This window comes from Chryseobacterium binzhouense, from assembly GCF_007474545.1.
In the GTDB taxonomy this organism is placed as follows: domain Bacteria; phylum Bacteroidota; class Bacteroidia; order Flavobacteriales; family Weeksellaceae; genus Chryseobacterium; species Chryseobacterium binzhouense.
On the sequence record NZ_VKOG01000001.1, the window covers coordinates 461,372 to 519,042 of the forward strand.

A 57,671-nucleotide genomic window follows, 5' to 3' on the forward strand; every position below is an offset into this window, starting at 1 on the left:
CTAAAACTAAAGTTATTGAATCTTTCATTGAAAACAACCCTAAAATCAGTCAGCTGAAAGATGAAGTAAATTTTGTGGTAAAGGAAAAAACTGACGATATTTCGCATTTGATGACAGAAACTCTTGCTAATTTGTACATTGAGCAAAAGCTTTACACAAAGGCAATTAATGCATTTCAGATTTTAATTGGGAAACATCCTGACAAGAAAGATTATTTTGAAGCCAAAATTCAGGAAATAAAAGATAACAGAGGAAAAAATTAATAAATTTAAGATGGATAATGTGAAACAAATTACCTTTGGTGGCGGGTGTTTTTGGTGTGTTGAAAGCTGTTTTAATATGCTTAACGGTGTAATTTCTGCCGTTTCAGGATATTCAGGAGGTCATAAAGATCATCCGACATATGAGGAGGTTTGTACAGGAGAAACAGGTCACGCAGAGGTCGTTCAGATTACTTATGATGCGGATGTGATCTCTTACGAACAACTGATGGATGTTTTCTTTTTTCTGCATGATCCAACACAGCTCAACAGACAGGGAAATGATATAGGAACCCAGTATCGTTCAGTAATTTTTTATAAAGATGAAGAGGAAAAAACAAAAGCGGAAGAAGCTGTTGAAGCATCAAAAAAATCGGGAAGATGGGAAGGAACTTATGTGACCGAACTTTCAAAACTGGAAAAATTTTGGGCTGCTGAACAGTATCATCAGGGATATTATAACGAGAATCCGTTACAGCCTTATTGCAGCGCTGTTGTAGGACCTAAAATTCAGAAGTTTAAAAAGTATTTCGGGGAGCTCGGAATACTCAAAAATGAAGCTTAATAAGTTCGTACTATAAACATATAATGAAGCCCGAAAATAACTTTCGGGCTTCTTTAATCAAATCGATATGCAAAGGTTGAATATCCGTAGTGTGTTGCGAGATACTTGGCTGGAGATAATATTTGCGAGATTAAACCCGAAATTTTAAACCCAAACCCTGAACTCTATGAAAGCAGCTTTTTTGCCATCTCGGAAATACTTTTCCCGTCAGATTTTCCGGCTAAATTTTTAGATGCTATTCCCATAACTTTACCTAAATCTTTTATAGATTCGGCACCAGTTTCTGCAATAATAGCCTTCATTTCGGCTTCCAGCTCTTCTGAAGAAAGCTGTTTAGGCAAAAACTGTTCTATAATTTTCATCTGAGCTTCTTCTACTTCTGCCAAGTCATTTCTTCCCTGTGCAGAAAACTGGTCGTAAGAATCCTTACGCTGCTTCACCATTCTCTGAAGAATGGCAATTTCCTGCTCCGGAGAAACTTCTTTTCCCAAAGCTTCAGTTTTCAGTAATAATATTTGTGCTTTCACAGCGCGAAGAGAATCTAAAGCTACTTTATCTTTAGCTCTCATTGCTGTTTTTATCGCTTCAGTGATTGTATTTTCTAAACTCATATTATTTAATTTAACAATGTATCAATGTAACAGTTTATCAATAGATTCTTCGACAGGCTCAGCATGACAATTCGAGATTGTTACATTGGTACATTTCTACATTGTTATATTATTTTAATCTACATCTTTATTCAAAAATCTGTTTTCTCTGATCTGCATGTTTCCGTTGTTATCAGAAAGATAGGTGTTGATATTTTGGTCTGATGCATTGCTTCCGTCAATCGAAATATTTTTTCTCTTGAAAGCAGGAACAGATTCAAACTCATTAGCCATATCAAAATTCTGGTAACGGGAATTGAACTCTTTCAGCTTATTTCTTCTTTCCATTACACGCTCCTGATCTGCGGGTTTGCTGACAAAAGTAAATTCGCTTTCTGTCTGTCTTGGCATTTCAGTTTTTGGCTCTGTAATATTTTTTCGCTCTTCTTTTACTTCAAATATATTCTGAGCTTTTGGAGCGGTTTCTTCTGCCGTTTTTGTGAAAGTTTCTACTTCGTTTTTTGGCTGTCCGAAATCTGCTTTTGGTTCGTTTACCGGTTCATTTACCGTAAAACTAAATTCTACAGGCTTTTCATCAGCATACTTTCTTGTAAATGTATCGTTGTCTGACTCTTCTTTTTTGTTTTCAAAATCAAATGAAAAAGACTGAATTTCCAGATCATTATCGCCCTCATCGTCAAAAGAGAAAAGATTGTATGCATCATCCTGAGATTCTTCACTGTTTTTCCAGCTCTGAACAGGGTTGTCAATCGTATCTTGCTCTCTATCAGAGAATTTTATTTCGGTTTTAACATCTTCATCCTCAATAATCATTTTTTTTTCAGTAGAGGAAACTTTAAACTGAGGCGTATCCTGATCTTCATCATCTAATCTGAAAAGATTTTTACCTCCAAAATCATATCCATGCTCTGGTGTAGTTTCTCTTTCTTCCTTTGTTTTGAAAGGTGAAGCTTTCGGAGTATCTAAAGCATCATTCAAACCAATTCTGATTTTCTCTGTAGGACCGGCAAATTTTTTGTTATCGTTAGAAAAACCGGTTGCAATAACCAAAACACTTACTGCATCGCCCAATTCTTCATCTGCACCAACTCCAAAGATAATATCTGCAGTATTTCCTGCCTCTTTCTGGATATAATCCATGATAATTCCGATTTCATCCATCGTAGCTTCTTCTGCACCACTTCGGATAAGCAAAAGTACATTTCTCGCTCCGGTAATTTTATTGTCATTCAATAACGGAGAATCCAATGCTTTTTTCACTGCTTCTTCTGCTTTGTTTTCGCCTGAAGCCATACCTGTTGACATCAATGCTGTTCCGGAATTTTGAAGAACAGATTTGGCATCACGGAAGTCAATATTTACATCAAAGTAACCCGTAATTACTTCTGCCATTCCTTTAGCTGCGTTGGTTAGTACCTCATCAGCTTTAGAAAATCCTTGTTTGAAGCCTAAATTTCCAAACTGCTGTCTCAATTTATCATTATTGATAACAATTAAAGAATCAACATTATTTCTCAGCTTTTCAAGACCATTTTCTGCCTGTTCCAGTCTTCTTTTTCCTTCAAAGCTGAAAGGTACGGTAACAATTCCTACAGTAAGAATTCCCATATCTTTGGCTACTTTAGCAATAACGGGAGCAGCTCCGGTTCCTGTACCACCACCCATTCCGGCAGTAATAAAAACCATTTTCGTATTTTGTCCCATGGCTGCTTTAATGTCTTCAATACTTTCGATAGCAGCTTTTTCTCCTACTTCTGGGTCTGCACCGGCACCAAGACCTTCGGTAATGGTAACACCCAACTGTACTTTGTTGGATACCGGATTGTTGTCTAAAGTCTGAGCATCGGTATTACAGATCACGAAATCTACTCCGTGAATTCCTTTTTCGTACATGTGCTTTAATGCGTTGTTACCGCCGCCGCCAACACCGATTACTTTTATAATTGATGAATTTCCTTTTGGCAAATCAAATGAAAATCCTTGTGAACCTATATTTTCCATGTTTAATTTTTTTATAATTGATAATCGACTCTGATAATTGATGAGAAAATCATTCATCGCTTACCATTCATCATTTATTTTTATTCTACTTCTTCAAAGAATTTTTTTACTTTTTCCATCAAAGATTGCCCGAAAGTCGGCTTTGACTGTTTTGCAGGCTGTGCCTTTACCTCTTCCTGTACCTGTTGAGGCATCATCGCCGGCTGGGAATCTTCAGTTTCAGTTTCAGATGTGTGCTTTTCTTCAGTTTTCGTTTCTGCTTTATTTTCAATAGTTTCTTCTGCAACGACAGTTTTTTTGTCACGGATTTTCAAGCTTTCCATTAATAATCCGATGGAAGTAGCAAATTCCGGTCCCTTAAGATACTGATTTTTATCGTTTGCAATATACTCATTGGCAAAACCGATTCTGCTGTCGAATCCTGTCGTATAATTTGCCAATTGACGAAGATGTTTCAGGTTTGAACCACCTCCAGTCAAAACGATTCCTGCAATCAGTTTTTTCTTCTGTTCAAATGCGCCGTACGCCTTTAGTTCTGTATTTACCATTTCCAGAATTTCTTCTACTCTTGCATTGATAATCTGCGCTAAAGTTTTAAGCGAAATTTCTTTATCCGGTCTTCCGTGAAGTCCGGGAATGGTTACAAATGTACTGTCTTTTTCCAATTCAGGAACTGCAGAACCAAACTTAACCTTTAATTGCTCGGCATGCTTTTCTATAATTGAACATCCTTCTTTAATGTCTTCTGTGATAATACCACCCCCGTAAGGAATTACACAGGTATGACGGATGATATTATCTTTAAAAATAGCAATATCTGTAGTTCCGCCACCGATGTCTACAATGGCAACTCCTGCTTCTTTCTCTTCTTTGGTAAGAACAGCTTCGGAAGATGCTAAAGGCTCAAGAGTAAGTGCTTCCATCTCCAAACCGGCTTCTCTTACGCATCTCGCAATGTTTCTGATGCTTCCCATTTGTCCTACTACCACATGAAAATTGGCTTCCAGACGTTTTCCGTGCATTCCGACAGGCTCCTGAATTTCTCCTTCAGAATCAACTTTATATTCCTGCGGAAGAACGTGGATAATTTCTTCACCCGGAAGCATGACCAGTTTTTTTACCTGATCCTTCAATGCTTCAATATCATCATCCGTAATAAATTTATCAGGATGTTCACGCATAATGTAATCGGAATGCTGTAAAGAGCGAATGTGCTTACCTGCAATTCCTACTGTTACCTTTTTGATAGGAACTCCTGCGCTGGATTGTGCTTCCGAAACAGCTGCTTTGATTGAATTGATCGTCTGCGAAATATTATTCACAATACCTTTGTGAACCCCAAGACTTTTGGCTTTCCCAACACCGAGAACTTCTATTTTCCCGTGTGCATTCCTCCTTCCGACAATGGCGACAATTTTGGTTGTCCCAATGTCCAGACCTACTGAATACTCTTGATTTTCCATTGTTTATATCGATTTGATTTTTTATCTATTTTTACTTTGCCTTCGTTTTCTGCTTTGCTGCTGTTGTTTTTTTCTCTGTTTTCCTGACTTCTGACTTTGCTGTCTGAGTTTTTACGGAGGCTGTTTTTTTAGTTTCAGAGACCTTTGCCACTGGCTGTTTTTCTTTTTTTAAGGAAGTGTTTTCTGAAATTTTTGCCAGATCTTTTCCTCTTGCTTTCAGTAAACTGTCATTTTCCTTAAAATAAGGATTCAAAGTAGTAACAATCTGATTCTGATACTTCACCGAAATCATACTGTATTTTTGTGAATCCTGGTAAACAAGATATTTTTCTACAAAGGTTTTGAATCCTTTTACTTTGAAATCTATATTGTCTAAATCTCCAATTTCCACTTTATAGTTCCCCTCACTTGTAAGGAGATTGTAGTCATTGTTTCTGTCTTTTGAAATTCCTATAAAATATCTTTTACTGAAATCATCTTTGTCTATTTTTTCGACGAGTTCGGCAAGCTTTTGATATTCATCTTTTTTTACATCTCCGGTAACCAGCATACATGGATGAGAATATGTTTTGGAAATCGGAAACTCTACTCCTTTTTCATCCACATAAAAATCTTTTCCGTCTTTATTTAATCTGAAAACCGGTACCCTCTGTTTGATATCTAAATTTAATTTTCCATTCAGATTTAAATAAACATTTGCGCTGTCAACAGCCGGAAGCGCGTTGATTTTCTTTTCCAGTTCAGGAATATTTAAATCTCCTACCTTTCTGGAAGGATTTTCTTTATTGACGATCTCCCGAATGTCTTTTTCATCAATAAAATAAACCGGTGTTTTCTCGTTCATCTTCACAGAAATCTTATTGTCTGTAATCTTTTGTCCGCTGAATTTCTTCAAAGAGAAACTCAACAGGAAACCAAGAATGATTACTGTGATGACAATTTTTAAAATTCTGTATTTGTTTTTCATTTTTGTTCTATTTGAACACGAAGTTCACAAAGTTTTTCTTTTTTTAGTTTCACAAAGTCGCTTCGCTTATATAAGCTTACATTTTATTTTATATATCCGTTTATTACTCTTTGAATTCCGGTTTTAAAGAGTTTAGAATTAAAATTTAATAATAAACCCAATCTGTAGTTTCCTAATTTTAAATAATTTAATAATTGAGCATTGTGAAATTTATCTAATGCTTCCTGAGCTTTAATCTCTACAACTACTTTACTTTCAACTAGTAAATCAATTTTAAAAGCATTCTCAACTTTTAATTTTTCGTACTGAATTGAAAGAAATTTCTGTCTTTCAACAACTAATCCTCTGTTTTTTAATTCATATTCCATACACTGCTCATAAACTGTTTCATATAAACCTGATCCCAAGGTTCTATGAATTTTTAATCCTGCGTCTACAATAATAGCCGAAACTTCATTTTCATTCATTGTGTGTTTTATCTTTTGGAACACTAAGTTCACCAAGCTTTTTTTATAATACTATTCATCTGTTTCACAAAGCCGCTTCGCTTGTATGAGGAATTGCAATTTATAATTTCATTTTTTTACTTTTATAAGCGAAGCGGCTTCGTGAAACCTCATTCGCATTAAAAAATTCTCTGTTACACTTTGTGTTCAATTAATACTTTGCAACCATTCACAAATCGGATCATACAGCGTATCTATATTCCCTGCACCAACCGTGAGCAAAATGTCAAAATCCTTTTCTTTTATTTTATCAAAAGCTTTATCTAATGTTGAAACTTCTTTTTTACCTAAATTCACTTTTTCCAATAGCCAATCTGAAGTAATTCCTTCAAAATTTTCCTGAAGTTCTCTGGCAGGATAAATATCAAGCAGAATCAGTTCGTCAGACTTGCTTAAGCTTTCTGCAAAACCATCCGCAAAATCTTTGGTTCTGCTGAATAAATGCGGCTGAAAAACCACCAGAAGCTTTTTGTCTGGGTTAAATGTTCTCACCGAATCTATTACTGCGTTAAGTTCTGTCGGGTGGTGGGCATAATCATCAATGTAGATTTTACCACTCTCAAAAATATGTTTGGTATACCTTCTTTTTATTCCTTTAAAAGAGGAAATTGCTTTTTTCAGGGTTTCAAAATCGACTCCTAAATGATGCAGAATAGCAATAGCTACTGTTGCATTTTCTACATTATGCGTTCCGGGAATCAGCCAGACGAATTCTTCTTTCTGATCATTATGGTAAAAGTCAAACATCATCCTGCCATCAACAATACGGAGATTGTCTGAATAATAATCAGCTTCTTCGTTTACAGCGTACGTGAGGTGAGGTCTTCCGATTTCGATTCCTTTTCTTACAAAAAGCTGTTTGTCTTCCGGAACTAAAGCCGCAAACTCTCTGAATCCTTCTTCAATGGTATTTTTATCTCCATAAATGTCCAGATGATCAGCATCTGTAGAAGTAATCACTGCCCAATCCGGAGAAAGATTAAGAAAACTTCTGTCATATTCGTCTGCTTCTACAACTGAGTATTTATTGCCGTTATACAGAAAGTTGGATTTAAAATTCTCAGAAATCCCGCCTAGAAAACAAGAAAACGGTAAATCTGCTTCTTTACACAAATGAGAAACCAATGTTGATGTCGTGGTCTTCCCATGTGTGCCCGCAATGGCAATGCAGTTTGTATTTTCTGTAATTAGACCTAAAACTTTTGCACGTTTTAAAACTTCAAATCCATTTTCATTAAAATAGTCTAAAATTCCCAGCTTTTTAATGGCAGGAGTATAAATGACCAATGTATCAGCTTTCTTAATTGAAGTGATTTTCTCATCAGCAATATCTTCAAAAACAATATCAATTCCTTCGCTGATCAGAGCTTGCGTGAGTTTGGTATTGGTTTTATCATATCCCAACACATTCTTGCCTGAAGCATGAAAGTAGCGCGCCAAAGCACTCATTCCGATACCTCCGATTCCCACGAAGTAAAAATTTTGATATGTATTTAAATTCTTCATTCTTTTTGTATTGCTGTATTCATGTAAATGTATAAATGGCACATTAATACATTTTACAATTATACATTTTACAGTTTATTTAAAATCGCATCTACAATCTCTTTTGCTGCATTAGGCTTGGCAAAATATTTCAGATTGTCTGACATTTCTTTTCTTAAATTTTCATCTTCACATACTTCTGAAAGTGTATTCCAGAATTTTTCTTTCATTTCAGAATCTTTCACCATTCTCGCGGCATTCTTTTCAACCAGATTCATTGCATTCTTGGTCTGGTGATCTTCCGCTGCAAACGGAAACGGAACCAAAATTACAGGCTTTTGTGCCACTGCTAATTCTGAAATCGCTATAGCCCCTGCTCTTGAAACGATTATATCCGCAGCAGAATAAGCTGTTTCCATCTCTTTGATGAATTCTTTAATTTGAATCTGGTTGTTGGTTGTTGGTTTTTGGTTGTCGGAATTTCCATCAACTGATAACTGAAAACTATCAACAATTTCTTTATAATCCAATTTTCCGGTTTGCCAGATTAGCTGATATCCTTTTTCTTTCAGATTTTCAAGATTGTCTTTCCAGCCATTGTTTAAGGTTCTTGAACCTAAAGATCCTCCAACAGAAAGAATCGTCAATTTATTTTTATCTAAACCTAATTTCTCTTTTGCCTGAGAAGATTCCTGCATTCCTGAAATAATGTTTTCACGAATAGGATTTCCAAGGAAAAATACTTTGGAATTTTGAAAAAATTTGTCCATATCCGGATAAGCGGTGAAAATAGCTTTAGCTTTTTTCCCATTGGCTGTATTGGTTTTTCCGGGAAGAGAATTCTGCTCCTGAATAAAAGTCGGAATTCCCATTTTTGCAGCCATAAACAAAGCCGGTCCGCTTGCAAACCCCCCTGTTCCTATTGCAAAATCCGGTTTAAATTCTTTTATAATTTTTTTAGCTTTAAGCAAACTCGAAATAAGTTTGAACGGCAAGCCTATATTCTTAAGCAAATTTCCTCTGTCGAATCCTGCAATATTTAATCCTTCAATCTTGTAGCCGGACTGCGGAACTTTTTCCATCTCCATTTTTCCGTTGGCTCCGATGAACAAAAACTCTGCATCAGGAAATCTTCTTTTGATTTCGTCTGCAATAGCAATGGCAGGAAAGATGTGTCCTCCTGTTCCGCCGCCGCTTAGTAAAACTTTTAATTTCTTGTTCATACTTATTTATTATTGATAAACGATGAGTGATAAGCGATATGAAAATCAGTTATAAATTATCATTCATCATTTATATTTATGCAATGTCATTTATCTCTGCAATGCTTTGTTTTTTTCCTAATCCTTCTTCATCGTAAATCTGTATTCTGGAACTTATATTTAAAATAATTCCTAGCTGGATGTAGGTTACCAGCATAGAAGTTCCTCCATAACTAATCAGCGGCAATGGCTGCCCGGTAACCGGAATGAGATTTACGGCAACGGCAATATTTACTGCCAACTGAATAAAAATCATTACTCCGAGGCTCAAAACCAGCAACGAGCCGAAAAATGCGGGCATTTTACTGGCAATCATCACAATCCGGACAATCATAATCAAATACATGCTGATTAAAAATCCGGCTCCTATTAAACCATATTCTTCCACAATTACCGCGAAAATAAAATCGGATGCAGATTGAGGAAGCATTTGCTTTAATGCAGACTTTCCTGGTCCCATTCCGGTTATTCCTCCGTGAACGATGGCTGCTTTCGCCTGCATCACCTGGTAATTTTTTGCTTTTAAACTTTCATCATCAACATCGGCTGTTTTTGCTTTGCTTGATGTAAAGGTTTCGATACGGCTCATCCATGTATGAACACGGTTTCCGCCAATTAAATTTGTATTTAAAGCAATCAGTAAAAACAAAACAATCGCAATAAATGATGCAGAAATAAATCCTGCGATATATTTCCAGTGAAGTTGCCCGATAACCAGTACAATCACAGAAACCATTAAGATCATCAAAGCTGTAGAACCGTTATCTTTTGCAACCAATACGAAAACCAGTAAAATAGGTCCGAAAATGTACATCACATTCTCAATCGGAAGCCTTTCTCTCGTTATTTTCTTGGTTAAATATCTGCACAGATAGATAATCAACATTAAAAAAGCAAAAGATGAAGGCTGAAATGAAATCGGTGTTCCGGGGATTTTCAACCATCTTGAGGCACTTGCGCCGTCGATCGTCTGCCCGGTAAATATGGTGACAATCAGCAAAATAATCATTAATCCCAGCATGATGCTGCTGAGTTTTCCCATGTATTCATATTTTACTGTTCCCACTAATCTCATGATTCCCAGTCCCAGAACTACAAAAAACATATGTTTCATTACGTGACCGGTAGTGGTTCCGTTATTTACAATATATTCCAGATTTGAACTTGCAGAGTATACCGGGAAAATAGAGAAAATGGAGATCACAAGAATGACCATCCAAAGCACTTTATCGCCCTTTAGAAATTCAAATCTGCTTTCTGTAATCTGTTCGTTCATATTGTATGCGGCTAACTGCCTTTAGCTTTTAGTACTTGTTCTTTAAACTGTTTTCCTCGGTCTTCGTAGCTTTTAAATAAATCAAAACTTGCACAGCATGGCGAAAGTAAGACTGTATCTCCTTTTTTGGCAATAGATTTTGACATTTCTACTGCGCTTTCCATACTTGAAGTGTTGTAAATAAAGTCTTTTTTATCTTTGAAAAAATCAATAATCTTCTGGTTATCAATTCCTAGACAAACAATTGCTTTTACTTTTCTTTTAACTAAATCTTCTATTTCGGTATAGTCATTTCCCTTATCAACTCCGCCTACAATCCATACCGTTGGATTTTTCATGCTTTCTAAAGCGTAGTATGCAGCATTTACATTGGTTGCTTTGCTGTCGTTGATGTATTTCACGCCGTCTATTTCAGTAACAAATTCCAATCTGTGTTCAACTGCCTGAAAAGTCATCAATGAATTTCTTATGCTTTCGTTGTTGATTTCCAATATTTTACCTGCAATTGATGCCGCCAAACTGTTAGCAACATTATGATTTCCCAATAGAGACAGCTCATCAATCTTCATTGATAATTCATCCTTTAGCTTAATCACAATTTTATCTTCTTGAATAAAACCTCCTTCCGCTAATTTTTCATGTGTTGAAAAAGGAATCATTTTAGCCTTTACTTCAAACTTTTCGAGAATATTTTTACTCATTTCGTCATCTTTGTTGTAGATGAAAAAATTGTCATTTTCCTGATTTTCAGTAATTCTGAATTTGGCTAATGCATACTCTTCGTAGTTGTAATTGTACTGATCCAAATGATCTTTAGACAAATTAAGCAACATAGAGATATATGGTCTGAAGTTCTGAATATCATCTAATTGAAAAGAGCTTACTTCCAAAACATAATATTCATAGTTTTCATCAGCAACCTGCTTTGCAAAACTATAGCCAATGTTTCCGCCAAGACCTACATTTAATCCGTCATTTTTCAGGATATAATAGATCAGGGATGTTGTTGTTGTTTTTCCGTTGCTTCCTGTGATGGCAATGATCTTAGCATCCGTAAATTCAGAGGCAAATTCAATTTCGGAAGAAAGTCTGATTCCTTTCTCATGAATTTTATGGATGATGTCTGCTTTTTTCGGAATTCCCGGGCTTTTTACAATCCAGTCTGCATTCAGAATTCTTTCTTCGTCATGATTTTCCTCTTCAAATTCAATTTCATTTTCCAACAAAAATTGTCTGTAGTGATCTTTAATGGCAGATCTGTCTGAAAGAAAAACTTCCAAACCTTTCTTTTTAGCCAGATAAGCAGCACCACAACCACTTTCTCCTCCTCCTAAAACAACTATTTTCATAAATAATCTTTTTGTAAAAATGTAAAATGTAAAACGTAAGATGTAATTCTAGCTGTTTTACTTTTCACAAGATTCTATCTCATCTTCAATGTAATGAGACACACAATTGCCAACATAACTCCTATGATAATCATTCTGTTAACGATTTTACTTTCGTGAAAACCGTCTTTCTGATAATGATGGTGTAAAGGTGACATTTTAAACAATCTGTTGTTCTGGGCGTATTCCAGCCCGAATTTTCTTTTTCTGTATTTAAAAACCGCTACCTGAAGCATTACTGAAATATTTTCTATCAGAAAAATTCCACAAAGCACAGGAATCATCAGTTCTTTTCTTAATATAATAGCTAAAACGGCGATTACCCCTCCCAACATAAGACTTCCGGTATCCCCCATAAAAACCTGAGCCGGATACGTATTATACCAAAAAAAGCCAATCACTGCACCCACCATTGCTACTGCAAAAATGGTAGTTTCACCCATATTCGGGAGAAACATGATATTCAGATAATCTGCAAAAATGATATTTCCAGAAACATAAGCAAAGAAAGCCAATGCCAAAAGGATAATTGTGCTGGTTCCTGCAGCCAATCCATCAATTCCGTCGGTAATATTAGCTCCATTGGAAACTGCTGTAACAATAAAAATCACAATCGGAATAAATACCACCCAAGCCCACTCGTGAGCATCTTCATCATTCATCCAAAATAGAAATCCGCTGTAATCGAATTCATTATTTTTAGCGAAAGGAACTGTAGAAACTGTAATATTCTCAGTTGGCATAAAATTTTGCTCAACATTGTTTCTGTTGACCACTTTAGCATCTGCATATTTCCTCTTTACTGTAATGTCTGAGTGAAAATACATGGTTACTCCCACAATCAGTCCCAATCCAACCTGACCTACAATCTTAAATTTGCCACTTAATCCGTCTTTGTTTTTTTTGATTTTCTTTAAATAATCATCTAAAAAACCAATAGCTCCCATCCACAAAACTGTTACAAGTAAAAGGATGATATAAATATTGGTAATTCTTGTAAACAGCAAAACCGGAATAATGGTCGCCAAAATAATGATGAGTCCTCCCATTGTAGGAGTTCCTTCTTTTTGTTTTTGCCCGTCTAAACCTAAATCACGAACCAATTCGCCCATCTGTTTTGCTCTGAGATAATTGATGATTCTCTTTCCGTATACTAAAGCAATAGTAAGGGAGAGCAAAACTGCCATTCCTGCACGGAAAGAGATATATCTCAGCATTCCGAGACCGGGAACGTGGATTCCGTGATTGGTTAAATATTCATATAGGTAGTATAGCATTTCTTTTATTTCAGTTCTTAAAGATTATACATTTTTGTAAAAATGTTATTTCTGTGTCTGCATAACGAATCAATATTTTTCTCGGGATTTTCAATTTTTAGTCTAATCCCTCCAAAAGGCTCATTATATAACTTTAAAATTTTTTTTATATTTTTTATCTTTACTCTCAAGATATTTTTCACAAAGGCAAATTGCTACATCAACTTTTGCATTTGATTCTGATACCTCTAAATAACCAAGCTTTGGCTTGTTAAGTTCATAAGTTTGTTCACAATCTAAAATCTTAATTTTCTTTTTAGAATTATTTAAAAGAAAACTATTAACAATCCCAATCCAAAAACTGCGGAAATTATTAATATGATTTTAGAGGTTTTCATTTATTTAAATTAAATATCTTTTATTTTGACATTAATTTCCAAAGCTCATTAATTACTTCTTTGTCGTCAAAATGATGTTTTACACCATTGATTTCCTGATAATTTTCGTGACCTTTTCCGGCAACGAGGATAATATCTTTTGGCTCGGCAAATTTTATTGCCATTTTTATCGCTTCTTTTCTGTCGGGAATTGAAGTGTATTTGCTGAAGTTTTGAGGCTCAACACCAGTTTCAATATCTTTTATAATTGCATTGGGGTCTTCCGATCGGGGATTATCTGAAGTGATGATCGCCAATGTTGATTTTTTCGTGGCAATATTTCCCATTTCAGGTCTTTTTGCATGATCTCTGTCGCCGCCGCAGCCAAAAACAGTGATCAGTCTTTCGTTTTTTGTTCTGATATCATTGATACTGTCTAAAACATTTTCCAATGCATCCGGAGTATGAGCATAATCTACAATAAAGAAAATTCCGCCGTCTGATTTGAAGGTTTCAAACCTGCCATTTACTCTTTTTAGTGTGCTGATTGCCTGAAGAATTTCATCATGTTCAAAACCCAATTCAGAAGCAATCCCAAAAACCAACAAAAGATTATATATATTGAATTTCCCGGTTAATGTAGTCCAGAATTCCCTTCCATTAAAATTCAGGAGCATTCCGTTGAAGTCGACTTCTAAAAGTTTTCCGTGATAATCTGCCAATTTTTTCAAAGCATAAGATCTTTTCTGTGCTTTTGTGTTCTGAAGCATCACATTTCCGTTTTTGTCATCAATGTTGGTGATAGCAACAGCTTCATCATTTAATTCATCAAAAAATCTTTTTTTAGTTTTAAGATATTCATCAAAAGTTTTATGATAATCTAAATGATCGTGTGTAAGATTCGTAAATCCTGCAATTTTGAAATGTAAACCTTCAATTCTGTTTTGGGCAATTCCGTGAGAACTTACTTCCATAAAGGCGAATTCACAACCTTCTTCAACCGCCTGCGCCAAAATTTTATTGATGGTAATTACATCCGGAGTAGTGTGTGTTGCTGGAATTATTTTCTCTCCGATTCTGATTTCAACTGTGGAAAGCAAAGCAGAATCGTAACCTAAATTTTTAAAGACATCAAAAAGTAAAGTAGAAACAGACGTTTTTCCGTTGGTTCCGGTCACGCCAATTAATTTTAAATTTTCAGAAGGATTTCCGTAAAAATTAGAAGCCAGCCTTCCTAATATTTTAGAAGAATCTTTAACTTTTACATAAGTTACATTTTCGTCTAAATTTTCAGGAAACTCTTCACAAACAACCGTTTTTGCTCCTTTCTCAATAGAAGATGCGATAAATGAATGTCCATCCGCAAGCGTTCCTCTCATTGCTATGTACAAAGAGTCTTTCGCCACCTTTCTGCTGTCGAAAACCAAATCGGAAACCTCACGGTTGTGATTACCATGAATTTCTATTACCGGAATTCTGCTTAATAAATCATTTAACTGCATTTTCTTATGCTTTATTTAGTTTTGGAGAGATAAATAAATTCTCTGGTTTTTACTTATACTTGTTCCTTCCAGCGGAAACTGCTCTTTTATTCTGCCAACACCTTTAAAATCTATTCTATAGCCTAAATTTTCAAGCTGCGGAATTACATTTTTTCCAATTAATCCCACCACATTTGGCATCTTTTTATTCTGCACAGTCACTTTTACGTTAGGTTCTACCAGTTTATTCAGGTTAACTTTCTTATCGACAAGCATTTCTTTTTCAATATTTTGCGGTGTTTTTAGGAAGGTTTTACCTGCTATTTCTTTAAAAACCGGTGCTGATACGGTTCCTCCGTAAAATCCTTTGGAAACATTAGGCTCGCTGATCATTACATAGCAAGTGTATTTAGGATTATCAGCCGGATAAAAACCAGCAAATGAGGCTCTGTATTTCATAGGACCGGGAAGCCAGTATTCAAACCTTGCGGTTCCCGTTTTTCCAGCCATTCTCAGATTGGGTGTGAAAATACTTTTTGCGGTTCCCTTTTCTACAGCTTTTGTAAGAGCACTGGTCATCATTTTTATGGCTTTTTCGGATGCCATTTTGTTAACCATTACCTCTGGTTTTGCATCATACAATACTTTCCCGTCCTTCATTATTTTGTCAATAAACAAAGGCTTAAGCATTTTACCTCCATTCGCTACTCCGTTGTAAAAAGTAGTAAGCTGCAAAAGGTTGAAATTGCTTGCATATCCAAAAGATGTAGAGGCAAAAGTTCCCTTGCTCCATTTTTTATGCTCCGGAGTGTATACAAATGGTTTTGTAATGCCAGGAAGCTCAATATTCATTTTGTCGAGCATTTTCCATCTTTTTAAATGATCAAGAAAGATACTTGGTTTATCACCATAGAATTTTGTAATTAATTTAGCTGTTCCTACGTTGCTGGATTTTGCTAAAACATCACTAATGTCATACGTTCCATGTCCGTGTCCATCACTGATTCTTTGTCCGGCATATACCCAAACTCCGTTTCCGATATCTACTGTTGTATTCTCGTCAATAAATCCGTCATCCATTGCTGCTAAAAGCGAAACCGTTTTAAAAGTCGATCCCGGTTCAATGCCATCTTTTAGTGCATAATTATAGGAGTCTGTGTAACTTCCGTCTTCGGTTTTGGTTAAATTAACCAATGCTCTGACCTTGCCTGTTGATACTTCCATTACGATAACGGTTCCGTGCTTTGCTTCGAAATTGATCAGCTGTTTTTCTAATGCAGAATGAGCTATATCCTGAATCCTGAGATCTAGAGTTGTATAAACATCCTGTCCGTCTGTGGGTTCGTTTACTTTCCAGTAATCAATTGGTTTCCATTGAGAAGAATTGACCCTCTGTTCCAATCTGCTTCCGTCGGTACCAGTAAGATATTTTGAGAAAGCACCTTCAAGACCTGAGCTGTATTTCCCATGATCCATCCCGATAGTTCCGGCTCCGATTTCTGTGGTTGCAAGTTCACGCTTATAATTCCGGTCAACAATAAAGCCTCCTTTATTTTTTCCTTTTTTGAAAATCGGAAAATTTCTGATCCTGTCATATTGGTCAAAATCAAGACCTTTTACCAAAGTATAATATTGGTTTTTTTTCTTTCTCTGCTCGTCAAATCTTTTTCTGAACTCAGCTCGTGACTTTCCGAACATTTTGCTTAAAGAATCTGTAAGAGCGCCGATATTATTGCTGTAAACGGTATCTTTTATGGTTTTAAAATCAAGATAAATATCATATCGCATTACGGTTGTTGCCAGGATAGAACCATCTGATGCGTATAAATTTCCTCTTGCTGCCTTCAAAGTTGCTGTCCGGTAATTATTGTTGATATAATCATCTTTAATTTCCTGAACATTAGTGTTTTGAAGAATAATGATTCTTCCCAAAAACATTACAAAAACGCATAAAGCAACCACTGCAAAGAGGTAGCCCCATCGCAGCGTTTTTTTTCGCTTGTTATCGTAATCATTTTGTTTTTGCATCAGTACTGTCTAATTTTATTAACAATTTGTGCGGATGGCTTTCCAACGGCATTAATGAATCTGCTGCTACTTCTTTTCCCAGCTGAGATTCCATTTTTACTTTAATTAATTTACTCTGTGCAAATGCATTTCTGGATTTGTATTCTTCTGTCTGTTCCTTCAGTGCATTTACAATTTTTATTTTTTTATTTACCAGATGATTGCTGTAAATCATTGCCATCATTAATACAAAAAGCAGCAGGAAGTACTTGTAGTACATCTTTAGCTCATCCCGATTGAGGAAATTTCCCTTTACAATATCTATAAAGGTGAGTTTCTTTTGGGGTTTGTATGTTGTTCTTTTTGCCACAGCTTTTTTAATATCAATTTGCTTTTGCAGTGAATTTGCTTTGTTGTCAATTATCAATTTTAAAAATCACCGCTGACAATTCACTCGTTCACGTTTATACTTTTATTCCTGTTCTCATTTTTGCACTTCTGGCTCTTGAGTTTTCTTCAATTTCTTTATTATCAGGAATGATTGCTTTGCTTTTTACCAGTTCAAATGCTTTTTTATAATTTCCGAAAATATCTCTTTCCGGCTCACCTTCAAACATACCGTTCTTCAAAAATCTTTTTACAAGACGGTCTTCAAGAGAGTGATAAGAAATTACGACAAGCCTTCCTCCCGGCTTTAAAATATTATATGACTGAACCAGCATTTCTTTTAAGACCTCCAGTTCCTGGTTTACCTCAATTCTAATTGCCTGAAACAACTGTGCGTAAAATTTATTTACTTTATGCGGTGGGAGGTAACTGAAGAGTTTTTTCAGATCTTCGGTGGTTTCTATGGTTTTGGATTTCCTGTGATGAACGATGTCCCGCGCCAGTTTTCTGGCTTCTCTGAGTTCGCCGTAATAATAAAAAATGTCTGCCAAAGCCTCTTCATCATATTCATTGATGACTTTTTTCGCATCAAGACTCTGCATTACATTCATCCTCATATCAAGCGGAGCATCGCTTCTGGTAGAAAAACCTCTTTCTGCTTCGTCAAACTGGTGTGATGAGACACCGAGATCAGCCAAAATTCCGTCTACCTTAGAAACTCCGTACATCAGGAGAGAATTTTCTAAAAACCTGAAGTTTTGGTTAATAAGTGTGAATCTTTCGTCGTTAAAAGAATTTTCAAGCGCATCAAGGTCTTGGTCAAAGGCGTATAATTTTCCTTTTTCGGAAAGTCGGCTTACAATTTCACGGGAATGTCCACCACCACCAAACGTGCAGTCCACATAAATTCCGTCAGGATTCGTCACCAAATCATCCACACTTTGCTTCAATAAAACGGGGTTGTGATACATTCTGTATTTGTGTTTACATTAATTATTCTTCATCAAAAGCTCCCATTACATCTTCTGCCAGATTGGCAAAATCTTCTTCGTTGGTTGCGATTACTTTTTCATAAGCTTCTTTATCCCAGATCTCAAAAAGTTCTCCGGCACTTGTGACAACCACATCTTTCGTAAGCTGGGCAAAAGTGGTAAGGTCTTTAGAGATCTGCAGTCTTCCGGCAGTATCAAGCTCTACGGTCTTTACGCCTGCGGTAAACATGCGGATAAAATCTGCATTTTTTTTGATGAATCTATTCAGTTTGTTAATCTTTTCCATCAGTTTGTCCCAGGCTTTCATAGGATAAACTTCAAGACATGGTTGGAACACGGAGCGTTTTACCACAAAGGTTTTATCCTCAAAGTTCTCCATCTGCTTGATAAGCGATGAAGGTACTTTCAGGCGACCCTTGTCGTCTATTTTACACTCATATGTTCCAATGAAATTTCTCATTTGGGACAAAATTAGAAATATTTTTCCGAAATTTCCCACTTTTTCCCACTTTTTGACTTAATGTTAATAAGTTTTGATATTTGTTGATTATCAGCGAGATAAATATTTTTGCTTATTAATCTTTGAAAGCTTTATTCACCGCATAGGAAAAAGAATTTCAAATTTCTTTTCAGAAGTGGGTGAATATATTATTTTTAGTTTAAATTAGAGACATCAAAACAATTTTGGTGTTTAATTTGTATTTTTGCAAGGCTTATACAGGCACTTTATGAGATTTAGTACAAAAAAAGAAAAGAAATATAACTTTATAGAAGCGGGAGAAGGTCATCCGCTTGTGCTTTTGCACGGGCTTATGGGTGGTTTGAGTAATTTTGATAAAATGGTGAATTTTTTTTCAGAGAAAGGATTTAAGGTGTATGTGCCTCAATTGCCGATTTATGATTTGCCGGTACTCAATACCAATCTTACGACCATTGCAAAATACGTTATCAAGTTTATTGAAACCAATATCGGGAAACCCGTAACCATTGTAGGAAACTCTATGGGTGGTCATGTAGGTCTTATTTTAACACTTGCAAGACCAGATCTGGTGCAGAATCTCGTTCTTACCGGAAGTTCAGGATTGTATGAAAGAGCTTTTGGTGACAGTTTTCCGAGAAAAAATGACCGCTCTTATATCAGGAAAAAAGCTGAGGAGGTTTTTTATGATCCTGCAGTTGCTACGGAAGATCTGGTAGATGAGGTCTTCAGTGTTGTAAATGATCGGATGAAAGGAATCAAAACCGTCATGCTGGCAAGAAGCGCGATTAAACACAATATGCTGAATGATCTGCCCAAAATATCCAGACCTACATGTCTGATTTGGGGAAAGCAGGATAATGTAACACCTCCGGAAGTAGCAGAAGATATGCATAAATTTATTCCGAACTCAGATTTATTCTGGATTGATAAGTGCGGACATGCTGCGATGATGGAAAAACCGGACGAATTCAACGAAATTCTTTACAACTGGGTAAAAGATAAAGTATAAAACAATAGCCATTAAGAGAGTTCTTAATGGTTTATTTTTCTAAATAAAAATCAGATCAATGGTTATTAAAACAGCAACTTTTGTAAAAAGCAGCGGCAAATGGCAGGAATGTCCTGAGCCGAATATGCCTGAATATGCTTTTATCGGGAGATCAAATGTAGGAAAGTCTTCGCTTATCAATGCGATGATGAATCATAAAGATTTAGCAAAAACTTCGGGTACGCCGGGAAAAACCCAGCTTATCAATCATTTTTTAGTAAACGAAAACTGGTATCTTACCGATTTGCCGGGATATGGATATGCAAAGGTTTCAAAAGTTATCAGAAAAGATTTTGAAAAGCTCATTACCAATTATATTTTAAACAGGAGGAACCTGGTCAACCTTTTTGTGTTGGTAGATTCGCGTCACAGTCCGCAGAAAATAGATCTGGAATTTATCCAGTGGTGCGGAGAAAGCGGTGTTCCGTTTTCAATAGTATTTACAAAAGCGGATAAACTTAAACCTAATGTTGCACTCCAGAATGTTGAAAATTATAAAGCTGAACTTCTTAAAACATGGGAAGATCTGCCGGAATTGTATCTGACATCAGCGGAAAAAAAAGAAGGCTGTGAGCAAATTTTACATTTCATTCAGAAAACCAATGAATTTTTAGCCAACAATAGTGTAAGTTTTGATGAGTAATATAATCTGGAAAGTAAAGAGCTTTGAAGAAATAACGACTTCTGAACTTTATGAAGTGATCAAAGCGAGAGTAGATGTATTTGTAGTTGAACAAAACTGTCCTTATCCTGATCTGGATAATTATGACAGAAAAGCCCTGCATTTGTGGGCGGAAGAAGATCATACCGTTCTAGCTTACTGCAGGATTTTTGATAAAGAAATTAAATATCCTGAATGTTCCATCGGGAGAGTTTTGACCTCGGAAAAAGGGCGCGGAAAAAATTTAGGAAAACAGTTGATACAATATGCTGTTGAAATTATTGAAAACCGCTTCAGAACTTCAGAAATAAGAATCTCTGCACAAGATTATCTGTTAAGGTTTTATTCCTATTTCGGATTTGAAGATACGGGTAAAAAGTATCTTGAAGATAATATTCCGCATTCGGAAATGTTCAGAAAGTAAGATGTTGCTAACCTTACGAATGGCAAATAAATAAACCGGACTTTTTAAATCCGGTTTTGTTTTTTGGTATTATTGAGTTCATTCTTTTTTGAAATTGACTAATCCTTTACGAATTGGGATCAATAAATCGGTCAATCCGTTCAGTTTTATTTCATAAATCGTAGCAAGCTGCATCCCCAATTTTCCTTTTGGCATTCCCTGTCTCTGAAACCATTCCAGATAACTAATCGGAAGATCTGCCAATACGGTATTCTGATATTTTCCGAAAGGCATTTTTACGGTACATATTTCCTGTAAAATCTCAGGATTGATTCCATTCTCCATTTTTTATACCATTAAATCTATTTTTTCTTCCAGTTCATCATCTTTGTCGGGAAGCTGAAGCTCTGGCGTTTCATCATCTGAAAATTCATTTCTGTATACCTGAATCAACAGTAGGGTAAATGAAACCAGAATAGGACCAAAAACCAATCCCATAAATCCAAATAGTTTCATCCCCATGATGATCCCGAAAACGGTGTTAAGCGGATGAATATCTTCCAGCTTTTTAAGAAGAGTAAAGCGAAGAACATTATCAGTAAGACCTACTACAACCATACAGTATGCCCCCAAACCTAATCCTGCACCTGTGTTTCCTTCCGCAATCATAAAAATACATATCGGAACATATATAATCGCAGCTCCTACAATAGGAATCATCGAAGCTACTGCGGTTAAAGCAAAAAGCAAGATCGGACTTGGCGCTCCAAAAATGAAGTAACCAACCAATGCAACAATTCCCTGTCCTAAAGCTACAACTGGAATTCCAATAGCATTTGCCATAATGAGTTTTCTCATTTTTTCTCCAATCATAGATACGTTCGATCTTTTCAAAGGAGCGGCAGATGTAAGAATGCGCTCAAAAAGTCTTGGCTTTTCAAACATAAAGTAAAGAATAAAATACATTGAAGCGATTACGGTCAGCGTATTAAAGGTACTGCTCAGTGCAGTTGTAGAATATTTTCCGGCAAAATCTTTCAGCTTCGTCATGTTTTCTTTACTCAGAATGTCGAAATTGGTTTTAGAATAAACAAAATCATGAATCTTATCTATAAAAATATTGAACTTTTCCATGTAAGCCTGCGCATTTCCCAGCTTTTCGATCAGCAGGTCAGCAATGAAATAAATTGGAAGGATGATGATGATCAAACTTGCGAACATCAATGCAAGAGAAGATGCCCAAGGTTTCCATTTTCTCTCTTCCTGAAGATAGAAATTGTATTTTCTGCATACTACATAGATCGTAATTGCTCCTAAAACAGACGGAATAAACAAGGCAAGATTAAAGCAGATAAGAACTGCCAAAATCAGAATAATTGCAAGAAGGGAGACCTGTTTTATTTTAATACTGCTGATTTGATTTTCTTTGTGTAACATTTAGTGGTTTGTTATTTGTCTTGGTTTTCCTAAAAATGCACAGTAAGTAGAATACATTACGATGTTGATGAATGGTAAACTAAAAATTATACCAACACAGCAAAAAAGTAATCCTGAAAGACTGATTATCCCTCCCAATAGTGCCGTAAGTAAAAAAACAGCATAATTTTCTTTAGCAATATTAAATGTCTTGTTGAGAGCATCCATTGCGGTGGCATTTTCAAACAATAAAATAGGATATCCCATTAAAAATAAAGGATATACAAAAAGGAAAGGCAGTCCGCACAACATTAATGATACAAAATAAATGATGGTAGTGATAAGCCCGTAAAGCAATATATTACCGAGATTTTGCCGATAACCAATAAAAAGATCAGAAAACTGAATTGGAATTTTGGTGTTAAATTTATTGGTGATATAGATTAAACCAACACTGAGTGGTGCAAGCAGGATGCCCCAAAGTCCTGAAAAAGAATAATAAACCCGTGATTCAGGTCTTTCCCAAATTGACGAATTGGAAGAGAGTTCGCTGAAATTTCCATAATCGAAATCCTGCCATATTGTAAATCCCGTTAATGTTTGGATGATGCTGTCACCAATGATATAAATAATCATGTATAAGATGACATACAGAAATACACCCTTATACATTTCAAAAGCGTGAGAGATAATAGAGCCTGTTTCTCTTGCAGGAACAGAACCCTGCTCATCAAATTCGTTAAATTCTGACATAGTTTAATATTTTTATGATTACTCAAATTTAATTTTTTTGAGTCATTAAACCATGAAAGATTCAGTATTTTATGATTTTTCTGAAAAAATAATCTTGTAAAGAGAATAAATCATGGCGTTCCAAAAAGGAAAAGTGAAAAGTGCACCCACGAAAAATACTCCAAAACCGATGTATTTGAAGATGAAAGCAATCAGAATACAAACAAAAATTTCAATAAAGTAATTTTTCATTGCTTTGAAGCTTAACGAAAGTCCCTCAAAAATGGTTTTGTTCTGGAAAAACATCAAAGGTGCAATAAATAAGGTAACAGCAATCCAGAATACCGGAAAAATGACTGTTCCTAAAAGTTGTGAGTAAGGTAAGATCCAAAACAGAAAATAAGAACCGTATCTGAAAAAATTGGAACCATTATATCCTACAAACAGATCAGAAAGACCGATTTCTTCATTCAGATCCATCTTTCTGTAGATTTGGAAAAAGCCCAGATTTAAAGGATAAAGAAAAATGATGGTTCCTAAGAAAGAGTACATAAACATTCTTGAACTTTCGGTCTGCGAAAGAGCCTGAGCTTTCTCCAGATAAGCTTCTGTACTTGTTTTATACGCTTCGATCAATGCCTGATTCTGTTCCCATATTCCGAATTTTGTGGCAAAGAAAAATAGGGAGGTAAAAAAGATGGAAAAATAGATAATGGAAAACATCAGTTGATAGATCAACGTTTTATTCCAGTAGAAAAACGCCTGCTTAACTATAAAATCTATTCCCGGTTTTTGTGGATAATTCTCCTGCATTGAAATTTTTTATGCAAAAGTAAACATCAATAACTATTTTTGCGGAATGTTTTCTGTAAATACTCAAAAATTTTTGGAAATGGACGAACTTTCACAGCAGAAAGTTCCTTTTTTCTTCATGATTGATTTTTTGGCAGACCATATTGAAGTGTTTAAAGAGAATGAGTTGAAAGAAAAAGGCTTGTTAGTTGATTTTCAATTGTTTTCTAATGCTTCTGAAAAGCCTGAATTAAATAAAATTCCCGAATTGCATTCTTATCCCGAAACGCTCGAAAGTTTCAGAAAGGGCTTTGAACATGTTCAGAAAAATATTCGTTTAGGCAATTCCTATCTTACCAATTATACCAGAAAAACCAAAATTGAAACAAATCTAAGCCTTGAAGAGATTTTTTATCATTCTAAGGCTAAATATAAAGTATTATATCCGGATTTTTTCGTATTTTTTTCTCCCGAAACATTTGTAAAGATCATTAACGGAGAAATTTTCACTTATCCGATGAAAGGCACTATTGATGCTTCTGTAGAAAATGCCGCCGAAGTGCTTAAAAATGATAAGAAAGAAAAAGCAGAACATTATACAGTTGTGGATCTTTTAAGAAATGATCTCAGCAGAGTGGCAGATGATGTAAAGGTGGATAAATTTCAGTACATTGATTTTTTAAAAACCCACCAGAAAGATTTGTACGCAATGAGTTCTGAAATTTCGGGAATAATAAAGCCTGAATATGTTGGGAAAATCGGAAGTGTAATGCGGAAACTTCTTCCTGCCGGTTCTATTCTGGGTGCGCCAAAACCCAAAACTCTGGAAATTATTCTGGAGGCAGAAAACTACAACAGAGGGTTGTACACAGGCATTTGTGGCTGGTTTGATGGTGAGAATCTCGACAGCTGCGTGATGATAAGATTTATTGAAAAAGAAAATGATACGCTATACTTCAAAAGCGGCGGTGGAATTACCCACATGAGCAAACTGGAAGACGAGTATCAGGAAATGAAAAATAAGATTTATGTTCCAATTCATTGAAAGTATTAAAGTAGAAGATCAGGAAATTTTCCTTTTGGAGCTTCATCAAAAGCGTATAAATCAGACCTTTGCCAATTTTGGTAAGGAAGGTTCTATTGATCTGGAAAAAATTTTTAAGAATCTGAATCATGATGAAGATGGTTTGTATAAACTAAAAATTACCTACGATTTAGACAAACGTTTCCGTACAATGATGATTCCTTATGCTATTCCGGAAATTCATGATTTTCAGTTGGTTGAAAACAATAGCTACGATTATTCGTTCAAGTTTGAAGACCGGAAAGAACTGGAAAGAATGAAGATGAAAGCTAAAGCTGAAGAAATCATTATTGTAAAAAATAATCATATTACCGACACTTCATTTTCTAATCTGCTTTTTCTAAAAGGTAAAGAATGGTTTACACCGACAACCTACCTTCTGAACGGTGTACAGAGACAGAATCTTCTGAAAAAAAAGAAAATCAAAGAAATGGAAATCACCCTTCAGAATATTAAGGAGTTTTCTCATTTTCAGTTGATTAATGCGCTGAATGACTTTGATGATATGTTTATCTACCCGATTCACAAAATCAGCAATCTTCCCGGAAACAACGATTATCTGGATTTTTAATTGAATTGTTTCAGCACAGATTATGTTTCATAGCAAAAAGCACAAGTCCGACTCTGTTTTTGATTTCTAATTTGATGAAAACAGAATCTCTGTAGCCGTCAACAGTTTTTGGGCTTACAAACATTTTGTCAGCAATTTCTTTATAGGTCAGTTCACTGCATGCCCATTTAATAAATTCGAGTTCTCTACCTTTTAATTCTGAAAGTAAAGATTCGGTTTTAAGATCTTCGGTTTTCACCTTTAGTAATTTTTGTGCGACGAAATCGGTATAAAAGCTGCCCTTTTCGTATACCGTATCAATTGCCTGAAATAAAATGGAAGGCTGCATATCTTTCAGCAAATATCCTTTGGCTCCGGCTTTCAGCATTTTGATCAGAATTTTTTCATCATCTTCCATGGTAAGTGCAATGACTTTAATTTCCGGGTGATTTTTAGAGAGCCATTCCGTGGTTTCGATTCCATTTTTAAAGGGCATATTAATATCCATGAGAACAACTGCGGGAAGTTCTTCTGATTTCTGCAGTGCTTCAATAAAGTCTTCACCGTTCGGCTGATTCATCACCACACGATAATTGGGGTTTTCCACGATCATATTTTCCAGCGCTTTAGACATCAAGGTATGATCGTCAACAATGGCAATGGGAATTGTTTTCATAGGTATTTTTTTAGGGTAATCAGTTTTTATGATAGATTATGGTTGTCTGTGTTCCTTTTTCCAATTGAGAACTGATGGAAAAGTCTGCCTGAATGATTTTTGCGCGAAGCTGCATATTTTTTAGTCCCGAACCGTCATTTTCTGTGGCAGTATCAAACCCTTTTCCGTTATCTGAAATCGTAATGGAAAGAATGGATGGCGTTTCATCAATCGTAATTTCTACTTTCTTAGCTCTTGAATGTTTCAGAATATTGTTGATGCTTTCCTGAATAATTCTGAAAAGAATAAGACCATTTTTCGGAGAAATATCAATGTCATGCTTTTGTGAAATGATTTCAATATCCAAAAGTCTCAGCTTTCTGATTTTCAGAATCTCACGCTCCAGAGATTCCATCAGTCCGAAATGGATAACCTGCTCTGTGATGAGTGTTTTTGATAAATTTCTGATGTCCTGAATGCACTCACCCAGCAATTCGCTCAATTCTGTAAGCTCTTCCTTCTCTACAGTATTTATTTTGCTGATGAGCTGATTCTGCCTTAATCTTACTACTGAAAGTTTTTGACCAAGATCGTCATGAAGTTCCTGACCGATGTAATTGAGCGTCTGTTCTTTTATTTCAATCTGAGAAGTCGTTAATTCTTTTTCAAAACGCATATCTTTCTCTTTCTGCTGAATCAGTAATATTGTTTTTTTCTGAAGAAAAATTACATAAACGAAAATCATCGTCAGAACAACGATCAGTAAGGTAATGGTAAAAATGATAACCAGATTATTCAGTTCCATACGCTGATTTCAATTTATGTTTTTTCGGGTTTGTTCAGAATAAGACCAAAAATAATAATGGCGTTATTGATAAGATTCAATAAAAATAAAATAAAAAAATAAATGTTGAGAGAAACGGTATTCCGGAAAAAAATAATAGGAATGATTCCGATATAGAAAATCAGACAGGCAACAGAAATCCAGAAAGGCAGATAATTTTTTATTCTGAATATTTTATCAGAATTGAACGTTTGGTATAAAAATAAAATAACCGAAAAAGTGAGCAAAAGGATGTTAACGTAAAATATACTAAAAGAAAAATGCCCAAAAAAATTAGGATTAAAAAACATCATTACCCCAATATTTACCCAGAAAACCATCAGAAATAAAAGTTGCGTTTTTTTAAGAAAAGGGATGTAAAACAGACGGTAATAATATAGTAAATAAAGAAAAAAAGCACCGAAAATGCCTAAAATATAAAAGGTATCGGTTGGCTTCTTTGTTGTTTTAAAATAGAAATAGCAAAAAAGATCAATGGCAGAGAGTAAAATAAATCCTGAAAAAAAATACATATTTACTTTCTGGATTTTTTTATAATTCCAGAAAATTATCATCAAAACGATCACCAGCATGATCATTGACACTTTTTTGCTTATTTCTACATCCCAATTCATTTTGCTGATTTTTAGTTCATGGAATTGGTTAAAGAGTTAGGCGGCGGTGCAAGATTGGTCATATTCAGTGGCTGAATAGACTGTACATCTTCGTTTTCGTCCATCGTTTGTGCTCTTTTAAGTGTTGTATTGTCTTCTTTTTCTGCTTTTGCAGTTGGCATTAAAAAAATGGTCTGGTAGCCGGCGTATTCAGGTTTTGCCATTTTACCGGCAGGATGATTTTCCGGATATTTGCCTAAATAAATTCTAATTCCGGGGTTTTTCAGATTTTGTTTTTTAGCATTTTCTTTTACGTACTTGATGTAGCCTTCCATATCTTCCAGGGAAAACCAATACCAGCGGGAATCGGGATTTCCGTTTCTTGATTGGGCGAGAATCTGATTGTTGGTTCTGGAGTATTCGTCAAACAAAACCCTGCTTTCCTCATAGGTAATGAGTTTCTTTTTGTAGCTGTCGCTTACGGGTTCTTCGGGCGGAGGCGGAGTGCATCTTACAGTAAAGACTGCAATAAAAGCAAATACAATCAGGCTCAAAATTGCACCTGAATTTCTGAACAAAAATTTAGTTTTCATGTTTTACTATTTTTTTATAAGGTTGTGTAACAAAGTTAGTTATATGCTTCCTTACAAAAAAGGGGTAAAACACCGTTTTTTAAACCAAAAAAAAATATTGAAGAAAGTTTATCCTTTCAAAGCAGCAATCTCGTCACGCAATTTGGCAGCTTTTATAAAATCTAAATTTTTAGCAGCCGCTTCCATTTCTTTTTGTTTCTGAGCGATAATTTTCTCTACATCTGCTGATGAATAATTGGCTTTAGTTTCTGCAACTTTTTGTACAATTTCTTTCTGAGTGTACCTTTCATCAGGGAAATCCTTGCTTCTTCCTACCAGATTTTCGGATATTTTTTTATTTAATGCAGTCGGAACTTTGCCATGTTTCTCGTTATATGCTATTTGTTTAGCTCGGCGGTATTCGGTTTCATCCAGTGTATTCTGCATAGATTTTGTGATTTTATCTGCATACATAATCGCTCTTCCGTTCACGTTTCTCGCTGCACGTCCTACAGTCTGAATCATAGACCTTCGGCTTCTGAGCATTCCTTCTTTATCAGCGTCCAAAATGGCAACCAATGAAACTTCGGGTAAATCTAAACCTTCTCTGAGTAAATTTACTCCAATCAATACATCAAATAGTCCCAAACGCAGATCCTGCATAATCTGAATACGCTCCAGAGTTTCTACATCAGAATGAATATATCTTGTTCTGATTCCAAATTTTGTAAAATATTTGGTGAGTTCTTCCGCCATTTTCTTAGTTAAAGTGGTCACAAGAACCCGTTCGTCAATTTCTGCGCGCTTCCGGATTTCTTCCATTAAATCATCAATCTGATTGATAGTCGGGCGGATTTCAATAATCGGATCTAAAAGTCCGGTTGGGCGGATAATTTGTTCAATATATTCACCGCCTGTTTTTTCAAGCTCATAATCTGCAGGAGTTGCCGAAACGTAAATGACCTGATTCTGAATTGCTTCAAATTCTTCAAACTTTAAAGGTCTGTTGTCCATCGCAGCAGGAAGTCGGAAACCGTATTCTACCAAAGCTTCCTTACGGCTTCTGTCGCCGCCATACATGGCATGCACCTGCGGAACGGTAACGTGGCTTTCGTCAATGACCATCAAAAAATCTTTAGGAAAATAATCTAAAAGGCAGAATGGCCTTGATCCGGGAATTCTTCCGTCCAGATATCGGGAATAATTTTCAATTCCTGAGCAGTAACCTAGTTCCTTAATCATTTCAAGATCAAGTTCGGTACGTTCCTGAAGCCTTTTAGCTTCAAGCGGTTTTTCGATAGAACTGAAAAAATCAACTTGTTTTACCAGGTCATCCTGTATGTTTCTTATGGCTCCGTTTAATGTTTCTTTTGAAGTAACAAAAAGATTGGCAGGATAGATCTGAATCTGTTCAAAATTAGATGTTACATTTCCTGAGGCCGGATCAAAGCTTTGGATTTTTTCTATTTCATCACCAAAAAACTGAATTCTTACTCCATTATCTGCATAGGCAGGAAAGACATCTACTACATCACCTTTTACCCTGAATGTACCTCTTTGGAAGTCTCCCAATGTTCTGGAATATAACGCATTAACCAAAGAATGAAGAAGGGAGGTCCTTGTAGTTTTTTCACCAATTGCCAGTGAAATCAAAGATTTATGAAACTCTGACGGATTTCCGATACCGTAAATGCATGAAACAGAGGCAACAATCAGTACATCTCTTCTCCCTGAAAGTAAACTTGCCGTTGCTGAAAGTCTTAATTTTTCCACCTCTTCATTGATGCTGAGGTCTTTTTCTATATAGGTTCCGGAACTCGCAATGTATGCTTCAGGCTGATAATAATCGTAATAACTGACGAAATACTCTACCGCGTTTTCAGGAAAAAATTCTTTAAATTCCATAAAAAGCTGAGCTGCCAAAGTTTTGTTGTGAGCCAAAACCAAAGTCGGTTTTTGTACATTGTTCACCACATTGGCAACGGTAAAGGTTTTTCCCGAACCTGTCACTCCGAGTAAAGTCTGATATTTTTCACCGATTTCTACGCCTTTTGTCAGCTTTTCAATGGCTTGAGGCTGGTCTCCGGTTGGCTTATATTCTGATTGAAGCTTGAATTTCATAGAACAAATTTAGGAAATAAAAAAGAGTCCGAATCGGACTCCTGAATATATTTATTGTGTTTTTTTAGGTTTTTCAAAATGCAGGCTTATCGGTATGCTAAATGCCGTTTTTACTGGTTTTCCTGCATTGGTTGCAGGCTTCCACAATGTTTCTCCTAATGCTAGTTTTACAGACCTTTCTGCCTCCTTATTAAAATCTTCCTGAATTCCTGTGCTAACTACTTTTTCTACTTTTCCGGTTTCATCAATAGAAATATATACTACAGATTGTAAAATTTCCTTGTCATCTTTAATATTAGCAGGATTAAAGACTTCTGCTGCTTTTTTTCTAATATTAGATGCTCCGCCAGGAAATTCTGCCTGTACAAAACTTGATGATGGAGGCGGAGGCGCCGGAATGGAAGAGTCATTGCTTTTATGGTTTTCTTCTGCTTTTATATTGTTCTTTTCTTGAGGTTTTATTGTGTCTTTTTCTGGATATGATAAGAAGTCGTTTTTATCATTGTCTTTAAATGTGACGCCGATATCTTTTTTTTCATCATTATTGATCTTTTGATAAACTTCAGAATGATCAGTTGATTGTTTTTTAGTATCTGTTGTTATTTTTGAATCAGCAGCTTTTGTATTTTCATTCGCATATACTTTTTCAGCAAATACAAATGCAAGTACAATAAAAGCGGGTAATGCCAGATAGTTCTTGGTAGTTGCAAATTTTGAATTTTTCTTTGTCATCATAATAAATCTTTTTTTAGTGTTGTTAAAATTAAATTGGTGTATTAAAGCTATATTTTGCTGCTTTAGAACTTCCTGTAAAATCAGTTCCTGATAAACTTTTATATTTTTATTTTCTGCAATTACAGCTTCATCAGCGAGAAATTCATGATTGTTGATAATTGCTTTTTTATAGAAATATATGAAAGGATTAAACCAAAAAACAGCTTTTATAATTTCTATAAAGAATATATCTGCTGTGTGTTTTTGCGTTATGTGAATATTCTCATGCAGAAAAATAGTTTCATCAATCCTTGAGTCTTTAAAATAGTTTTCTGAGAGATAAATTGTATCCCAAAAACTGAATGGAGCAAAATCTTTCTGTAGGAGAACAATTTTTCGGTCTTGGTAGATGGTTCTTTTTCCTTTTAATCTTTTTATTTTTAATACTGAGTAGATAAGTTTTAAAAGTAAAAGTCCCGTAATAATGATATTTGCAATCAGAAAAGTTTTTATATAATCAAAACTTTTTTGCTGAACATCCGGATTTTGTAAAACGGTCTGTGAAATTTCTCCCACTGAAACTGTTTTTGGAGTTACTTCTTCAATTTGTTTTGTTTCTATCGTTACAAAAGGAATTGATAGTGAGAATATTAAAGCTGAAAGTAGATAAAAACGATTGAATACAAAAGTTTTTTCTTTTGCTAGAAATATATGATAAAAACCCAACAACATTCCTGAGCATAAGATAGTTTTCAAAAGAATGATTTCCATAACTAATCTTTTATTTCTTTATCAATAATATCACGGAGTTCTTTCAGTTGTTTTTGAGTCAATTTTGAATTGGAGGTAAAAAATGAAGCAAATTGTGTCACAGAGCTGTTAAAAAAACGGTCAATCATAGTATTCATTTCCTCTTTGAAATATTCGGTTTTTGCTACTTTCGGGAAGTATTCACGCGAATTCCCATATACCTTAAATCCTACAAGATCTTTGTTATGCATTCTTTTTAGAAGCGTTGCAACGGTAGTTGCTGCTGGCTTCGGGTCGGGATAAGCTTCCAGAATATCTTTCATAAAAGCTTTTTCTTTTTCCCAGAGAATTTCCATCAGGCTTTTTTCTGAATTGGTAAGTTTTATTTCATTCATGTTCTACAAAATTTAATATTGTTCTACAAATGTAGAAATTAATTTTAATTGTGCAAAATTATTGTGGCATTATTTTTCCACTTATAGGAAATTGAACCTTTAAATATTATTATGAAAAAATTACTCTTACCTATTTTACTGGCTTCTGCTACAGGCTTAGTTTCCTGTCAGGGAAAAGGAAAGCCAAGTGAACCATCCGCAAAAGAAGAAAAGCCGAACACCAACTACAAGCCTGCTTTTGGAGGACAAACAAGGATTACTCCAATAAAAACCTCAACTCCATATAAGGTAGAAGTCCTTAATACATCTTTAGGCAGACCTTGGGGAATTATCAATCTTCCTGACGGCCGTTTTTTAATTACTGAAAAATCAGGTTATATGAATGTGGTTTCTGCTGACGGAAAACAGGTTTCTAAAATTGAAGGATTTCCTAAAGTAGATTCAAAAGGACAAGGCGGTATGCTTGATGTTGCTCTGGATCCAGATTTCAAAACTAATAATATGATCTTTTTTGTTTTTTCTGAGCCTTATGGCGAAGGAAATTTGACATCTGTTGCCAAAGGAAAGCTTTCTGAGGATATGAAGAATATTTCTGATGTAAAAGTAATTTTCCGTGCCACTCCTTCTTATGACGGAGATAAACATTACGGAAGCCGTCTTGTTTTTGATAAAGATGGTAATCTTTTTGTAAGTACTGGAGAAAGATCTGATAAGGTGACAAGAGTATATGCTCAGAAAACAGATAACTATTTAGGAAAAATCCTGAAAATAACAAAGGATGGAAAACCTGCTCAGGGAAATCCATTCATTGGTAAAGATGGTTATAAGCCTGAAATCTATGCTTTTGGAATCCGCAGTCCGCAAGGTATTGCGCTGGATGAAAAAGGGCAGCTTTGGGATATTGAAATGGGACCGAGAGGTGGTGATGAAATCAATTTAATTCAACCGGGGAAAAATTACGGTTGGGGCGATGTAAGCTATGGAATTGAATACAATGGTGATAAAATAAACAATGGAACCACCCAAAAGGCAGGGACTGAACAGCCGGTTTATTATTGGGACCCAGTAGTTTCTCCGAGTGGCGTGACATTCTATAACGGAAATATTGAGGAATGGAAAAATAATCTTTTTATTGCGTGTCTCAGCGGACAACATATTAACAGAATTGTCCTGAAAGACAATAAAGTAGTAGGTGAGGAGCGTCTTCTTTTAGATCAGAAAGAAAGATTCCGTGATGTTTTGAGTGCAACGGATGGAAATCTGTACGGAATTACCGACAGTGGAAAATTATATAAAATTTCCAGAAAATAAATTACTGATTAATCAAATTGATATGTAATTCCAGTGTAAAGTAAATAATTTTGCACAGGAAAATAAAATATCCCTTTCAAAAAAATGAAAGGGATATTTATTTAAGGCTCTTTAATAAATTATAGAATTAATTAATTGGTTTCCAATCAACAACTGCTCTGATAAAAGCTTCTGCGTTTTCCACAGGAATATTGGGTAAAATTCCGTGTCCGAGATTGGCGATGTATCGGTCTTTTCCGAAACGGTTGATCATTTCAGTAACCATTTTTTTAATAGTTTCAGGACTTGAATGTAGTCTTGCCGGATCAAAATTTCCCTGCAATGTGATTGAATTATTGGTGAGCTTTCTTGCTATTTCCGGACTTACTGTCCAGTCTACACCTAATGCGGAAGCATTAGAATTTGTCATATCTTCTAAAGCAAACCAACATCCTTTTCCGAAAACGACAACGTGAGTTAGCGGGCTTAAAGCTTCTACGATTTGATTGATATACTGCCATGAAAATTCCTGATAATCAGCAGGAGAAAGCATCCCGCCCCAGGAATCAAAAACCTGAACGGCAGAAACACCTTTTTCAACCTTTCTCTTTAGATAAGCAATTGTGGTATCGGTGATTTTTTGAAGCAACAAATGTGCGGCTTCCGGCTGCTGGAAACAGAAAGATTTTGCAATATCAAATGCTTTGCTTCCTTTTCCTTCCACACAATAGCATAGAATTGTCCATGGAGAGCCTGCAAAACCAATCAGAGGAATCTCGTTGTCTAATTTCTGCAAAGTAAGTTCTATCGCATCAAAAACATATCCTAAAGTATCATTCACATCGGGAACAACAACATTCTGTACATCTTCCATAGTTCTGATCGGATTATCCAGCCATGGACCAACAGATTCTTTCATCTTAAAATCTATTCCCATCGCCTGCGGAACTACCAGAATATCAGAAAATAAAATCGCAGCATCTAAAGGAAATCTTCTGATCGGCTGTACCGTGATTTCGGACGCCAATTCAGGAGTCTGACATCTTGTAAAAAAATCATACTGATCACGAAGTGCAATAAATTCCGGCAAATATCTTCCTGCCTGTCTCATCATCCAAACCGGAGGTCTTTCTACGGTTTCTCCACGAAGTGCTTTTAAGTATAGGTCGTTTTTAATCATAATTATAGTTGATGGTTGTTGGATTTCACTAAGCACTTTACAGGCTAAATCTTTTTTAAATTGTTTCGGATAATCGACAGCAGATTTAATAAAGTATTTTGCTTACTTGTGAAAATCTCAGATTTTGTATGTTTCTTTAATTCTTTTGAGGTGGTTTCTCCAATAGAAAAAAGGATGGCACCTTCTAAAGAATTATTTTTTGCAAAACTACGAACTCCGCTTGGGCTAAAAAAAACTATTGCGTGATATTTCTCATTTATTACAGGATAAAGTGGTTCTGTTTCATAAACAGTAATTTTTTTATACTCAATATTCTGCAGCGGGAGTTCTCGGTCTAGTACATCTAACGCTAAATTTCCGCAAAAATGAATAAACTTTTCATGCGCGCAGTTTTCGATAATAAAATGAGAGAGTGTTTCTGCATTTTTTAAAACCTTAAAGGTTCCGAAACCGTTTTTACGAAGTTCTTTTTTCGTTTTTTCTCCTACACAGTAGATTTTATTGTAGTTTTTGGCTGTGAAATCTTCGTTTGGCTGAAATTTGTTTTCAAAAAATGCCTTTACCCCGTTTGAACTGGTGAAGATTAAAGATTTATCTTTTAAATCGAAACTTTTTACGGAAAGTGATTTTGTTTTTATTACCTCAATGCATTCAGCCGTAATATCATCTCCCAATTTTTCGGAGATGTATTTTAGGTCTAAATTTTTGGTAAATAAAATGTTCATTATTTAAATTGTATAATTTTTACGTAAAGGTCGCAAAGATTACTTTTAAGTTATTGAGGATATTTTCGTTCATAAATGCGTTACACTCAGCAAAGAGCGTAAAGTTTTTAATATTAATTATGGTTTGTCTTTTAATTTTAGATCAATGACCTGAAGTCTTACTTTATTCATAAAATCTTTTCCCGGATCTTCTTTGCCGGTGAAATAGTTCGGGTCTGATTCTTTCCACAGTTTAGAATTTCTGAAAACGCCATATTCCGAATGACCGATGAGGTATTCTATTTTATATTTTTGAGCTAAATATCTTACTAACTGTGCGTTTGCAGTAACTTGTTTCTCTGTAAGAGGCTGCTTTTTGCTTCCTATATTTTCAACTCCGATGGCACAGTAGTTTAAGCCTATTGTGTGTCTCGCAAACATATTCGGTTCCATCAGCTGATAAATCGTTCCGTCTCTGTCTATGATAAATTGCGATGAAACATTCAGTGTACTTTGCTTTTTTAAAGTATTTCTGGTGTTTTCCAGATGTGTTTTATTGAAATATTTAAAGTTGCTTTCAACTGTTCCGCCTGCAGTGTAATGCAAAACAATCATTTTAGGAATAATGACCGGATTTTTTTGTACTAAGCCATGATGATCCTTCAGATATTCCAGGCTTAACCGCACTCTTTCCTCGTTGTAGCTGATTGGTTTACTGATGATTTTAATTTCACTTTTCTGTGCTGTTGAAAAGCTGCCAATCAACAAAAACAGAAAATAGATCAAGTTTTTCATATCCTTTTATTTCTGATATTGATAATGTCCAGTAATGGTAAAATTGAACAGGCAATCTTCAATTACTTGTCCGCCACCAATATTATGAACAATTAAATATCTTTTTCCGTCTGCAGATTTTTTGTTGACCACAATTCCGATATGCGTTAAATTTCCAGGAAGAAGCCATATCACAATATCTCCGGGAACATATAATGCAGGATTTTTTTCAATAGGTTTAGATTTACCGAACTTGGCAAAGAATACCTGCAGATTGGGCACTCTTCTGTGATCAATATTCGTATCTGGTTTTTTCAGACCATATTTTTTAGGATATTTAGAAAAATTTTTCTTCATATCTTCATGTACTTCTTTCTGAAGATCTATTCCGAGCTTTCTGTAGGCACGGATGACAACATCTGTACAAACACCCTTGTCTGCAGCTATATCTCCATTAGGATATTTAATTGAGTAATAAGCAGGATCGTAAGTGACTTTATCTTTAGTTAAGCTTAAAGCAGCATCAGACAGTTTTTGTGCAAACGTATTTTGAGCATTTACAGTAAAAACAAAAAACAAGAAAATAAATACGGAAAAATACTTTTTCATTGGCTTAATTTTGATCGAAAGAATTGGAAAGCTCAAAAGTCTTTAATCTTTATTGATCCATTATTAATCGTAATCTTTTTTAACGCAAAAGGTCGCAAAGATTCTTTTATATAACAACTGTTTTTAAGTTTCAAAGGCGTTTGACTCAATAAAGAACTCAAAGGGTTTTCAATTATGACAAATTACGGATAACCTTAAATCTTTATAAAAAACTTTTTATAAACAATAAATCTTGAAATATCAGATCTGGTTTTTAATTTCAGCCATTAATTCCTTTCCTCCGTTTTCCAAAACTATATTGGCAAATTTTTCACCAAAATTTTCTTCTTCGTTATATTCAAAACTTTCGTCTGTGGCGATGTAATTTTTTCCGTCTAATGAGCAAAGTGCTGCTTTAAAGCGAATCTGGTTCTCTATAATTTCTGCAAAAGCACCAATAGGCGCAGTACAGCCACCTTCGAGTGTACTAAGGAAATTTCTTTCGATCTCTACACAGATTTGTGTTTCTTTATGAGAAATTTGCTTCAGAATATCGTTAATCTCCTTTTTGTCAGAATGTCCGGCAACAGCAATTACACCTTGTGAAGGTGCAGGAATCATCAAAGGGAGCATTTCGTAATCAATATCCATATTCATTCTTTTGATTCCTGCCAATGATAAAAGCGTTGCATCAAAATCCTGTTCTTCAAGTTTTTGGAGACGGGTCTGTATGTTTCCTCTGATGTCTGAAAATTCAGCATCCGGATAATGTTTAAGCCAGAAAGCTCTTCTTCTTAAACTGCTGGTTGCTAATTTAAGCTCGTGAAAGTCTTTATTTTCGGCAGATTTCCTTCTGATGAGAACATCCTGCGGATAATCTCTTTCAAGATAGGCGATCAGCTCGATATTTTCCGGAAGTTTAGTCGGAACATCTTTCAGTGAATGAACTGCAATGTCTATTTCGTCATTCAGCAAAGCCGTATCCAGATCTCTTGTAAAAACACCTGTAATTCCTAAAGAATATAAAGGCTGATTGAGATTTTTGTCTCCGGAAGAAACAATCGGGATGATTTCTGTGAGATAATTGAGGTTTTGTAGATGTCTTGCCACTTCTCTTGCCTGCCAAAGTGCAAGTGCCGAATTTCGGGTTCCTATTCTAATGCTTTTCATTGAATTCTTTATTGGGTTGTTCAACTAAAATTTCGTGCATTAATTTACTAATTTCTTCGGCTTTTAAAGGATTATCAATAATATATTTTGCAAATCGGCTAGTAATTTTCTGAATCATCTTGTCAGAAAGCTCCATATCGTTGATATTGACGTATTTATTTTTTCGGTAGAAGTTGTGCATTTCGTTGCGCTCCATATTTTTCAGCACCGCTTTGAAGTGATGAATGTTCGGTGCAAGTTTTCTCTTTTTTTCCCATTCCAGAAAGTCTTTTGCCATTTCTTTAATGATTTTTTCGGCTTTCGGGATTTCTTTTTCTCTTTGCTGAATGGTTTCCTGAATCTGCTTGGAAAGTTCGTCCACATCAATCAATGTGACATTCTCAAGTTCCGAAACGGCTTTGTCAACATTATTCGGAATCGAAAGATCAATGACCAGAATTTCCTTCCCGTTTCTAAGGTGAGTCTGGTTGATGATTGGTGTTTTTGCTCCGGTTGCCACGATAAGGATATCTGTGTCTTGGAGTTCTTTCTCAAAATTTCCGTAATCAATATTCGGGATGTTGTATTTTTCGGAAATTTTTGCTGCTTTCTCCTGAGTCCGGTTGGCAATTTTGATTTTTGGCTGATAGACATGTTTTACCAGATTTTCCACTGTGTTCTGCCCGATCTCACCAACTCCGAGGAGAAGAATATTTTTTTCGGTAATTCTTTTCTGATTATTTAAAATATAGTGCACCGCGGCATAAGATACAGAAGCGGCACCGTTGGAAATTCCGGTTTCGTTTTTTATTTTTTTGGAAATCTGAATGGCAGAATTGATAGATCTCTCTAAAAACGGATTGGAGTTTTTCCTTTCTTTTTTGAATCGGGCATAGGCTTTTTTGATCTGTCCGATGATTTCAAAATCTCCAATAATCTGACTTTCTAATCCGGCTGCAACCCTGAAAAGATGATTCAGTGCTTCTTCTTTCGTTAAAATATTGGCAAACTGGAGAAAATCTGAAAGATTGACACCAATGGTTTTGCAGTATTCTTCTGCCACGAAAAGATAATTGGAAGTAGTGGTATAAATCTCGGTTCTGTTGCATGTGGAAACTACAAATGCATCTCCCAGATTTTCCTGATGGATTCTTTCAACAAAATTTTTAATATTATCATCAAAAAAAGCAAATTTTCCCCGTGTTTCCACATCTGCCTTTTCGTAGCTGATGGATAAAACAGCAAAATTTGATGTCTGATGAATATTATTATACTGTGTCATAATCAGGGGCAAATTTACATAATTTTTGGGGAATTGTCCTCTGATTGTCTGTATGATAATTATCGTAAAAACCTATGAATTTGAAAATGATTTTTATGGAAGTGTATTAATATTATACTAATGGAAATTGTTATTAAAAGAGCCATGTTATTGTAGAATTTGTAATTTCTGCTCATCTTTATGTTTTAATAAAGATAGAAAATTTTAGAAAGTTTGTAAAATAAAAAGCCACACGAAGGGATTCGTGCGGCAGCGGAGGGGGATAAGTTAATTTTTTGAAATGTAATTTTGACTCATTATTATTTTTTATAAGATAAAAATAATACAATTGTGAGAATTATGTTTAAAAAAAGCCACACGATAGAATCGTGCGGCAGTGTGCTAATATATTTTTTTATTATCTATTTGTCAAAGCATAATTTCCATTTTTATCTAAATTAATCTTAAGCTCTTCGAAAGAAATCAATAAAGATATAGGTGTTTTATCCTTATCACTTATTGTGATTATGTAATTTTCATATATTTCATTAGGCAGAAAACCTTTTGAATAGTCGTACCATCCAGCCCAATAATCCATATTAAATCTATTATCCTTATCCTCTTTCTTCCAAAAAATTAGTCTTATAGGGTATTGATCATTATGATCCAATTTTAAATCTTTATAAACCTTTGCTATGATTTTTTTTATCTGATCTTCTGTATGTTTCATAATTATTTAATCTGAATATTTTAAAATTAACTTTTCCATTTCTTGATTTTCCAAAAAGGGTTGCTTATTCTCTTTGAAAAAATATTTAACATATTTGTAAGCACTGACTAATTCTTCTTCTCGGTATTTATTTTTGGTTTTGTAAATTTCTTCCCAAACATTCCATTCCAACTCCCAAGGTTTTTCAGCAACCATTTTTCTATAGTTTTTTCTACCTAATTTTAATAAGTCATCGATATGAACATTTTCATGAAACCATGCCATTTTAGGACAGTTTTTTCTTATCAGAAGTTTAATAGGACCACTCTCATATACCATAACTCTACCTTTTAATCCCGTAAGATACATGTTATGTGTTTCATCTATCCAAACTATTTCAAGTTTTAAGTTATGTTTTAACATTTTCAAATCAAGCTCACGAATGTATTTTTTTAACAGATTTGAAGATAAGACTTCAAACTGACTTCCTCCAGGAAATAAATCAACTTGCCTCATGTCAAGTTCTGCAGCTTTAGTTAATTCGTCAATAGCTTCATCGGCTTGTCTGCGAGAAAGCTGTCCGTTTTCAACTAAATCATCAAGTTGTTTTTCCAGCTCGGCTGCATCTTCCGGTTTTTCTACCAGTTTTTTAGCACTTTTCCTCAACCCATTGTGAATTGCGACTGTAAGTTCACCCGATAAAGATAATAATTCCAGCCAAAATAGATATTCAGATAATGCTTTACCCCCGCTACCGCACGAATCCTTTCGTGTGGTCATCTTTAAATCTCCAATAAGGTTTTTGACCCTCTATGCTTCGAAAAACTAAATGTCTATGACTTGACATGATACACCATGTATTTCTAATCCTTTATTCTTTTGGCAAAATCTTAAACTTTCAAGAAAAATATCTTTGTATTCATTCTAACAAATACATCCAACCAGCCTACAACTGCAAAACTTATAAAATATAATCCTTCGGGATTGTGGAATTTGTAATTTCTGCTCATCTTTATGTTTTAATAAAGATAGAAAATTTTAGAAAGTTTGTAAAATAAAAAGCCACACGAAGGGATTCGTGCGGCAGCGGAGGATAAATATGATCTTGAAACTCCACTAAGAAGAAAAATAGTGGAGGAATCGATAGAAATTTACAACGAATTGCGTCCTCATTTTTCAAACCATTATCTTACTCCCAACCAAATGCATAACCAGTCAGAATTGAAAATGAAAACCGATAAAACAAAAAACACTCGCAAAAACGTTTTTGCAAGTGTTTAATTAATTATTTTTGTCTAATAAATCTGTATCGGATTTTCAGGACTCGTCAATCTATTTAACAGGCCATCGTCCTGCTTCGTATTCTCCCATATAATATTCTTCAGACCTGTTTGTACCAAAGTCTATTATATTTCCTTTTTCATATTCTATTAAAAAAGGGGCATTACCAACTAAAGTATTGTCTTTATCATCTCTTGATTCATAATATTTCTTTGTATTATAAAAGAAAACAATCCCGTATGGTTTTTTTATAGATAAATCGTGTAAAATAGCTAATTCTATTTTTTCTTCACCTACTAATTTTTTTAAATAGTCATTAGCAATTTCTAAAATTAATTCTTCTGTTAACATATTAATTTGTTTTTAAATATTTAAATGATTTGTATTCTGATAAAAGATTCATTTCTTGCGAATGAGATTGCCCATCTTTAAACAGCAATTTTCCATCTTTTTTAATAATGTTTAAAACGTGAGAAAGTTTTCCTTGACCTCTCTGACATAATAATATTCCTCTTTCTCCTTCTTTCATTACTTTGGACAATGTTGAAAAATTATATGAAAGAAAAGATTTAGCATATACTTTTTCTAAAACAAAATAATTTTGTGCTTTAGAAACAGGAGCTTTACTAATTTTTCCCGTTTTCAAAAATTCATCTAAAACTTTTACCACTTCAACACAATTTCTATCAGAAATTTGAACAATTTTTCCATTAACAATATGATGGTTAAAATATATCATTGTCTTATCTAGATACTTCATTGCATTTTTAGCAGTAATATTAGCTTTTTGTAGTGCTTTATAACCTTCTTCAAATTCTTCCAGAGTCATTTTAATTCCCGTAGAAATATCTTCAGCCATTCCAGCTTTCTTATTCTTCAAAAACCAATCTGCAATTTTTTTCCAAACATCATCTACAAAATCTTGTAGCTTTTGTCCGCCTTTGGTAAGCATTTCCAGCAGTTCTTGTAAGGCTTTGCTTACGGTTTGGTAGGCTTCTGCAGATTTTATCCTGACAAATTTAGCACTTTGAAAAATTGTTTTGCCCACTTCTTTATTTATTTTGGCTAAAATCTCGCCTACTTTTCCTACTTCGCCTATTTTGGCAAGATCTGCAATGGGGATAAAGAATGTCCCAATGAAAGAAATGGTAAACCCACCAACGTAGTGGATTCGCACCCAATTTATATCATCTGCGTTTTTGCTTTTCAGGTATTTTACCATTTTTGTCATTCCTGCAGAGATGGCATTTTCAAGGTTTTCCCAAAGCGTACCTTCGGTATACATTTGCCTAAAGTTGTCAATCATTTCCAAAACCTGTTGGAAATCTTTAGTAATGTAAAAGGGAGCTTCCAGCAGCATCCCAAGAAACTTGAAAATAGAAGAGACAAAATCTACCAAGCCGTTCCAGATTCCGCAGATGAGAGCGACTTTTTCGGCAATATTTTCTATTTGTTTTTGCATTTGAGGATCTTCCAGTGTGATAAAGATTTCTTCAAATTTATGTTTTACATAGTTGTTGTATTGTCCTACAAAAGATTCTATTACAGTTATCTGGTTCAAAATAATGTCATCCAACATCTGTGGCGTGAAATCAGCAAGGTTAAAACCTTTTTTATCGGTGAAAAGATCTTTTAGAAGTTTGGTTTTTTCCGTAGAAATGCTCAGATTTTCTATCAGATTTTCTTTTTTGAACAGATAGTTTTCATTTTCGGTATCCCAAAATTCATCGGATATTTTTAGAAAATCTATGCCACTTCCAAGTTTATTCATCACCCATCCTAATGCTTTTGAAGGAGCAGATGTGGCGAGAAGTACATATTTTAATCCTGTAAAAAAACTAGTTGAAATACTTTTATCTTCAATATAACCTTGGAGTAAAAGCTCTTCAATTATGTCTTTGTTTGCCGGTTCTAAATATTTTTGAATGGTCTCTATGATATCTCCCTCAAAGAAAGTGCTGTATAATCTTCCTGTAGTGGTATCTACATAAGTTTGTCTTACTTTTTCAGAGATTCTGCCATAAAGCTTTTGTTTACTTAGTGTGTCTTCATCAGCTTCTAAAAAAAGGATGATTTCGTCATGAGCGGGCTTTATTACCTCATAGCATTCTTTTACTTTATTTCCGTCTGTAGACACAAAAATCAAAAGTTTAAAGATAATCTGTTCATCTGCATCTTTAATTCCGTTTTCGTTTTTGTCAAAATAGAAATCGTGTACATTAAACTTGAAACCTTTCCGTATGACAAGATCAACATCTTCTATTATTGTTATATTTCCTTTTGAGGTATCGTTGCCGTCAATAAAATATTTATTAAAAATCTCATCAGAAGTCTGATTATGAAACTTAAAAGCTGCTAAAGGACTTACGTTTTTCATGCCTCTAATATTTCTACCTATCTGAAAAGATTTACTAGCAATTTCCTGCAACGGATTTTTATTTCCTTCAAAGCCTTTGTTTACTTCCTCAAAAGACAATATTTTATATCCGGATAAATCTCCGAATTCGTAATCAAATTTTTCCATTTTCTTTGTTTTTATTCATTAAACATTCTAATTCATTCAAAGGAAAAAGTTGCTTAGTAGTCATATTTTCGGTGAATTTTTCGGTTTGGCTTTCGTCCAACACCAAAAGATCCAAATGATATTCTTCATCTAACAGAACTCTTGCATTTTTCAGTTTACACATGGCTTGTACCAAAACATCCCAGTCTTTCCCTTCCAGTTCGTTCCAGCTTTCCAAAGGAAGCCTTCCTCTGCTCCCGAAAAGAAGAATCTTTTCTACAGCAGTAATCTCATTAATCTTGTCTTTCAGACGCGTGAGGATATAAGGCAGCACACTTTCGTGCTGCCAAATAGCCTCGGGTTTTATCCGGCTCATTGATTGTAGATTTTGGCTTTTGGCTCGTGGCTGCCAGCAATTGCCCACCGCCAGTTGCCAAAGGCAGATGATTAAATTAAGAATTTGCTCAACGGAACTTTATCCAAGTATTCTGCGGGTGGAATTACTTGTCCGTTTTTGTCTAGAATCCTCTCGCCTCCGTAATTGCCGTATTCTGGAGAATGTATTTTTAGAGTTGAAGTATCAAAATCTACAGAGAATTTGAAGACATCGTGTCCGCCTAATGAATCGTGTCCACCTGGTTTTGTGAATGTAAAGTTCTTTATTTTGCTTATATTAATTTTAAAAGCAATACCTCTTTTCATTGAAAAGGTTTCCAATCCTTCAATCTGAGAAAGCTCGTCTGATAATGCTTTATATATTACAGCTAAAGAATCCGATGGTTGCCATGTCGCATCTCTGTCAACAGTGATTTCGTTTCCTAAGCATCTATATTTTCTTGGGAAAGCGTTTACTGCATCTACTTCTTCTATAGTAGTAAAATTATCCATCTCATCAAAACTAATCTCAATCCACTTATCTCCAGACTGCCCAATTTGATTATTATTCAATTCAAAATTAGTTGTGCACATTTCACCCAACTGATCGTCAAATTTCACTCCTGGTTCGCAATGGCAAGGCAAAGCCTTTTCTACTTTTAAGCCGATAGAATCTGCCTGAAGAATGGTAAGCGAAGTCGGGATTTTCTCTCTCCATGGTTCACCCTGTTTTTTGCCTACTGCAGCACGCATTTCGTCTACAATAGATAAGAATAACGGATCGTCGATCACCGGTACTTCACCGCCGCTCCAGATTTGTCCGGTTGCCATAAAGTGTCTTACGGCTTCTTCAAAACCAGGTCTTACGGTAACTATTACTCTCGCCATACCAGATTGCATAAACGCTCTGAAGGTAGGATCGTTATCATCAAACTGATACATATCTGACCATTTGTTTCTGTCTCCCCAATAAAAAGGGTAGAAGTAATAGCTCATAATGTCCCATTCAAAAGCCTGTTCCATGAATTTCACGAACGCTGCGTACTGATCTAAGGAAGAATCTACTTTTATATCGGTGTTTAGGAAGGTTTCAGCTCCGGAAGTAAACCCGTTATTGTGATATTTTCTTTTACCGAAAGTAAGTTCTGTAAAAGGGTTCTGACTGATCATATAAGAAATACAATTCTTTCTTAAAATGGTATTCTCAATCTTTCTGTAGAAGCCTGGGTTTGAACCTTTAATCTGTACACCTAAAGCTTTTGCTTCTGCTAAAGCTTGGTTGTATTTGTCTAATTCAATCTCGTAGGCTTCAATGATTTTATTGAAGGTTTTTTGATACCAAGTATCTTTCGCATCTTGAGTTAGCTGGCATTGAATACTTATATTTACACTTGATACTAAAAGACCTAATTGCGAATATGAAATAGGTATTTTTCCTATAAATGAATTGATTGGGGTGTATACATTCCCAACTAAGGTATTTCCAACTAAAACTTTAGCATCAGACCAAATAGGATTATGAGAATCAAAACGATCATCTGAATCTCCGGTAACCGCAAGTGCAGAAACGGTCTTATACCCCATAGGAATTTCTATATCTGTAGATTCTGCAGCGAGTTCCCAAGGATTACCTTTCGGCTCTGGTGCTTTGTAACTAAAGCTTTTTCCAACATAAATTATATCTTCTGGCTTTTTGTCTATCTCAACATTATATTTACTGATCCAGTATTTCAAAACGGTATCACCTAATAAACTGTCTGATATTGATATAAAATTTTCCATTTTATTAATCAATGATTCTCTCGGATCTACGGGTTTAACCAATTTTTCCGATTCATCAATCATTTTGATTCCTAAATTGTGAAGCTTGGCAGGTTCAGGAATCATAAACTCAAACATCATGCGTTTACCATAATTGTAGATTTGGTTTTTTACCACCTTATCTACCCATCGGTAAACTCCGACAACGTGATTGCTTCCTTTCGTATTGTCGAAACCATGTTTATTGTTTTCTTCGTATTCTTCAAGAATTTTATCAATACGTTCTTCTTTTACTTTGGTAACGATTCTGTCTAAAGCTCTTGCTGTAATGTCTTTGGCTTCTGTTACCGCCTGTCGGTTACTTTCTTCTTTTGAATTGTGAGTAGCGTAACTTGCGTTGGCGGTAATTCCAAATTTGTTATCTCCCATTCCCCAATTTGCATAAGCTCCGGCTTGCGCAGAAAAGTCTTTCGATTCCTGTAAAATTTTAGAAATCTCGCTTTGCATTTCATGCCTTTCGGTCGTGGTGGTGTCTGTCAGTTTTTCTTTTTCAGACTCTGAAGATTTTGTGGTTTGAGATTCGCTTCTTTTTAATCTTCTGGTTGCACGTTCTTTGTATTCGCGCGCCATGATATTTTCAATATGAGCAACGTCTCCTTCTACATAGCAATAGGTGCTTTGCTCAACCTTTAGATAGTCTGCAACCCCGATATTTTTCATTCCGAATCCGGAAGGGATAAAAGTTTCAATAGTCGGATCTACAGGCGGGTTTTCTGTTTCACCCGGATTTCCTTTTGGCGGATTTTCGGGAGGGAGGCATCCGTCTGCGCCACGGAAATGATACTGTTTGGTCATTCTGTCTAAATCATTAGGATCAACAAACAGAGTAACATTAAAATCGTACACAGTGCCATTGGCTGATGTAAACTTCCCTTCTACAACAAACTGCTCAACTACTGTAGTTTGAGAAACTAAAATTTTAGGTATATCAAATAAAAGATATGATCCTCCGCCTAAAGAAGAAAAACTTGTTGAGGAAATTTCGGTATTGTTTACTGTTGCTTTATATTGTGCGGAAATCAAATCTATATGATCGTTAAATGCCAATATAAGACTCCATTCTGTTGCGCTTCTGGCAAATGTTTTAATACTGAAAGGAATATATCCTGATGAGGATGAATTGGCAGTAACCGGAATTACAACACCTCCTACTTTGGCAGAAACCTGGTGATTGATCACCGTATTGTTCAGTATAGTCTGCTGTAAAACCTGATTATTCTGATGGATGTTATCATGAAGCTCCTGAAATGTACTAATTCCTGATAAAGCTTGCGCAACTGTAGAAGTTCCGAATACTCTGCATAAAGCATTTTGCTCTTGCTGACCGAGCGCTCTTCCTATTTCAGAGGGATCAATTTGCGGAGTTTCATAATTAAATTCAAATTCAGGGATTTCAGTATCAGACACGGTAATTTCCATGATTTCTTCCTTGATGCGGTGAAGTTCCATTTCAAGCTCGCTGTTGGCATAGAACTTTTCCGGATCTGCTACGCTCAGCTGTGTAAGATAATTGATTCTGTTTTCCAGAATCTGTTTTCTTCTGTCGGCTTCAGTCGCTTCCTTTTGTATTTCTCTCAAAAGAGGTTTTATGTTCCGCTGATAATCGTTATAGGCTGACTTTTGAGCTTCATCATATTGTGTTCTGTATTTTTTTTCCAGCTTAGATATAGAATCGGCGAGTTTTTGAGTTTCCTTCAGTTGCTGTGTAGCTTCAGCAAATTTCATTGCAGTGCTGTTGAAGGTGGTTCTCTGAGAGTAATTTGTGGAAATTCCTGTAGAATTTGTGGAAGGAATTGTAAATAATTCTTTTGGTAAAACAACTTTTGCTTTCCTTAGGTCTTCAAATGCTTCTTCTGTGCCGTCATAATTTTCAAGAATATGATTCACATGAAGAAACTGCATCAATGTTTCTTTTGCATAAAAATCTTTTTGTGTAACTACCTGATAAATTAAATTATCCCAAATCAGTTTCATATCGGCAATATAAGGGAACGTATTTGAAGCTTTGTAATCATTGATTTTAGTATCAAATTCAGTTTTTGATACTGTTGATTTATTTCTTGCAACCCATACAGCCAGATCGTGAAAAGCGGGATTGATTGATATTAAATTATCTTCTGAATACATCGTGATAAGCTGCTGCTCATCTATTCTTCTGCAGACAGCCTGTAATGTTTTGTCTGTTGAGATGTGCTCATCGAAAACTCCTTTATGAATTTCTTTTCTGAATACAAATCTTCTTTTTTTGTTTTTAGGATCGGATAATTCCGGGTTTCTCATCGCTGCAAACCTGAAAAGAGTTTGTGAAGAATTGTTTGTGTTTAAATCTGTTGACATTTTAAAATTGTTTTGGTTTTTAAGATTAAAATTTTTTGGAAAGTTCTTTTTAGCAGAAAATTTCCGGGCATAGCTTTATTTTTTAAAGTGGTTTCAGGCTAGATGATGTCCACTGATTTTCTTATTCATCTGTAAAGTTTTATTATTGCAATAGTAGGGGTGCGAAGCGACAAAACTTGACGCATTATAACTCCGAATTAAATTTTTTTTAATTTAAAAAAGCTGCAGAATGATAAGAGCCTTTTTTAATTAATCTCCTTTCAGCAGTAATGTAATATTCTGTGGTTTCTCCTGTACGTATTGTATTAATAGAATGATCTTCTCTTCTTACATTAATCTCAAAAGGAGCGAGATTGGTTACAGTTATCTGTCTTTCAGGGATGAGTTCGGCTTCAAGTTCCAGATATTCTTTTGTATATTCTTCTGTAATAATTACAGTGTTTATTTTACACGAAGCACTTATAGGATAGTCGGGATTGATGAATTCTGCGGTGATTTGTGCCATGCTTTCATTTACGAAATCAGAAGTTGCATAACCTGCTGCAGCGTGATTGCCCCATCCGAAAGCAGAGTTCCAGTTGTTGATTTGGGCAGTATTAACTCCGTTGACAGGATGGCTTATTGGTATTGCATCAGTTATCCCATAACCGGATAAAGTTGTAGGTTTAGAAGTTATTGACGAAAAAGTGTGGGTGTGGCTTGCTAATGAATAATTTAAAGGATTAAAATTACCACTATGATAAATCTCATTCCAGCTTCCAAATGTTGAATTTTCCTCAGTTACAAAATATAACTTATTATTTCTAGCACCTAAAGAAAAACCATAAGTTTGATTAGATGCATTATATGGTGTGAAATTAACTACTGCACTATTAAGATTATTAGGTCTGTTTGATGCAGTTGCCCAAGCAGAAGCATTTCTAACACCAAAGGCATCTGTTCCAATTAAATTCTGTGTTGGTAACCCATTTCCTTTAATTTTAAAAATACTTTCAGTATCAAAATTACCGGTATGTAATATTTCTCTCCATGGATTTCTTATACCTGAATTATTATAACTTCCTAAAAACCATTTTTCTTGAGCTGCATTATGAAATAATGAAAAGTCTCTATTATAGGAAGAGTTGTTATTACCTAAACCTGATGAAAATTCAATAGCAAAACCTGATGTATTTGGGAAATTAGTAAATGTTCCTGATGTTAATCTACCTATACCCCATTGAGAACCAAAGTTCTTACTTGCATCAACATTAAGATTATTAATATCAGCAATTGCACCTATTTCATCTAATGACCATGATGCATTTCCTGAACCATTTACAGATTTGGACGTATTACCAATAGTAATATTTCTTGAAGTACCCCAGTTAGCTGTAGTAATATTTCCAGTACCATCAAATAAAGTACCATTAATAAGTCTTTGATTTGTTAATTTTATGGCACTATTAGCACTTTCCGTTCCAGTTAAATTATTTAAGTATGTACCATGAAGGTTTAAAGGACTTCCCTCAGATGTGATTAGATTAATTATAGGTGGATTAGTTTTAATTGCTTCTCTATTTACATTAAGTAATCCTCTTATGCTTATTTCAGTCCAGTTACCCCAATTAGTTGCTAAGTCACCTATATAAATATGTCTTTCAGCATTATTATCAGTTCCAATTGAAACATATCTTACTCCAACATTGTTTGGATTTTTTCCAATAAAAGTTACTGAATTACTTCCAGCAAAATTTATTGATGATCCATAAAATGTATAAAACTGACAAACAAATGTACCAACCAATGCACCATAAGTGAAAACATCAATATAAAATACACCCATCACATTAATATTTGGTAATGTAATATCAATAATTCCTGTACCTTGTATTGTTCTTGATGCTAAATTATGTATAAGATTTCCTGTAGTTAATCTACCAGCAGTTTCAAAATTTCTTGTATTTAGATTTACATTTGATGTTGCACCTGTATAAGGAATAAATTTAGTATCTGATTCAGTTTTAGTATAATAATTAGTAGCTATACCATACGATGCTATTTTACTATTAAACCATTCTTTCGTAATTAATGTTTTATTGGTTGTATCTGCATCAATAGTATTGACTGTAGATTGTGGCATTAAAAATTCACCACCTGATATAATATTTTGAAATGATTTAGTTGGTTCAAAACCACTTCCAAATATGTTGATAGTAGAGTAAACTAATTGAGCATTAAACTTATGTCCAGTACCTGTACCTACATTAGTTATACTATGTGTATGTCTAAAATAACCGTTAGGTAAAGTTTCAGAAAATCTTATTGTATTTCCGTCAACTATTTTAACTTGAATAATATCTCCATCATTAATACCAGTAATAGGTGAACTACCTTGTGTGAATTTTAAATTTACATAAGCATTAGTTGCACCAAATCCATGTGCAGGTAAATTAATTGTTTTATTGATTAAATCTATATCAGTTGAATCAAAATTCTTAAAATGATTAAGATTTTCTTTAAATGTATAATTTGAACTTTGTCCAAATACATTTACATTATTAGCTTGGTTATATCTATTTACACCACCACCAAATGAATTTACAAATAGACCAGTATTTAAGTGACCTGCATTTGCACCTAAATGATTTACATAACCACTAGCATTAAATGCACCTGCATTATAACCTAAATTATTTGAGTAAACTCCTAAATTAGTTCTTCCTGCAAGAAATCCTAAATTATTTGAATTAGCACCCGTATTAAATTGTCCGGCATATAATCCTAAATTATTAACCCAATTTGCAGAATTATACATTCCTGAAAATTGTCCTAAATTAAGGACTGATAATCCTGAATTAAATTGTCCGGCAGACCTTCCAATGTTAATTGTTTCTACACCTGTTGAAGAAGTTCCTGCAAGAAAACCAATATTTATATTTGGGTACGTTGTCGATTGAAATGAACTACCATTCCAATAGTGGGTTTGGTATGAAAATATAGTTTCGTTTGAATTATTTTTTATATAATTTAAAAATCTACCTACATTAGCTACCTCAATAGTATCAGGATTTAATCTTAAACCTTTTGAGATTGTAGTATCTGTTCCATTATCAATAATATTAGAATTACCTATTACGTTTGATCCTGTAAATTTTGGAATTGTGTTTATTGTACCTGATATACTACTAATCAAAATATACTCAGAACCGCTCCATCTGTATTGAGAATTATCGTTGGTGGTGATATAAATTTTGCTTTTTTCTCCGGGATTGGGTAAACTTTCCAAAGAATTAAATTCTAAAACATCATCCACATAACTTGGGAGTTGAGAAGACGGGATTTTACCATCAATGAGATCTGCTTTCTTACTTAGCTTTTGGTCTGTACCTTGAGGAAACTGCCTGTTTGCGTTCCAGTAAGCGTCCAGTCCGTTCCAGAACGTATTCGTGTCCGGAATGTTGTCTGGATCGAAATCGAAATTAAGTTCTTCATTTTCTGCCATTTTTTATTATTTTTGTTAAGGTTTTTAAGATTAAAATTTTTGAAGTTTCTTTTTAGTAGAAAGCTTCATATTTTAGCCTTTATTTTTTAAGGTGGTGTCCGGCAAAGGATATCCACCTTTATTTTTAATGAGCAAAATCATTGTAAAATCGTTTAGGATTAGACGTATTTATTTCTGCCCGGCATTTATAAGGATGCTGAGTTTTAATAAATATTCGAAAAATTTAGCTGTAATTATTTAATTATGAATCAGGCTGGATTAATCGTCATCTTCAAGAATATCATTTTCAAAATCCTCTTTGAAAAAACTTTCAATCTCGCTCAGATAATTTTCATAATCCGGTTCTTCATTTTCAATCTCGTTCCAGGTAATAGTATAGGTAGTATCTTGTATCGACACTTCAGAATTGTAATTATTGTTTTCCATATTTGATAAGTTTTTTTGAAAATATTTTTTCGTCAGTTTAATAGATTGTTTGTGTTTAAACTGTTGGTTTCAAAAGTAAAATGGCAATACGACAAAACTTGACGTGTTATAATTTATTTGTAGAAAAATTTTAGATTCTCATGTATAAGTCTTTTGCCTTATTTAAGTGTATTATAAGCAAAAAAGATTATATTTTGTTTTTAATCAGTTTTTGTACAATTTGATTTAAGGTTTCTTTATGATCATCTATATAGCTCAATCCTGCCTGTACAAGACTTTCTATATTTGATCTCCTTACATTATCCATAGCAGGTGAAGCGTTCTTCAACGAAGGATTTAGTCGGTAATAATTTTTTTGGTTTCTTAATCCTAATGTCTGAAACATTTGTGTAAGCTGATAATCTACCGTTTCAGCGTTCGCAGACATCAGAATGTCAATGATAGGGTTTACCCAGCCAATTTTTCCGGCTTTCTCTAGTTTTTTAAATGAATAGGATTTTGCTTCAATTCCAGTTCCTATTGAAACAATAATCATGTCTTTTACGGTCGGATAATTAGCCTTTTGATGATTTTTCAGAAATTCTGCAAAAGGAATTTTTCTTGCTTCAGCATAAGCACACAAAGCAGGATTATTGGCAAACATTCCGCCGTCAATGAGACTGAAAATTTGTCCGTACATTGATTTGATCTGTACTGGCGTGAAGTAAGTAGGAGCTGCTGAAGTAGCCCTGCAAACATCTTTTACATAAAAATTATCAGTATTTACCCTTGCTTTCCAGGAATTGAAAAGTTTGGCTCTCCGGTTTTCAATATCGTAACTTGTAATTAAGCAGGGCTTTATTAATTCCTTTAGTTCCAGATTTCCAAAAAAATCATTAAGGTTTTTTTCTAAAGCTTCCTGAGAAATTTTTTCGTTTAAAAGACCAAAAGGATTTACCAGTTTTTCCCAAAAGGAAACCTGAAATATGTCGCCGCCTTTTTCGGAGTAAAGTTCCAATCCTTTCTGGATGGAATATTTCGCTTTTCTATGTTCATCAGGACAAAGAATAATGGAGGCAATCAGTGCTCCGGTACTGCTTCCTGCAACAAGATCAAAGTAATCACCGAGTTTTGCGTCTGGTTTGTCGTATATCTGAAGCTGCTCTTCGATATAACGCAGAATGATGCACGTTATAATTCCCCGAATGCCGCCGCCGTCTAATGAAAGTAATGTTGTCTTTTTCATTTTTTCTACTTTTTGGTAAAGCAAAAGTAGGAGCGTGAAGCGACAAAACTTGACGTGTTTAAAATAATTTTGAAAAATAAAAAGAAACCCTCTTAAGGATCAATTATTTGTCTGTGAGAGGGTTGTGTGGAGGTTTTAAGAAAATTTCTTAAAGATGAGTGTTGCATTATGTCCGCCAAATCCAAAGGCATTACTTAAGGCATAATTGATGTTTTTTTCTTTCGCTTCACCAAAAACAATATGAATATCTTTAGGAATATTTTCGTCTATCGTATGAAGATTTATGGTTGGCGGAATTATTCCGTTTTCAATAGCTTTAATAGAAAGAATAGCTTCAGCTGCTCCGGCTGCTCCTAATAAATGTCCGGTCATAGATTTCGTAGCACTGATGTCAAGATTTTTACTTCCTTTGAATAATTTATTTATTCCATTCAGCTCAACCAGATCTCCTAATGGAGTAGATGTAGCATGAGGGTTTATATAGTCAATATCTTCAGTATTAATTTGCGCTTCTTTCAGGGCTAGCTGCATTGCTTTGATGGCTCCGGTTCCTTCAGGATGAGGTGCTGTCATGTGATACGCATCGGCGGTCATCGCCGCACCCGCCAATTCTGCATAAATTTTTGCGCCTCTTGCTTTTGCGTGTTCGTATTCTTCCAAAATTAATGCTCCTGCGCCTTCTCCCATTACAAAACCGTCTCTGTCTTTATCATAAGGCCGGCTTGCTGTGGCAAAATCATCATTTCTTACAGACATCGCCTTCATTACTGAAAAACCACCTATAGAAGCTGGAGTAATCGCTGCTTCAGATCCTCCGCTTACAATCACTTTAGCTTTTCCTAATCTGATGTAATTGAAGGCATCCATCAGAGAAGTATTTCCCGTTGCGCAGGCTGAAATGGTTGTATAATTGATTCCCTGAAGCCCGAATTTCATAGAAATCATTCCCGAAGCCATATTGGCAATAAACTTAGGGACAAAAAAAGGATTAAACCTTGGGGTTCCGTCTCCTTTAGTGAATTCCATTACCTCGCTTTCAAAAGTCCACATTCCTCCCTGTCCGGTTCCCCAGATAACTCCAATATCAAAAGGATCCATCTTTTCAACTTCAAGACCGGAATCTTTCAAAGCTTCAGCAGTAGAGTACATAGCGTATTGTGAAAAAAGATCACTTCTTTTGATCTCTTGATGAGTTAAATGAACTTTCGGATCAAATTTTTTAACTTCACAGGCAAATTTTACTTTAAATTTTTCGGTATCGAAATGGGTTATTGTATTGGCACCGCTTACCCCGTTAATACTGTTTTGCCAAAATTCTTCTACATTGTTTCCTAAAGGCGTTACTGCACCCAAACCTGTAATGACAACTCTTTTCATTAATTATTGATTTTAAATAAATTTGAGGTTCCTCTTGCAATGATGCGTGTTTTATCTGCATTCCAGATTTCACATTCGGCATTTACAAACTGTTTGCCTCTTTTGATGATTTTTGTTTCTGCTATAATATGATCATGTTCTTTGGCTGTTGAGAAGTAATCTATATTGTTGTTGATGGTTACAATAAAGTTTTTTTCGTTAAGTGAAAACATAGTGGCTCCGATAACATCGTCAAAAATTGCCGCTGTAACTCCGCCGTGAAGATTTCCCATCGGATTTAGCCATTCATGTCTTACGGTATAGCGAAATTCCAGATGCCCTTCTTCAGCCAAAATCACAATAGGATTCAGCCATTTCATAAATGGGGAAGGAGATTCGGTAAACTCTTTTCCGACAGATTTCTGTAATATTTTTAATTTATCCATAGTATTTTATGAATGTATTTTAAGTTCTTGCTCTATAATTTTTGAAACTTTATCTAAAGTAAAATGAAGATATTTTTCATTTTCCATTGTTTTGGCTAAAAGAATACCGCCTTCAATCATCATAATAAATAGAGAAGCATATTCTTCGGCAACGATTTCAGAATTAAATTCATGGATGTTCTGCCCTTTTTTGATGATCTCTGAAATGGTTCTTATCCAGTCGCTAAATGAAATCTGTACCTGCTTTTTCAATTCTGGAAAGGTGTCGTCACATTCCGTAGCAGCATTCAGTAAAGGACAGCCACCATTTTGAAAAACTGTTGTCCAGTTGTTTCGGTAAAAGGATAGAAAAGCGTTAAGTTTTTCCGTCATGTTCAGAAATTCTTTATCCAGAGACTGAGCTACATTTTTTTTAAGATTAGAAGCATTATAATGATAGACTTCAAGGGCAACCTGATCTTTGTTTTTAAAATTACCGTAGATACTTCCCTTGGTTAGACCGGTCGCAGTACTAATGTCTGAAAGGGATGTAGAAGCATACCCTTTGATATTAAACAAAGTGGATGTTTTTTCAATGATGAACTGTTTGGTCTTTTCTGCTTTTGACATTTTTGCTGAACTGATGCAAAGATACAAAAATATACCAATCGGTATTTTTTTATTTTAAATATATCTGAAAGATAGAATTCGGATCATTTTATAGAAAAATGATGATGAATAGGATAAAAAATCCCACTCCGGATGAAGTGGGATTTGTCTGGAATAATAATTTGAAAAAGAACTCCGAAAGAGTTCAATTAATATTTAAGCTAAAGCAGCATTCAAAGTAATTTCAAAATTAAAAGCAGCACTCACAGGGCAGCCTTCTTCTGCAATTTTCGCATATTTTTGAAACTCTTCCTCTGTAATTCCCGGAACTTTTGCGGTTAAAGTCAGTTCAGATTTTGTAATTTTCCCAACACTCGGATCTAAAGTAATAACGGACTTTGTAGTTAGTTCTTTCGGAGTAAAACCTGCCTGAGAAAGTTCTGCACTCAGTTTCATAGTAAAACATCCGGCGTGGGCTGCTGCAAGAAGTTCTTCAGGATTGGTTCCTACACCTTCCTCAAATCTGCTGCTGAATGAATACTGTGTCTGATTCAAAGTTGTGCTTTGAGTAGTTAAATGGCCTTTTCCTTCTTTTACGGTACCGTTCCAAACGGCTGTTGCATTGCGTTTCATATATAATATTAGGTTTAAAATTAAACTAAGATACGAAAAAGCATGATTTCATTATTATTAAATTATTGAAACCATGCCTTTTTAATTTGAAAAGTAATTTGAAAATTTATATAAAATTTCAAGATTAAATCTTAGTCTCAACCTTAAAATGTTACATCAAAGCCGACATAAAAATTAGCTTTCATAATCGGTGCATATACCATTCCGCCATCAAAATAATTCCCAAAAGGATTTCTGAAATCAACAATCGCATTTTTCTGTGAATAAGATGTTAAATTTTCTCCTCCCAAATAAGCTCTGATTTTTTTGTTGAAATTTCTCGAAATCTGTGCATTGAGTACAGCGTAAGATTCTGAATAAGCAGGAATTTGAAATTCAGCAGGATTGGTTGAGGTGATAGGTAATCGCTGTTTTCCAACCAGATTTAATGTTGTATCAAAACTCCAGAAACCTTCTTTAGTATTTTTATTGGTTGAATACGCTAAATTTACAAACCCACGATGTTTCGCCATAAACGGAACTTGTCTTCTTCCCTCCATATAATCTGCCTGAACATCATAATATTTATATGCTAATCTTACATCAAAATTCTTCAGCGGAGTGAAATCCCACTGTGTCTGAAATGAGTTAGCGAAAGATTTTCCGTCCAGATTATAGAATGTCAGCTGCTGAGGCGAACGATCCAGATCTACCACTACCTGATCCTGAAAATCTGTTCTGAAAAAATCTGCAACGACTGTAGATTTCCTTCCGAAAATTTTGAACTCCTGTTGTAAGCTTGCGCCGTAGTTCCATGCAATTTCGGGTTTTAAGCCATAAATACTTCCATTGTTCTGCAGAACCTGAATGTTTCTGTTTGAGGCGAAATACTGTTGGTTTTCTGCAAATATATTGGCTGTTCGGAAACCTCTGCCGGCGGAAAGTCTTACAATAGTCTGTGGAGTAAAATCATATTTGAAATTTAATCTCGGTGTAAACTGAGTTCCTGCTAAATTATGGAAATCTGCTCTGGCTCCAGCAACCAATGTATATTTTAAACCAGTTAAAGTATATTCAGCAAAAATTCCGGGAACAGTTTCTGTTCTTTTAAAACGATTCATCAGATAAGTTTCGTCATATCCGTCATACAGGAAACTTGCTCCTGTTTTATATTTATGATTGGTGTTGCCGATAATGCTTTCAAAAATTAAGTTAGAATAATACGTATGCTGATTTCCCGAATAATTTCTCAATCCGAAAAAGCTGTCCTGCTGATGATAAGTGTATTGATTCATCCAGCCTAAACTCTGATAAGGTTTCCCTTTAAAAACATAGCCGGTTTTGTTCCAGACCTGAAATCTGGAAATATCTATTCCAACACCATAAAGATTTTGTTGACTTTGCGGTATTTTTTTGTCAAAGCCGATTTGTCCCGCAGTTCTTTCATCCTTAATAAAGTTGATTCCG

General features: G+C 34.9%; 54 protein-coding genes (2 of these 54 running past the window's edge). 8 read left to right on the top strand and 46 right to left on the bottom strand.

Annotated elements, in window-relative coordinates; translation table 11 throughout:
* On the top strand, positions 1 to 263 hold the final stretch of the coding sequence (locus FNE73_RS02140; protein WP_143883139.1) for a hypothetical protein. It extends 1,915 nt beyond the left edge of the window; the window shows 263 of its 2,178 coding nt (coding positions 1,916–2,178); its start codon lies beyond the left edge, outside the window; it ends in the stop codon at positions 261 to 263.
* A 10-nt stretch (positions 264 to 273) separates the two neighbouring features.
* Positions 274 to 825, top strand: coding sequence for a peptide-methionine (S)-S-oxide reductase MsrA (gene msrA, locus FNE73_RS02145; protein ID WP_143883140.1), 552 nt, complete (start codon positions 274 to 276; stop codon positions 823 to 825).
* A gap of 164 nt (positions 826 to 989) precedes the next feature.
* On the opposite strand, the gene FNE73_RS02150 is transcribed toward msrA, so the two are convergent.
* From FNE73_RS02150 to mraZ, 15 genes are all read right to left on the bottom strand, one after another.
* On the bottom strand, positions 990 to 1,436 hold the full coding sequence (locus FNE73_RS02150; RefSeq protein WP_143883141.1) for a GatB/YqeY domain-containing protein: 447 nt from the start codon (positions 1,434 to 1,436) through the stop codon (positions 990 to 992).
* 114 nt (positions 1,437 to 1,550) lie between these two features.
* Complete coding sequence (gene ftsZ / locus FNE73_RS02155) at positions 1,551 to 3,437, bottom strand: cell division protein FtsZ (protein ID WP_143883142.1); 1,887 nt, start codon at positions 3,435 to 3,437, stop codon at positions 1,551 to 1,553.
* A gap of 80 nt (positions 3,438 to 3,517) precedes the next feature.
* Positions 3,518 to 4,900: a cell division protein FtsA gene (gene ftsA, locus FNE73_RS02160; RefSeq protein WP_143883143.1), complete on the bottom strand. Its 1,383-nt coding sequence runs from the start codon at positions 4,898 to 4,900 to the stop codon at positions 3,518 to 3,520.
* Positions 4,901 to 4,931: 31 nt separating this feature from the next.
* Entirely contained in the window at positions 4,932 to 5,867 is a 936-nt protein-coding gene (locus tag FNE73_RS02165) for a cell division protein FtsQ/DivIB (protein WP_143883144.1), read from the bottom strand.
* Between the two features lie 83 nt (positions 5,868 to 5,950).
* Entirely contained in the window at positions 5,951 to 6,334 is a 384-nt protein-coding gene (locus FNE73_RS02170) for a GxxExxY protein (protein WP_143883145.1), read from the bottom strand.
* A gap of 186 nt (positions 6,335 to 6,520) precedes the next feature.
* Complete coding sequence (murC, locus tag FNE73_RS02175; RefSeq protein WP_143883146.1) at positions 6,521 to 7,879, bottom strand: UDP-N-acetylmuramate--L-alanine ligase; 1,359 nt, start codon at positions 7,877 to 7,879, stop codon at positions 6,521 to 6,523.
* Between the two features lie 68 nt (positions 7,880 to 7,947).
* Positions 7,948 to 9,081, bottom strand: coding sequence for an undecaprenyldiphospho-muramoylpentapeptide beta-N-acetylglucosaminyltransferase (murG, locus tag FNE73_RS02180; RefSeq protein ID WP_143883147.1), 1,134 nt, complete (start codon positions 9,079 to 9,081; stop codon positions 7,948 to 7,950).
* A gap of 76 nt (positions 9,082 to 9,157) precedes the next feature.
* A complete protein-coding gene (locus FNE73_RS02185; protein ID WP_143883148.1) occupies positions 9,158 to 10,396 on the bottom strand; it encodes an FtsW/RodA/SpoVE family cell cycle protein in 1,239 nt (412 codons plus the stop codon).
* 11 nt (positions 10,397 to 10,407) lie between these two features.
* Positions 10,408 to 11,745 carry a UDP-N-acetylmuramoyl-L-alanine--D-glutamate ligase gene (gene murD, locus FNE73_RS02190; RefSeq protein WP_143883149.1) on the bottom strand — a complete coding sequence of 446 codons (1,338 nt, stop codon included), beginning with the start codon at positions 11,743 to 11,745 and terminating at the stop codon, positions 10,408 to 10,410.
* A gap of 74 nt (positions 11,746 to 11,819) precedes the next feature.
* Positions 11,820 to 13,061, bottom strand: a complete 1,242-nt coding sequence (gene mraY, locus FNE73_RS02195) for a phospho-N-acetylmuramoyl-pentapeptide-transferase (RefSeq protein WP_143883150.1) — start codon at positions 13,059 to 13,061, stop codon at positions 11,820 to 11,822.
* A 397-nt stretch (positions 13,062 to 13,458) separates the two neighbouring features.
* The gene (locus FNE73_RS02200) at positions 13,459 to 14,919 is read right to left on the bottom strand and encodes a UDP-N-acetylmuramoyl-L-alanyl-D-glutamate--2,6-diaminopimelate ligase (protein WP_143883151.1); all 1,461 of its coding nucleotides are present in this window, start codon (positions 14,917 to 14,919) and stop codon (positions 13,459 to 13,461) included.
* 15 nt (positions 14,920 to 14,934) lie between these two features.
* Positions 14,935 to 16,926, bottom strand: coding sequence for a penicillin-binding transpeptidase domain-containing protein (locus FNE73_RS02205; protein ID WP_143883152.1), 1,992 nt, complete (start codon positions 16,924 to 16,926; stop codon positions 14,935 to 14,937).
* Entirely contained in the window at positions 16,910 to 17,275 is a 366-nt protein-coding gene (locus tag FNE73_RS02210) for an FtsL-like putative cell division protein (protein WP_143883153.1), read from the bottom strand. Before FNE73_RS02210 ends, FNE73_RS02205 begins: the two co-directional genes overlap by 17 nt.
* Before the next feature lie 94 nt (positions 17,276 to 17,369).
* Positions 17,370 to 18,263 carry a 16S rRNA (cytosine(1402)-N(4))-methyltransferase RsmH gene (gene rsmH / locus FNE73_RS02215; protein ID WP_143883154.1) on the bottom strand — a complete coding sequence of 298 codons (894 nt, stop codon included), beginning with the start codon at positions 18,261 to 18,263 and terminating at the stop codon, positions 17,370 to 17,372.
* Positions 18,264 to 18,285: 22 nt separating this feature from the next.
* On the bottom strand, positions 18,286 to 18,744 hold the full coding sequence (gene mraZ / locus FNE73_RS02220) for a division/cell wall cluster transcriptional repressor MraZ (RefSeq protein ID WP_143883155.1): 459 nt from the start codon (positions 18,742 to 18,744) through the stop codon (positions 18,286 to 18,288).
* A 268-nt stretch (positions 18,745 to 19,012) separates the two neighbouring features.
* On the opposite strand from mraZ, the gene FNE73_RS02225 reads away from it, so the two are divergent.
* The 3 genes from FNE73_RS02225 to FNE73_RS02235 are packed head-to-tail and all read left to right on the top strand — an operon-like array spanning position 19,013 to position 20,898.
* Positions 19,013 to 19,774 (top strand): alpha/beta fold hydrolase, encoded by a 762-nt coding sequence (locus FNE73_RS02225; protein ID WP_130914409.1) that lies wholly within the window; start codon positions 19,013 to 19,015, stop codon positions 19,772 to 19,774.
* Positions 19,775 to 19,832: 58 nt separating this feature from the next.
* Positions 19,833 to 20,456, top strand: coding sequence for a ribosome biogenesis GTP-binding protein YihA/YsxC (gene yihA, locus FNE73_RS02230; RefSeq protein WP_143883156.1), 624 nt, complete (start codon positions 19,833 to 19,835; stop codon positions 20,454 to 20,456).
* Complete coding sequence (locus FNE73_RS02235) at positions 20,449 to 20,898, top strand: GNAT family N-acetyltransferase (protein ID WP_143883157.1); 450 nt, start codon at positions 20,449 to 20,451, stop codon at positions 20,896 to 20,898. The genes yihA and FNE73_RS02235 overlap by 8 nt, the downstream gene beginning before the upstream one ends.
* 78 nt (positions 20,899 to 20,976) lie before the next feature.
* Here FNE73_RS02235 and FNE73_RS02240 read toward each other — a convergent pair whose 3' ends face one another.
* From FNE73_RS02240 to FNE73_RS02255, 4 genes are all read right to left on the bottom strand, one after another.
* A complete protein-coding gene (locus tag FNE73_RS02240; protein WP_143883801.1) occupies positions 20,977 to 21,210 on the bottom strand; it encodes a DUF3820 family protein in 234 nt (77 codons plus the stop codon).
* Positions 21,211 to 21,225: 15 nt separating this feature from the next.
* A complete protein-coding gene (locus FNE73_RS02245; RefSeq protein WP_143883158.1) occupies positions 21,226 to 22,314 on the bottom strand; it encodes an AI-2E family transporter in 1,089 nt (362 codons plus the stop codon).
* Entirely contained in the window at positions 22,315 to 23,046 is a 732-nt protein-coding gene (locus tag FNE73_RS02250) for a beta-carotene 15,15'-monooxygenase (RefSeq protein ID WP_143883159.1), read from the bottom strand.
* Between the two features lie 69 nt (positions 23,047 to 23,115).
* Entirely contained in the window at positions 23,116 to 23,838 is a 723-nt protein-coding gene (locus tag FNE73_RS02255) for a hypothetical protein (protein ID WP_143883160.1), read from the bottom strand.
* 46 nt (positions 23,839 to 23,884) lie between these two features.
* On the opposite strand from FNE73_RS02255, the gene FNE73_RS02260 reads away from it, so the two are divergent.
* Together FNE73_RS02260 and FNE73_RS02265 are read left to right on the top strand one after the other, a co-directional pair.
* Positions 23,885 to 24,862, top strand: coding sequence for an aminodeoxychorismate synthase component I (locus tag FNE73_RS02260; RefSeq protein WP_143883161.1), 978 nt, complete (start codon positions 23,885 to 23,887; stop codon positions 24,860 to 24,862).
* Positions 24,846 to 25,472, top strand: coding sequence for an aminotransferase class IV (locus FNE73_RS02265; RefSeq protein WP_143883162.1), 627 nt, complete (start codon positions 24,846 to 24,848; stop codon positions 25,470 to 25,472). The genes FNE73_RS02260 and FNE73_RS02265 overlap by 17 nt, the downstream gene beginning before the upstream one ends.
* A 10-nt stretch (positions 25,473 to 25,482) precedes the next feature.
* Here the strand turns inward: FNE73_RS02265 and FNE73_RS02270 are convergent, their stop codons facing one another.
* The 7 genes from FNE73_RS02270 to FNE73_RS02300 all read right to left on the bottom strand — a co-directional run bounded on the left by FNE73_RS02270 (position 25,483) and on the right by FNE73_RS02300 (position 32,095).
* Complete coding sequence (locus tag FNE73_RS02270; protein WP_143883163.1) at positions 25,483 to 26,127, bottom strand: response regulator transcription factor; 645 nt, start codon at positions 26,125 to 26,127, stop codon at positions 25,483 to 25,485.
* A gap of 19 nt (positions 26,128 to 26,146) precedes the next feature.
* The gene (locus tag FNE73_RS02275) at positions 26,147 to 26,911 is read right to left on the bottom strand and encodes a sensor histidine kinase (RefSeq protein WP_143883164.1); all 765 of its coding nucleotides are present in this window, start codon (positions 26,909 to 26,911) and stop codon (positions 26,147 to 26,149) included.
* A gap of 14 nt (positions 26,912 to 26,925) precedes the next feature.
* Entirely contained in the window at positions 26,926 to 27,564 is a 639-nt protein-coding gene (locus FNE73_RS02280) for a hypothetical protein (protein WP_143883165.1), read from the bottom strand.
* Between the two features lie 11 nt (positions 27,565 to 27,575).
* Positions 27,576 to 28,136 (bottom strand): hypothetical protein, encoded by a 561-nt coding sequence (locus FNE73_RS02285; protein ID WP_143883166.1) that lies wholly within the window; start codon positions 28,134 to 28,136, stop codon positions 27,576 to 27,578.
* A gap of 108 nt (positions 28,137 to 28,244) precedes the next feature.
* The gene (gene uvrB / locus FNE73_RS02290) at positions 28,245 to 30,236 is read right to left on the bottom strand and encodes an excinuclease ABC subunit UvrB (RefSeq protein ID WP_143883167.1); all 1,992 of its coding nucleotides are present in this window, start codon (positions 30,234 to 30,236) and stop codon (positions 28,245 to 28,247) included.
* 51 nt (positions 30,237 to 30,287) lie between these two features.
* On the bottom strand, positions 30,288 to 31,721 hold the full coding sequence (locus tag FNE73_RS02295; RefSeq protein ID WP_143883168.1) for a M56 family metallopeptidase: 1,434 nt from the start codon (positions 31,719 to 31,721) through the stop codon (positions 30,288 to 30,290).
* Between the two features lie 2 nt (positions 31,722 to 31,723).
* Complete coding sequence (locus FNE73_RS02300) at positions 31,724 to 32,095, bottom strand: BlaI/MecI/CopY family transcriptional regulator (protein ID WP_143883169.1); 372 nt, start codon at positions 32,093 to 32,095, stop codon at positions 31,724 to 31,726.
* A gap of 111 nt (positions 32,096 to 32,206) precedes the next feature.
* Here FNE73_RS02300 and FNE73_RS02305 point away from each other — a divergent pair, with 111 nt between their 5' ends.
* The gene (locus tag FNE73_RS02305; RefSeq protein ID WP_143883170.1) at positions 32,207 to 33,406 is read left to right on the top strand and encodes a PQQ-dependent sugar dehydrogenase; all 1,200 of its coding nucleotides are present in this window, start codon (positions 32,207 to 32,209) and stop codon (positions 33,404 to 33,406) included.
* A 127-nt stretch (positions 33,407 to 33,533) separates the two neighbouring features.
* Here the strand turns inward: FNE73_RS02305 and hemE are convergent, their stop codons facing one another.
* The 20 genes from hemE to FNE73_RS02405 all read right to left on the bottom strand — a co-directional run.
* Positions 33,534 to 34,565, bottom strand: a complete 1,032-nt coding sequence (gene hemE, locus FNE73_RS02310) for a uroporphyrinogen decarboxylase (protein WP_143883171.1) — start codon at positions 34,563 to 34,565, stop codon at positions 33,534 to 33,536.
* Between the two features lie 44 nt (positions 34,566 to 34,609).
* Positions 34,610 to 35,290 (bottom strand): uroporphyrinogen-III synthase, encoded by a 681-nt coding sequence (locus FNE73_RS02315; protein WP_143883172.1) that lies wholly within the window; start codon positions 35,288 to 35,290, stop codon positions 34,610 to 34,612.
* A gap of 117 nt (positions 35,291 to 35,407) precedes the next feature.
* Positions 35,408 to 36,064, bottom strand: coding sequence for a peptidoglycan recognition protein family protein (locus FNE73_RS02320; RefSeq protein ID WP_143883173.1), 657 nt, complete (start codon positions 36,062 to 36,064; stop codon positions 35,408 to 35,410).
* Between the two features lie 6 nt (positions 36,065 to 36,070).
* Positions 36,071 to 36,652, bottom strand: coding sequence for a DUF1287 domain-containing protein (locus tag FNE73_RS02325; RefSeq protein ID WP_143883174.1), 582 nt, complete (start codon positions 36,650 to 36,652; stop codon positions 36,071 to 36,073).
* Positions 36,653 to 36,892: 240 nt separating this feature from the next.
* Entirely contained in the window at positions 36,893 to 37,801 is a 909-nt protein-coding gene (gene hemC, locus FNE73_RS02330) for a hydroxymethylbilane synthase (RefSeq protein WP_143883175.1), read from the bottom strand.
* Complete coding sequence (gene hemA, locus FNE73_RS02335; protein ID WP_143883176.1) at positions 37,788 to 39,062, bottom strand: glutamyl-tRNA reductase; 1,275 nt, start codon at positions 39,060 to 39,062, stop codon at positions 37,788 to 37,790. The genes hemC and hemA overlap by 14 nt, the downstream gene beginning before the upstream one ends.
* Before the next feature lie 397 nt (positions 39,063 to 39,459).
* Positions 39,460 to 39,771, bottom strand: a complete 312-nt coding sequence (locus FNE73_RS02340) for a hypothetical protein (protein WP_143883177.1) — start codon at positions 39,769 to 39,771, stop codon at positions 39,460 to 39,462.
* Between the two features lie 6 nt (positions 39,772 to 39,777).
* Positions 39,778 to 40,530 (bottom strand): zincin-like metallopeptidase toxin domain-containing protein, encoded by a 753-nt coding sequence (locus tag FNE73_RS02345; protein WP_143883802.1) that lies wholly within the window; start codon positions 40,528 to 40,530, stop codon positions 39,778 to 39,780.
* A 552-nt stretch (positions 40,531 to 41,082) separates the two neighbouring features.
* On the bottom strand, positions 41,083 to 41,382 hold the full coding sequence (locus tag FNE73_RS02355) for a hypothetical protein (RefSeq protein WP_143883178.1): 300 nt from the start codon (positions 41,380 to 41,382) through the stop codon (positions 41,083 to 41,085).
* Between the two features lies 1 nt (position 41,383).
* A complete protein-coding gene (locus FNE73_RS02360; protein ID WP_143883179.1) occupies positions 41,384 to 43,555 on the bottom strand; it encodes a hypothetical protein in 2,172 nt (723 codons plus the stop codon).
* Complete coding sequence (locus FNE73_RS02365; RefSeq protein ID WP_143883180.1) at positions 43,542 to 43,910, bottom strand: hypothetical protein; 369 nt, start codon at positions 43,908 to 43,910, stop codon at positions 43,542 to 43,544. The genes FNE73_RS02360 and FNE73_RS02365 overlap by 14 nt, the downstream gene beginning before the upstream one ends.
* A 71-nt stretch (positions 43,911 to 43,981) precedes the next feature.
* On the bottom strand, positions 43,982 to 48,067 hold the full coding sequence (locus tag FNE73_RS16655) for a coiled-coil domain-containing protein (RefSeq protein ID WP_185147274.1): 4,086 nt from the start codon (positions 48,065 to 48,067) through the stop codon (positions 43,982 to 43,984).
* Positions 48,068 to 48,275: 208 nt separating this feature from the next.
* Complete coding sequence (locus tag FNE73_RS02375; RefSeq protein WP_143883181.1) at positions 48,276 to 51,551, bottom strand: hypothetical protein; 3,276 nt, start codon at positions 51,549 to 51,551, stop codon at positions 48,276 to 48,278.
* Between the two features lie 258 nt (positions 51,552 to 51,809).
* Complete coding sequence (locus FNE73_RS16660) at positions 51,810 to 51,977, bottom strand: hypothetical protein (protein WP_185147275.1); 168 nt, start codon at positions 51,975 to 51,977, stop codon at positions 51,810 to 51,812.
* Between the two features lie 187 nt (positions 51,978 to 52,164).
* Positions 52,165 to 53,202 (bottom strand): patatin-like phospholipase family protein, encoded by a 1,038-nt coding sequence (locus FNE73_RS02380; protein WP_143883182.1) that lies wholly within the window; start codon positions 53,200 to 53,202, stop codon positions 52,165 to 52,167.
* 135 nt (positions 53,203 to 53,337) lie between these two features.
* Positions 53,338 to 54,579, bottom strand: a complete 1,242-nt coding sequence (gene fabF / locus FNE73_RS02385) for a beta-ketoacyl-ACP synthase II (RefSeq protein WP_143883183.1) — start codon at positions 54,577 to 54,579, stop codon at positions 53,338 to 53,340.
* On the bottom strand, positions 54,579 to 55,004 hold the full coding sequence (locus tag FNE73_RS02390; protein WP_143883184.1) for a PaaI family thioesterase: 426 nt from the start codon (positions 55,002 to 55,004) through the stop codon (positions 54,579 to 54,581). The genes fabF and FNE73_RS02390 overlap by 1 nt, the downstream gene beginning before the upstream one ends.
* A gap of 6 nt (positions 55,005 to 55,010) precedes the next feature.
* Positions 55,011 to 55,613 (bottom strand): TetR/AcrR family transcriptional regulator, encoded by a 603-nt coding sequence (locus FNE73_RS02395; RefSeq protein WP_143883185.1) that lies wholly within the window; start codon positions 55,611 to 55,613, stop codon positions 55,011 to 55,013.
* A gap of 195 nt (positions 55,614 to 55,808) precedes the next feature.
* Positions 55,809 to 56,225, bottom strand: a complete 417-nt coding sequence (locus FNE73_RS02400; protein WP_143883186.1) for an OsmC family protein — start codon at positions 56,223 to 56,225, stop codon at positions 55,809 to 55,811.
* Positions 56,226 to 56,368: 143 nt separating this feature from the next.
* On the bottom strand, positions 56,369 to 57,671 hold the 3' portion of the coding sequence (locus tag FNE73_RS02405; protein ID WP_185147276.1) for a TonB-dependent receptor domain-containing protein. Its footprint extends 1,391 nt past the window's final position; only the last 1,303 of its 2,694 coding nucleotides appear in the window; its start codon lies beyond the right edge, outside the window — the gene reads right to left on this strand; its stop codon occupies positions 56,369 to 56,371.

Coding starts and splice junctions, on each gene's coding strand:
- msrA (WP_143883140.1), top strand. CDS start 274: ATGGATAATGTGAAACAAATTACCTTTGGTGGCGGGTGTTTTTGGTGT.
- murG (WP_143883147.1), bottom strand. CDS start 9,081: ATGAACAAGAAATTAAAAGTTTTACTAAGCGGCGGCGGAACAGGAGGA.
- FNE73_RS16660 (WP_185147275.1), bottom strand. CDS start 51,977: ATGGAAAACAATAATTACAATTCTGAAGTGTCGATACAAGATACTACC.
- FNE73_RS02170 (WP_143883145.1), bottom strand. CDS start 6,334: ATGAATGAAAATGAAGTTTCGGCTATTATTGTAGACGCAGGATTAAAA.
- FNE73_RS02400 (WP_143883186.1), bottom strand. CDS start 56,225: ATGAAACGCAATGCAACAGCCGTTTGGAACGGTACCGTAAAAGAAGGA.
- hemE (WP_143883171.1), bottom strand. CDS start 34,565: ATGATTAAAAACGACCTATACTTAAAAGCACTTCGTGGAGAAACCGTA.
- FNE73_RS02205 (WP_143883152.1), bottom strand. CDS start 16,926: ATGCAAAAACAAAATGATTACGATAACAAGCGAAAAAAAACGCTGCGA.
- FNE73_RS16655 (WP_185147274.1), bottom strand. CDS start 48,067: ATGTCAACAGATTTAAACACAAACAATTCTTCACAAACTCTTTTCAGG.
- FNE73_RS02275 (WP_143883164.1), bottom strand. CDS start 26,911: ATGGAACTGAATAATCTGGTTATCATTTTTACCATTACCTTACTGATC.
- FNE73_RS02325 (WP_143883174.1), bottom strand. CDS start 36,652: ATGAAAAAGTATTTTTCCGTATTTATTTTCTTGTTTTTTGTTTTTACT.
- FNE73_RS02270 (WP_143883163.1), bottom strand. CDS start 26,127: ATGAAAACAATTCCCATTGCCATTGTTGACGATCATACCTTGATGTCT.
- hemA (WP_143883176.1), bottom strand. CDS start 39,062: ATGACACAGTATAATAATATTCATCAGACATCAAATTTTGCTGTTTTA.
- FNE73_RS02360 (WP_143883179.1), bottom strand. CDS start 43,555: ATGGAAAAATTTGATTACGAATTCGGAGATTTATCCGGATATAAAATA.
- FNE73_RS02345 (WP_143883802.1), bottom strand. CDS start 40,530: ATGACCACACGAAAGGATTCGTGCGGTAGCGGGGGTAAAGCATTATCT.
- FNE73_RS02320 (WP_143883173.1), bottom strand. CDS start 36,064: ATGAAAAACTTGATCTATTTTCTGTTTTTGTTGATTGGCAGCTTTTCA.
- FNE73_RS02380 (WP_143883182.1), bottom strand. CDS start 53,202: ATGAAAAAGACAACATTACTTTCATTAGACGGCGGCGGCATTCGGGGA.
- yihA (WP_143883156.1), top strand. CDS start 19,833: ATGGTTATTAAAACAGCAACTTTTGTAAAAAGCAGCGGCAAATGGCAG.
- FNE73_RS02185 (WP_143883148.1), bottom strand. CDS start 10,396: ATGAACGAACAGATTACAGAAAGCAGATTTGAATTTCTAAAGGGCGAT.
- FNE73_RS02225 (WP_130914409.1), top strand. CDS start 19,013: ATGAGATTTAGTACAAAAAAAGAAAAGAAATATAACTTTATAGAAGCG.
- FNE73_RS02355 (WP_143883178.1), bottom strand. CDS start 41,382: ATGTTAACAGAAGAATTAATTTTAGAAATTGCTAATGACTATTTAAAA.
- murD (WP_143883149.1), bottom strand. CDS start 11,745: ATGAAAATAGTTGTTTTAGGAGGAGGAGAAAGTGGTTGTGGTGCTGCT.
- FNE73_RS02300 (WP_143883169.1), bottom strand. CDS start 32,095: ATGAATGAAATAAAACTTACCAATTCAGAAAAAAGCCTGATGGAAATT.
- FNE73_RS02390 (WP_143883184.1), bottom strand. CDS start 55,004: ATGGATAAATTAAAAATATTACAGAAATCTGTCGGAAAAGAGTTTACC.
- FNE73_RS02285 (WP_143883166.1), bottom strand. CDS start 28,136: ATGAAAACTAAATTTTTGTTCAGAAATTCAGGTGCAATTTTGAGCCTG.
- mraZ (WP_143883155.1), bottom strand. CDS start 18,744: ATGAGAAATTTCATTGGAACATATGAGTGTAAAATAGACGACAAGGGT.
- FNE73_RS02260 (WP_143883161.1), top strand. CDS start 23,885: ATGTTTTCTGTAAATACTCAAAAATTTTTGGAAATGGACGAACTTTCA.
- FNE73_RS02340 (WP_143883177.1), bottom strand. CDS start 39,771: ATGAAACATACAGAAGATCAGATAAAAAAAATCATAGCAAAGGTTTAT.
- FNE73_RS02265 (WP_143883162.1), top strand. CDS start 24,846: ATGTTCCAATTCATTGAAAGTATTAAAGTAGAAGATCAGGAAATTTTC.
- FNE73_RS02255 (WP_143883160.1), bottom strand. CDS start 23,838: ATGCAGGAGAATTATCCACAAAAACCGGGAATAGATTTTATAGTTAAG.
- FNE73_RS02245 (WP_143883158.1), bottom strand. CDS start 22,314: ATGTTACACAAAGAAAATCAAATCAGCAGTATTAAAATAAAACAGGTC.
- mraY (WP_143883150.1), bottom strand. CDS start 13,061: ATGCTATACTACCTATATGAATATTTAACCAATCACGGAATCCACGTT.
- FNE73_RS02280 (WP_143883165.1), bottom strand. CDS start 27,564: ATGAATTGGGATGTAGAAATAAGCAAAAAAGTGTCAATGATCATGCTG.
- uvrB (WP_143883167.1), bottom strand. CDS start 30,236: ATGAAATTCAAGCTTCAATCAGAATATAAGCCAACCGGAGACCAGCCT.
- FNE73_RS02365 (WP_143883180.1), bottom strand. CDS start 43,910: ATGAGCCGGATAAAACCCGAGGCTATTTGGCAGCACGAAAGTGTGCTG.
- rsmH (WP_143883154.1), bottom strand. CDS start 18,263: ATGTATCACAACCCCGTTTTATTGAAGCAAAGTGTGGATGATTTGGTG.
- FNE73_RS02305 (WP_143883170.1), top strand. CDS start 32,207: ATGAAAAAATTACTCTTACCTATTTTACTGGCTTCTGCTACAGGCTTA.
- FNE73_RS02250 (WP_143883159.1), bottom strand. CDS start 23,046: ATGTCAGAATTTAACGAATTTGATGAGCAGGGTTCTGTTCCTGCAAGA.
- FNE73_RS02315 (WP_143883172.1), bottom strand. CDS start 35,290: ATGAACATTTTATTTACCAAAAATTTAGACCTAAAATACATCTCCGAA.
- FNE73_RS02235 (WP_143883157.1), top strand. CDS start 20,449: ATGAGTAATATAATCTGGAAAGTAAAGAGCTTTGAAGAAATAACGACT.
- ftsA (WP_143883143.1), bottom strand. CDS start 4,900: ATGGAAAATCAAGAGTATTCAGTAGGTCTGGACATTGGGACAACCAAA.
- FNE73_RS02150 (WP_143883141.1), bottom strand. CDS start 1,436: ATGAGTTTAGAAAATACAATCACTGAAGCGATAAAAACAGCAATGAGA.
- hemC (WP_143883175.1), bottom strand. CDS start 37,801: ATGAAAAGCATTAGAATAGGAACCCGAAATTCGGCACTTGCACTTTGG.
- FNE73_RS02165 (WP_143883144.1), bottom strand. CDS start 5,867: ATGAAAAACAAATACAGAATTTTAAAAATTGTCATCACAGTAATCATT.
- FNE73_RS02395 (WP_143883185.1), bottom strand. CDS start 55,613: ATGTCAAAAGCAGAAAAGACCAAACAGTTCATCATTGAAAAAACATCC.
- FNE73_RS02295 (WP_143883168.1), bottom strand. CDS start 31,721: ATGGAAATCATTCTTTTGAAAACTATCTTATGCTCAGGAATGTTGTTG.
- murC (WP_143883146.1), bottom strand. CDS start 7,879: ATGAAGAATTTAAATACATATCAAAATTTTTACTTCGTGGGAATCGGA.
- ftsZ (WP_143883142.1), bottom strand. CDS start 3,437: ATGGAAAATATAGGTTCACAAGGATTTTCATTTGATTTGCCAAAAGGA.
- FNE73_RS02200 (WP_143883151.1), bottom strand. CDS start 14,919: ATGCAGTTAAATGATTTATTAAGCAGAATTCCGGTAATAGAAATTCAT.
- FNE73_RS02375 (WP_143883181.1), bottom strand. CDS start 51,551: ATGGCAGAAAATGAAGAACTTAATTTCGATTTCGATCCAGACAACATT.
- fabF (WP_143883183.1), bottom strand. CDS start 54,579: ATGAAAAGAGTTGTCATTACAGGTTTGGGTGCAGTAACGCCTTTAGGA.